Genomic DNA, 57,671 nt, shown 5'->3' with positions numbered 1-57,671 from the left:
AAATCTAAGGAGACCGATTTAAGAATGGCACCCGCAGCAGCAAAAGAAATCTGGGCAGTAGGAAGAAGAAAAACCTCCGTTGCCCGCGTAAAAATCAAAGAAGGTTCCGGTAAAATCACCGTAAACCACAAAGATATCAAAGAATATCTTCAAAACCGCAAATCTATCATCGACGAAGCGATTCGTCCTCTGACCCTCCTGAACGTAACCGATAAGTATGATCTTAGCTTAAACGTTTCCGGAGGCGGAATCACAGGACAAGTGGGAGCGATTCGTCACGCACTCGCGAGAGCGATCTGCAGAATCAAACCGGAGTTCCGTCCTGCCGTTAAAAAAGAAGGATTCCTCACTCGGGATCCAAGAATGGTGGAAAGAAAGAAATACGGTCTTCACAAAGCGAGAAGAGGAACTCAGTTCTCCAAACGTTAAGTTTCTTTTTCATTTCATTTCGTTTTTTGAAATGCCTGAATCTCTTTCGTCCGAGAGCTTCAGGCATTTTTTGATTTTAGAGGTATCATGAAACGCCAATCCGTATCGGAAATCCGTGAAATTTTCTTAAACTACTTCAAAGACAAAGCTCATAACGTAGTTCCGTCTTCTTCCCTTCTTCCGGCCGGAGATCCGACCCTTCTTTTTACGACCGCCGGAATGGTTCAGTTCAAACCCTTTTTCACCGGAGCCGTGGAACTTCCCTACACAAGAGCTACCTCTTGTCAGAAATGCCTTCGTACGACCGACCTCGAAGTTGTAGGAAGAACCGAAAGACACTGTACCTTTTTCGAGATGCTCGGAAATTTCAGCTTTGGAGATTATTTCAAAGAAGAAGCGATTGAATACGCTCTCGATTGTTCGGTAAACCACCTGGGCTTTGATCAGGAAAAGATCTGGGTCACGGTTTATACAGACGACGACGAGGCTGAAAAAATCTGGCTTGAAAAAGGAATTCCTAAAGAGCGCATAACGCGTCTCGGAAAAAAAGACAATTTCTGGGGACCGGCTGGAGATAGCGGCGCTTGCGGACCTTGTTCGGAACTCTACCTGGATCGCGGAGTCGAGAAGGGCGGACCGGATTGTGCAACCAGCGGAACCTGTAAACCGGGATGCGACTGCGATCGTTTTTTAGAATTTTGGAATATAGTTTTCAACCAATTCAACCAGGACACCGAAGGGAATCTTCATCCTCTCAAACAAACCGGAATCGACACAGGCTCGGGACTTGAAAGAGTCGCGTTGTTGTTGCAAAACGTGGATTCCGTCTACGACACCGACGAACTCCGCAAAATCATTTCCTTTTACGAAGAATTATCTGGTCTCAAATATTCTTCCGAAAACAAAACCCCTTTCCGAGTCGTCACCGATCATATCCGCTCCGTTCTTTTTTCCATCAGCGACGGAATTTATCCCGATCGCACGGGAAGAGGCTACGTTATCCGTCGTTTGATCCGTCGTGCAACGCTCTTCGGAAGAAAGTTGAATTTTAACGAACCCTTTCTCTACAAACTCGTGGACAAGGTCATCGAAATCTATAAGGTCCGTTATCCCGAACTCGCAAAAAACGCGGCTTCTCTCAAAAAAACGATTCTCGCGGAAGAGGAACTCTTTCACAAAACCCTCGAACTCGGTCTTGAAAAAATCGAGGTTCTCGTTCAAAAGACGAAATCTTCCAGTCGGACGGTCTTCTCCGGTGCGGACGCATTCTTACTCTATGGAACCTACGGTTTTCCCGCAGAGATGACCGAAGAAATCGTCGCCGAACACGGTCTCTCCTTCGACAAAAAGGGTTTTCAAGAAGAATTGGAAAAGGACAGACAATTCTCCAGAGAATCCTGGAAGGTCCATAAGGTTTCTCTTATGACCGGACTCAACGTCGAAAAGACCGAGTTTCTCGGTTATTCTTCCCTATTAGAAAAAGGGAATATTACACATTTATTCTTTGATAATAAACCTGCTTCCGTTCTCAAAGAAGGTCAGGCGGGCGCCGTCGTTCTAAACAAAACCCCATTCTACGCCGAAGGCGGGGGACAGGTCGGAGACGTCGGATTCTTACGAAACGGAAAGAATGTCTTCAAGGTTCTCGACACACAAAAAGAGAACGATAGTATCATTCATTTCGGAGAAGTTTTGAGCGGAGAATTTTCCGTGGGTCAGGAACTCGACGCGGAAGTCGAGCAGCTCCGAAGAGAAAGACTTCGTTTTCATCATTCGGGAACTCACCTCTTAAACGGAGCGCTTCGCAGTCTGCTCGGCGATCACGTCCTTCAAAAAGGGTCTGTTGTTTCTCCGGAATATCTGCGTTTTGATTTTTCACATCCTTCCGCGCTCACTCAAGAAGAAATTCGAAAGATCGAATCCTGGGTCAACGAATCGATTCGTAAAGACCTCGGAGTCGAAACCAAAGAACTCGCGATCGACGAAGCCAAAAAAACCGGCGCCGTTGCGACGTTCGGTGAAAAATACGGAGATAAGGTCCGAGTCGTTCAGATGGGAGACGCTTCCGTGGAATTCTGCGGAGGAACTCACGTTACTCATACCGGAGAGATCGGTTATTTCTTTATCAAAAAAGAATCTTCTCCAGGAGCGGGAAACCGCCGTATTGAAGGCGTCTGCGGTCCTGCTGTGATCGAAACGTTTCAGAATCGTTTTGCGGAACTCACCGAAGCGGTTCAAAATCTTAATCTTAAAATCAAATCGGAGTTAGGCGAGGAAGGGAAGAATCTTTGGATCACGAGTGAAATCCCGGGTCCGACGGAGATCCGGGAAAAACTCGAAAAGGAAGGCGCGTCCGCGGTTACATTCTTTCGAGATCTTTCCGAAACGATCGCACTGAAGATAGAGGAAAATACTTCCCTTTTTCTAAAAGCGAAGAAATCTTTCGAGTCCAGGGACTTTGAGAACAACGCTTCCGTCATCGAATCCGTCTTTGCTTCCGCGATCGATACCGGAGCGGGAAAAATCCTTTCGGCGATTTTTGAAGATAAGGATCCGAGTTCCTTGAAGGGACTTTCGGACAACCTCAAGGTCAGGGAAAAAAATCTCCTCGTGATTCTTGGAAGTAAAACTTCGGAGAGTGCGAGCGTAGTGATCACCTGTTCCACCGAGCTGACTTCGAAAGGAATCCATTGCGGGAATCTTGTAAAGGCCGCCTGTGCGGCGTTAGGTGGTAAGGGCGGCGGTAAACCCGACATGGCTCAGGGCGGCGGAAAGGAAATTCAGAATCTGGATTCTGCGATTGCCGAAGCCGTCAAAGAAGCAAAACAAATTTTAAGCGGAGAAAGAGTATGAGCGATCCATCCTTTGACGTAGTTTCTGAAATCAGCAGACCCGAATTGATCAACGCGGTTACACAAGCCCTCGGTGAAATCAAAACACGTTTTGATTTTAAGGGTTCTAAATCCGACATCCAATTGGAAGAAGAGCAATTGATCCTCACTTCCGATAACGAAGGAAAACTCGAAAGTGTCATCGACGTTTTGGTTTCCAAAATGGCGAAACGCGGAATCGGTCTGAAAAATTTCGATTTCAAATCCAAGATCGAACCCGCGACCGGCGGAACGGTTCGTATGAAGGTCAAGATCCGAAAAGGAATGGAAAAGGAACAGACCAAGGAAGTCACAAGACTGATCAAAGATTCTAAACTCAAGGTCAGCGTCACCATCATGGGAGAATCGGTCCGCGTCGTCGGAAAGAAAAAGGACGACCTCCAGGAAGTGATCCACCTTTTGAAAACTTCCGATCTTCCTTTTGACGTTCAATTTACGAATTACAAATAAAACCGCTCCCCAAGATTCGGTTGACATTCGATTCTGAATCGTTCAGAATCTGATTTCAAAAAGAGGTTGAACTGTTCCGGTTTTAAACCCCATCTTAGAATGAGTTCTCACTATGCCAATGACCGAATTCAAAACGGATAAAGATCTCGCCAAACTTCCGGAAGGAACCTTGGCGGAACTTTTGGATGGTGAAATATTTATGGTTCCAGCTCCGATTCCCGAGCATCAAAGAATTTCTGGCGAACTACATTTTTATTTAATGCAGTTTGTAAGAAAAAATCAGAACGGGATAACTCTCGCTTCTCCCATCGACGTTCTTCTGGACGAGTACAACGTAGTTCAACCCGACCTGATCTTCATTGCAAAAGAAAGAAGTTCTATCATTCAAAGGACGAGAGTCGAAGGCGCTCCCGATTGGGTCGCGGAAATTCTCTCCGAAGGGAACGCGTATCACGATCTCAAGACCAAGAAGAAACTCTACGAAAAACACGGAGTCAAAGAATACTGGATCTTAGACCCGATGGAAAGATCGATCGAAGTTTTTTCCAATGGAGAATCCGGTTTTCAACTCGTTGTTTCGGCGACAACCGGGAAGGTTTCTTCCGTTTTTCTCAAAGACTTTTCCGTGGATTTGGAAAGGATCTTCGGAAAGCCGGAATCGATCAGCCAGTTTCAAATTTAATCCAACCGCAGAGTTTTCCCAAAATTCCTTAAGAAATAGGAGCAAGAAGTAAGAGAGTCGGAGGTCTAACGTTTAGAGAAGCGAAGAATTCTTTTCTTGAACAAATCCTCGAACAAATTGGTCAAACTAACATGAAAAAAATAATCCTCATCAGTGTTCTCGTAAGTTGTATTACCTTCGGAGTTTTTGCCGAAGAGGAAAGTCCGGTTAAGTTCAAACTGGAAAAAAGTTTTGGAAATTCCTATCTCTTAAAAATCGTTCATCCTTCGAATTTCGGAATTCAAAAAGACGCACCTCATAAAATTCTTCTCAACGCCGGAAAAGGTGTAAAAGTGGAGAAGGCGAATCTTACGGTAAAAGGGAAAACTTCCGAAAAGAAAAAAGAGTATCTTGCTTCGGTCGATCCGATCCAGCTTACGGTGACCGGAAAAGGGGATCTGGAAATTCACGGAAAAATCTACTACTGCAATTTCGACAAGAATATCTGTATTCCCGGAAAGATCCAACAAGTAGAAATCATTCAGTGACGTTTTTTCAGTCGTAAAACTGATGTCGTAAAAAGAGGATCGCATTCGCGGTCCTCTTTTTTTGCAGGTCCATACAAAGACATACATGCAAAGGCCGCAAATCTTGCGGCGCCTAACGATCGATTATCTTTTCAAAGAAGATCTCAAACCGGGAGAATTGACTTGAAACAGAAAGTAAGTCTTTCCGTGGATCGCCCCCGATGACTTGACGATTTTTCCCTTGGTTTCGACTAACTCTTTGATGACGATCTTATCGGAGGAGCGAAACGTTTCCCCTTTTTCCGCGATCAAAAGATTGATCGCTCTTTTGCGGGCGAGGTCTTGTGCGTTTTCCTGACTTCCTTCCAATGAAGAAATCACAACTTGAAACGTATCTCCGTTGATAAAACCTTCGGTCGCCTTGATGTATTCGTCCGCGGAGTTTGCGTTCGATTCTTCTTGAACCGTCGTTGTGGATTCTTCCTTTCCGTTTTCAACGGGTTTTCTCGCGCCGGAAGAACATTCGATGAAAAATAAGATCGATAGGATGCAGAAAAAAACAAGTCTCATGGAGCCTCCGGCGTTTCTTGTTTAGAGATCGGTTGAATTCCCTTTCGTATAACGTTCGCATACAAATCTTTCTGAATATTTCTATAAATGAAAGTACAATTCGCGGGGTCGCTATAGTCTTCTCGAAAAAGAAACATGGAATTTAGGAACCAAGCAAAGGCTCCTCTGTAAAGTAAAACGTCTTGGTTCAAAAGTTTTACTTTCTCTTTTTCTCTTTCGGCCGCTTTCGGATCGGGAATCGCGGAAGAGTTTGTCGAAGGAGCATACGGATTGGAAGACTGGGTCGCGCTGTTGGTGGACGCACCCGAGACCGCGACCCCTCCGGGGGTGGAATTTACCGAGGTCGTATTCGTTATCTGGGAAGGAAGGGCAGGGTTTGTATTGTTGATCGTAGGATCCGCTTGGAGACTTCCGTAAAGACTATCGTTCTCGCGGATTTCTTTGATGAGAATCGAAACTGCCATCTCGTCTCTTTTTGTTTCCGCGATCTTTCTACACTGTTTTCTGAGTTCCAAAATTCCGGCGTCTTTGGATGGAAGAGGAACCTTGACAAGAATCTGAAAGAATTCTCGGGAAATAAAACCGATATCTTTTACGTTTTCCAAAACCTTCTGTCTGTATTCCGGATCCGCAGGAACGCAAAAAGAGAAGAATAGAATCGCGATTCCTAAAAACAAATGGTAAGACCGCATGAGACAAGCATTTCCCGATTGGGAGTAAAAGGAAGCAGGATTTTTTCGTGAACTTCTGGACACCAGGTCCCAAAGAGGAAAGACTGTAAGCATGTCTTTCAAAAAACCGATTCTTAAACCTCGTTTGATTTTTGGAATCTGTCTCTTCTTCTCCTTCGCGTCCTTGTCCGCGGACGGTTCCATTTTTTCAGGTCTCAAAAAGTCCTTAGAAGAAAAAACAAGAACCTTTCAGATGGAAAACGGACTGAGAGTTCTGATGATGAAACGGGAAGATTCTCCCACGATCGCGGTTTATTCCAAATTTTTAGTCGGCTCGGCGGATGAAACCCCCGAGATCGCAGGAACGGCTCATCTCTTGGAGCACATGCTCTTTAAGGGAACAAAAAATATCGGAACCACAAATTACGAAAAAGAAAAACCTTATCTGGATCAAATCGAGGTCTGGGGAAAACGTCTCGACGGACTTCGTATCCAAGAAGCCGAGATAAAAGCGAAGGGCGAAGAGCCTTCGAAGGAATTGAAGAATCAAATCGAAACCCTGCAAAAACGTTTCACCGTTCTTTTGGAATTACATCGTAAGTTTGTAGTCTCCAACGAAGACAATTATATCTATTCCCGAAACGGTGGAGTCGGTTTTAACGCTTATACTTCGAACGACGTTACGAACTATCAGATTCTTCTTCCCGCAAATCGTTTGGAAATTTGGGCCAAACTCGAATCCGATCGGCTCAAAAATCCTATATTACGAGAATATTATACGGAAAGGGAAGTTGTCTTGGAAGAAAGAAGGATGCGCGTCGAAAACAGAGGGTTGGGAATTCTTCGCGAAAAATATATGGATGCCGCCTTTCCGGAAAATCATCCGTATCGGATGCCGGTCATCGGTTATGAAAAAAATCTCGGATTCTTGGATCTTGAAAAAACCCAAAACTTTTTTAAGAATTATTACGATCCTCAGAGAATGGTCATCGCAGTCGTAGGATCTTTGGACTTTGAAAAAACGGAGTCGATTCTGAGAAACTATTTCGGAGATTTAAAAAAAGGAAAACCGGTTCCTCTGAAAAAAGTTCCGGACGCTGGATTTGCGGGGCCGAAGTTTGTTTCGGTGACTCATCCGAGTAATCCTTCGAAAATTATCGGATTTAATAAACCGACATTCCCGCATCCCGACGACGCGGTTTTTGGAATCATAGATACTCTTCTTGCCGAAGGAGAATCCGGACGTCTTTACAAACGGTTGGTTTTGGAAGAACAGATCGCGCAGGGAGTTTCCTGTTGGAACGGGGATCCCGGAGATCGTCTTTCCAATCTTTTTTCGATCTACATCACTAACAATCAAAACGCGGATCAGAGAAAGGTGGAGAATGTGGTCCAAGAAGAATTGGATCGTTTAAAAACGGAGCCCATCACAAAAGAGGAACTCTTCCGGATCAAAAATCAAATCCTGGGAAGTTATCTGAGAGGCCTCGATGACAACGGAAAACTCGCCGACGTTCTTTCTCTTTTTCAACTTCTCTACGGAGACTGGAAAGAACTTCTGAGAGGTTACGAAGAATTGGACGCGGTCACTCCGGAAGACGTACAAAGAGTTGCGCGGAAGTATTTAGTTCTCGAAAACAGAACCATCGCCGATCTCAATCCGCCAGCCAAAGAAACAAAAATTTCGGAAAAATAGGACTCGAACTAAAATAAATTCATGAAACCTTATATTCAAAAATTATACTATTTTCTGATCGTATCGATCGCATTCATCTCGCCGCTTTCTTCTGCTCCGGGAGACTTTGTAAAAAACTTAAAAATCCCTCCCTTGAGTTTCGAGTTTCCCGAAGTGCAGACTTTTTCCTCCGGAAAAGGAACCGAAGTTTTGTTTTTGCCGGGAGAGGAATTTCCGCTTCGCAATCTGGAAATTCATATCTATTCCGGAATCCTTTCCAATCCGGAGTTACGTCCCGAAATCCCTGAACTTTTTGTGGAAGCCTGGAAACACAGCGGAACCGCTTCCGCGCCCGGGAGCAAATTTTTGGAAACCCTCGAAGGATACGGAGCCAAACTCGATACCGACGCGAACTCGGACAAGGTCGTGCTGACCGTTTCGTATCTTTCCCGATTCGAAAAGGAAATTCTCCCCCTTCTGAAAGAATTTATTTCCAACCCTTTGTTAAACGAAGAGGGATTTTCGGTCGCAAAACTCAAACTCGAGGAAGCGATCAAACGTAGAAACGATAAACTTCCGGACATCGCCTATCGAAAAACAGCGGAACTCGTCTACAAAGGAACGGTTCTCGGTAAAAGCGCCGAACTGGATTCTCTTTCAAAAATCCAATCTTCCGATCTCAAAGATTATTTCGACAAGGTGGTTTCCACGTCCGGAAGAGTCGTCCTGCTCACGGGCGACTTGAAAAAAAAGGAAGCGGAACCCCTGATCGTTTCGTTACTTCCGGATCGTGCGGTCGTTCGAGAAGACAAAAGGCTTCTCGTAAGCACACAAGGTTTAAAGAAGAATTTGGATTCTCTTTCGTATCAAATCTTAAACGTAGAGAAGGACGCGACCCAGAGTATCGTAATGATGACGGGAATTCTTCCACCTCACAGAGACCCCGATTTTTACGCGATCCAACTCGTTAACTACATCATCGGAGGCGGCGGTTTTAGTTCTTACTTTATGCAAAAAATCCGGTCCGATCGCGGGCTTGCGTATTCCTCCAATAGCGCAACTTATTTTGAAAAAGACTATGGAATCGTTTACTTTACGACTCAGACAAAAACTTCCACGACCAAGGAAGTTTACGATCTTATGAAGGAAATATTAAGCGAAGAGACGATTTCCAAGATCACCGAACAGGAACTTGAAACGGCGAAACAATCGATCGTAAATCGGTTTATCTTTCAGTTTGCGGATAAGATGGGAATTCTTCACAACACGCTTCGATTTCGGGAACACAACATGTCTTCGGATTATCTTAAAAATTATCGTGATAAAATTCAGGCCGTTACTCTTTCCGATCTCAAAAGGGTCGGAAAAAAATACTTCGTAAGTTCCGGAGTAAAAACGATTCTCACTGGACCGAAGGATATTACGAAAGGATTAAAGGAAACGACCCGGACGATTTCTCCGGAGGAAAGGATTCCCTGAGTGTATTGTAAGTTCCAGCACAAACAATATCAGTTTGAAGGAATTTCGGAAGGTGGGATTCGTACATCGATCTATCTTCCGTCTTTGAGTCTGATGTTTGATATCGGCGCGCAGAATCCGAATCGGATTCATCTTGATACTTTGCTCTTGACTCATTCTCATCTGGATCATTCCGCGGGGCTTCCGTATTATATTTCTCAGAGATCTCTTCGCAAACTAAAACCCCCGAAAATTTTTGTTCCGCCCGCTCTCGAAGAGCCGATGAGAAAAATTTTGGATCTTTATTCTAAAATCGAAGACTTTCCCTATCACTACGATTTACGCGCGGTGGCTCCGGGAGAAAAAGTGGATTTGGATTCCACCCATTTTTTTTCCCCTCACAAAACCTTTCATCGTGTTCCTTCCCAAGGTTATACGATCTACGAAAAGAGAAAAAAACTCAAAAAAGAATTTCAATCTCTTCCGCAGCACGAGCTAAACAAAATTCTGAAGGAGAATCGGGAAGTTTCCGAGCTGAGTTCGATCCCCGTGATCAGTTTTTCCGGAGACACAAAGATAGAATACGTTTTGGAAAGCGAGGACGTAGCAAATTCAAGTATTCTATTTATTGAATGTACTTATATCGATCAAGAAAGAAACGTAGAACGCGCGCGCGAATGGGGACATATTCATCTGGATGAAATTCTCGAAAACCTTTCCTCCTTTAAGAATGAAAAGATCGTTCTCATCCACTTTTCAAAACGTTATCCGCTTCCTTATATAAGGGAAGTTTTGGCGGATAAAATCCCGGAAGATCAAAAACACAGATTCCATCTTTTTATCCCATGAGCAAGGGAAGTCCTCCGGGAAAATACGGGACCTCCGTGTTTCTGGAAGGTCTGGAAGAAAAAATCGATTCCGAACTGATTCCTCGTCCGATCGCGATTCTTTATCAGATGGAAGAGGACGCCGCTGCGGAAGGTGTTCCCGTCTTAACTCCCGCTTCCGGTTCCGTTCTCAAATTTTTAGTAGAGACGGAACAACCGGAAGAAATTTTAGAATTGGGAACCGGCTACGGGATTTCCCTTTTTTGGATGGCATGCGGTTTAAAAAAAATCGCGAAGGTGGTTTCTTTGGAAAGAGAGATCTACTACATCGCGAAGGTTCGTTCTTATCTCGAAAAACATCCATTTGGAGATTTGGAGATTCACCTTCTCAAAACTCACTGTCTTCAGTATTTGAAAGAAGCTAACGAAAAAAACGCGAAAGAATGGAAGGGGAAATTCGTATTCATAGATTGTGATAAGGTTCTTTATCCCGAAATTTTTCGAATCTTAAAAGAACTAAAACCGGACGTCGCTGTGTTCGATAACGTGCTCTGGCACGGAAGAATTTTCGACCCATCAAGACAGGCTCCTTCGGATAAAGCCGTAAGAGAATTTTGGGAAGAAGTCAGGGCTTCCGAACTTTTCTATACTCTGTTTCCGGTCGGAGACGGTTTGCTCCAAATCCGTTTTCGAGAGAAGAACGGTTTTGAATCGCAAAACAAACTCTAAAAATACTAGTTGCGTTTTAAAACGCTGTGTTATACTTCCGCGTAGGAGATTCGCATGTCATTAAAAAGTTTCCAGATTTCATTCGCCCTATTCTTATTTGTTACTGTTTCCATAGGCGCCCAATCCGGCTCGGCTAAAGACGAAGAAAAGGGAAGCGAACTCGCGAGCGCGGCCAACGATCCGAAGTACCAAGGCGACTATTTGGAAGAATTTCATTATGCGAGAACTTTGGATTCCGTAAAAGAAAGAGTCAAAAACGATATTCACGCTCTTTCCACCGTGACTAAAAACTTCGGCTCGAGCGTTCAAGGTTCCAATGAAGAATTAAACGCCATCTGGAAACAATACAACGACGCTTTGCATTATTATTACAGAAGACAATACGTGGTCGCGGGAAGAAAGATGCGCGAGACTAGCGAGAATGTGGACAAACTCTATAACAAGTTTTCGGATCAGTATAACAAAAGGACGGACCAACTTCTCGGAGAATGTGCGGATACTATCGTAAGCGTGGAACAAACCCAGAACGGACTCACTCCGTCCGCTTCGGCGAGAAGCCGCGAAATTTCCACCAATCATCATAAACTCCAGATCGCATACTACCAGATGATCCAAGCGGATAGAATGCGGAAAGATTCGAGATATAAGGATTCTCTCATTCACTTCCGTTTAGCAAAAGAATACGGAATTTCGATTTTGAGCAAACTGAAGGCGGAAGAAGAGGGTAAGAACGTTCGTGAAAAATATAAAGTGGACCTGAGCGACAACCGAAATATGGTGTTCTCCGAAAGCTCAGACAATAAGGATCCGCAGAAAAAATAGTGAGGCGACTGAAAAACTTTTCCTTCTTTTTAAATTTTTTTCTTTTATCGATTTTCCTTTCGGGGGCGGTTGCAGAGGCCGGCCCGGGAAAAAAAGAAGAACCCGATTCTTCCGTTCAATCTCCCGTTAAAACTTTTAAGGTAGTGATCGATCCCGGACACGGGGGAGTCGATCTCAAACCGAAGGAAGACCACGGGGATAAATACGATCCCATCTCGGATAAATATCTAGAACTCTATAAAGCCGGGGCTTCCGCCAAAGGAAGAAAAGAAAGGGCAGTTGTATTAGAACTTGCTAAAGAACTCAAAGACATTCTCGATCTCACGAGAACGGAAGACGGTTTTGAAACTTTCAAATCGCATATGAAAACCTTTACGAACGAGGATCTTCCTTGGATCAAAATCGATTCGGTCATGACGAGAAACGGAAACGCCGAAGAAAGGGAATACTCGGCAAGCGAAGATCCGAACGGTCCATATCGTCTTTTTGATTATCCCGATAAAAAAACTAAAAAAATCAAACAGGGAAGAATTTCGTTTATCAATCAGGAAAAACCGAACTTGGTTGTTTCTCTTCATCTCAATCCTAGTTACAAGGAACATCCCGGCGGAATGGCGGCGGTCCTTTCTCCTTCTTACAGAACTTTCTATGTTCTAAAAGGGATTTCGGAAGGAAGATACAAGGAAGAAAAGTTTACCGAATCTCCTTGGAGTCACTGGATGATTTTCAAGGAAGGCTGGTCTCGTCTGGAGAACGCGGTCGCGGATGCTTGGATTTATTTTCACGGGTATTGGCCGAACAAGAGCGGAAAAAAAACCGACCTTTCCGCGTTTGAAGGTTATCGTCAGAACATGATCACTTGGAGATACAAAGACCTTCCGGGTTGGGAAGAATTGGCCAAGGTCGGCGGAAAAGGACCGTATTCTAAAACTCACAAAAGTTTTTCCGCTGAAGGAAAGTTTTGGGAAAGAGAAAAAGCCGATCCCGAACTCTGGAGAAGAGAGGACGGAAGAGAAGGTTTTGGAGGCGACAACCACTATGCTTCCGCGGAGCTTATGCGTTTTGTGCAATACGGACTTCGTAAAAGAAGCGAAGACGAGGATTCTCCCGAACCCGGACCGATCAACAAACCTTATCTTTCCACATACGCGTTACCCACCTTTGTAAACGCGATCTCCGCTTATTTAGAAATCGGTTATATAGACAAAGAGAAAGATATGACTCTGATGACAAAACGTAGAAAGGACGTCGCGATCTCTCTCGCCGCGGGAATCTATTCCTTAGTCCACGGAATCAAGATCAAACACCAAGAGTATCCTTATGTTCCGGTCGGCAAGAAGATCAACTGGTCGCGTTATGAAAAATGGAAGGACGGAAATTACTTTCAAATCGTTGATGGCGGAGATTGATTTTAAATCGAATCGATTGAACTTTTGCCTCAAGGATGTCTAACCTCTTCCGTTTGTAAAGACTTGCTAATTCAGCTCTTTCAATTTAGAATTTTCACAACTTTAGAATATTCGATTTCCTAATTTCAACTTTGTTTTGTAAAAAAAACGCTTAAAAAAAGCAAGATGACAAAGAGAAAGGATTTCGATTTCTTTTTTTTCTTCTTTAAAGAGAGTTTTCATGTCTCCCTCAGAGTCTTTTGTTCCCTTTGGCGATATACGATTCAGATATTGAGAAAAAGTACTTTTCCGTTGGTATAACAAAAAGAAGGTGAAGGTAAGATTTAGAACAGTTGCAATATTGAGCGAGTGATGATGCTGACTCCATTCTCTCTCAATTTTCTAAAAAACCTTCATAATAGTTTTTGGAGTGGTAGGAAAATGATTCAAACCAGTATTAAAAAGATATCGATCGGTGCTCTAATCGCGCTCAGTATATTCGTTTTATCGTGCGAGGATGAAGATTCTAAAAAGGCACTTACAACGGAAACCGTTGTTCCCCTTCTCACAACGGGGCAAGGCGGAACCATTCCTTCCGAATCGCCTTCGAATCCGGGAGAAACAATGGGAAGTGAACCCGTTTTACTCTCCGTTACGCCAAGTCCGGGAAGTATGAAGGTTTTTAGTTTAACGGATTTGGGATATCTTCCCTTGGGACAAAGTTGTGCGGTGAGTGGACTTCCTATGGGCGATCTTCAAGAAGGCGAGGAGGTAAAGGTTAAACAGATCCAACCGAATACGTCCGGCCAAATCGTAGTGGAAGCCCTATTCGACCGCCCGGTCACTTCTAAGTCTTATCGCCTGGATATGAGGATAGGATCGTCAGGAGTCGGAAGTGGAACGTTTACGGATCCGACCAGACCAAACTCAAATACAATCCGTTTTAACCTACCGTTTCAACACGAGTATCCTGGAATTTCAAGATTGTCGACGGACCTCGTTGATTCGAACGCGGATAATGAGCTCAGTTTCAATCTCGCCGAAAGACCGGCGAATAATCCTTTCGGTGTGGGAAATCTTGTTCATAAATGGAAGAGTGCAGAAAGGTTCGAAGCTCCTTATGATTCCTTTGACGCGAAAGTTTCTTTTGTTTGCGAATCTGCGGACGCCTCCGATTGTTATGCAAAAGTAAAATATCGTTTGCCTTCGTTCGAGAACAGTGCGCTTTTTACGGACATCAAAGATTTCCGTCTGACCGTGTTGTTGTCTCATCCTTCGAATGGAAATCAGACGATCGGAAGAGGGTATTTGAACATGGCGGATTGTTTTTTCCCCGCGAAACAAAATTCATCTCATGTTTGGTTTTATGAAGCAAAGGTTAGATTGAACCAAACTCAAGCCTTGTTTACACCTCAAGATTTGGTTTCCGGAAATTACAAAGTGGAAATTCGGAATGATATTCAGTTTGGACTTCTTATCAACGGAACTCCCTATGTAGGGAATATTCGTTATAAAGATTCCGATATTCGCCGCGAATAATTTGTTTCTTAAGCATCGCATAACGTGTAAAAAACGAAACCCAACGGTTGCTCCGAATGTCCCGGGTTTCGTTTTCTTACCATCCCGCACCCTGTAAAAAAAAATCTGCATAGCCGCAACTCCAACACAGTAAAGTCAAATAAACTCGCATATAGATAACCTCAATTTACTAAGGTGTTTCTATAAACCAAATCGATCACTATCAACTTAACCCGAAAAACCTTCGGCGAAGAGCGTTATACAAAAGGCTCCCGGTTTGCACGACGAAGGATCTTGGGTGCCGAGCGAAAAACATTCGATTTTCAGCATATCTCCAACAATAATTTGTCAAGTTCTATGCAGAGTGGTATCCAGCCATCAGCCGCACCGGCCTCGAGTTCGCGTGCTTCCGCCGAAGCATATTTCCACACGTGCGTCAAGAGTGTACGATTGCCTTCCGTTGTGAAGGTGCGTGATTCGACGGTTGCGTCTGGGTTTTCCGGACCATCCGGATTAAACGTAGACATGTCCGTTGCATAATTCTCATTATTCGCGACTTTCTCGGGTACAATCACCTCTAGGAATTTTCCATAAATCCCCATTTTGTTTCCTTTTGAGTCGGCAAAGACATACAGATATTTGCCGCCGACCTTAAGATCGTTCTCACAAGTTTTAAGCGTCCAGCCTTCGGGACCAGTTAGCCATCGAAGTATCAGTTCCGGTTTGGTAAAACAATCGAATACCAATTTACGCGGTGCTGCGAAATACCGTGTGAGCACAACTTCCGTTTCGCCTCGAAGCTCTATCTTCAATTCGTTTTGATCGGTTTTCATTTTTGTCAGTCTCCTTTTGTTTGCATCGTTTTCAATTCCTCGAGCAGTCCGTCGATCGCTTGGTAACGTTTCTCCCAGATCAGGCGGTGTTTCTCAATCCAATCGGTCGCTTTTTTGAGCGGCCCTGTTTCAAGCCTTCGCGGGCGGGCCTGAGCGCGGACCGTTGTTGAGATAAGGCCCGCTTGCTCCAAAATTTTGAGGTGGCGAGAAATGGCAGGTTGGCTCATTTTGAAGGGTTTAGCCAGCTCCATAACCGTTAAGTCTCCTTTCGCAAGACGCATGAGTATCGTGCGGCGGGTTGAATCGGCGAGTGCGGCGAAGGTGGAGTCGAGGTTTTGCATAGCTAATTAATTATATAATTATGTAGTTATATAATTAAAGAATGTCAAGTCTTTTTGCTGCTTTTTCAATACAGGCCGGCCTATGGGTATTTCCCGGAAAAATTTGAGATTCCTTAACGCGGCATCGGCTATGGTTTTCGGTTTTGACGGCAATTTTCGGCCTTTTGCGGACACGAGGAGGCGAATCGTAAAGTCGCAATGATTTCAGAGAAGGAAAGGCAGCCGCATCTCAAGATAAAAAATCGTTGAAATCGGCGTTCTTTCGTTTTGAACTTGGCGATATATTTTTCGTATTCGATCCTTTATAAGCGGTAGAAAGAATCCAGATAGTTGAGATTTTGGAATACGGAATCATAAAAATGACTCGAAAAGTTAAACTTAGAAAGTTTAGTTAATTTTTAAAATAGAAAAATATTTAAAAAAATCCACGTTGCTCAATCATTTATTAGAATATTATTTAGAACGATGATGGAGCGGAACTCCGGAAAGAGGAGACAATTTATGTATAGTTATCGAATACTGCGCCGCCTGCGAATCAAGGTTTACACACTTCCTCTGAGCGAGCCGAAGGTTTCGCCCTGGATCAGATTTAAAGAAGAATTAGGATAAAAAGGAGAAAAACATGGTGAAATTAAAAAAGAAACTCAGTCCGACAAAACCTAAATCAGACGGAATAAAAATAGAATATGTGAGCGCTCCGTCGCACAGTATTACACCTTTTCTGATGTTCAACGCGAATACCGAAGAAGCTGCAAAATTCTATGTATCGATATTTAAGAAATCCAAAATTCTGTCGGCAAACCCAATGCGGGCGGATTTTATCCTAAACGGTCAAAAGTTTTTTGCTTACAACGGCGGGCCTGATTTTCAATTTACTTGGGGTGTCTCCTTCATGATCAGCGTAGACACTCAAAAAGAGGTCGATTATTATTGGAACGCCCTTCTTGCGGGAGGAGGGAAAGAAAGTATGTGCGGCTGGGTTCAGGATAAATACGGCTTGTGGTGGCAGGTTACGCCAAAGATTCTCTTAAAACTTGTGTCGCATAAAGATCGAACAAAGGCGGAGCGTGCCACACAAGCGATGCTGAAGATGCAGAAAATTGATATCGCAGCGCTTAAGGCCGCTGTCAGTTAAGAGGTGGTATTATGGATTTATGAATAATTTTTGCGATTATAATGTTGGAACATTCATAAAACTACATTCACTTTCACTAAAATAGGGGCGGCTATCCTTGGTTAGGTTCGGCCGGAGTAATTTCTATCGTACCTTTCTTAAAAAGAAGAATCGACTTTTCAAGAGGAACATTTCCAAAAGCGTGCGAAAATCCGTTTAGGTAATCGATATACAATCTGTATTGAAAAAAACTCGATTCTTTTGTATGAGTAAAATGGAACAGTTGTATGGAAGGCTTTTTTTTGTCGTTTTGAGGTTGAAAAACGAAGTCGTTTATTAAGGATTTCGGCGGTGCATTCGGGTTTTTATCCAAAGACGATGTGTAGGTTTTTTTTAAGATCCATTCTTTAATCAATTGGCCTTTCTCATCCAATATATGAATCCGCAACGCGCGAAATAGATCTCCCGTCGGGAATGCATGTCCCGTTTTTAATAGAGAAACGACTAAGATAAACTCTCTCTTGCCGATTCTTTGGAGTTGAACGTTGAAAGCATCGGAGAGATAATTGAGGTCATGGCCTCCCGGAAAGGAATGTGATCGTTTTGTTTTTGGGAATAGGTGACATGATTGACAATTTTTTCCGTCTTCCCATACAGACTCTTTCCATTCATTATAAGTATTTTGCATCGGTAAATTAGAATATTTGAATTCTTTATGCATCGCTTCGCTTAAAGTCCCGTTCGTCGGAAAATTGAATTGATGACAACTCGCGCAGAATTCGCTTTTTTTCAAAATTGGCGATTCTGCGTATACATGTACAGATGAATTGAGTTTAGGTTTTTTTGCCGCAAGAATTTTCCCTTCTCTTACGTGACAAACGATACAAGATACACCTTCTTCTTTTAGAATTCGTTTGCGTTGATCTTTTTCGTCCTCTCCTTTAGAAAGCAGTGGGGAGTGACAATTTAAACACCATGACATCGGCTCCTTCCTATGACTTTCCTGATAAAACGAATTCGTAAAGGATTGTCGATGCATTGATCTCTGCCAGTTCTCGAAAATATTCTTGTGGCAAAACTTACACGATTCACTATCTTTGAAAGTTGCGTTATTCAGTAGATTTTTTGCAAGGTCGCTCTGTTGATCGAAATAAACTGGGTGTATTCCATTCGAAAATCGAAAGACCTTTGCGAGTGTTTTGTCCTCGCTACAATTCATTAGGATTAAAGATAAGAAAACGATAATTCTCAAAATTACTTTTTTAACGCGATCAACTTGCCTTTCGAAAATTTATATCTGGCCTTTTTATTTTCGATCGAAAAAGTAAAAATCGTTTTTGCAATATCAACGGAGCACCGCGGGCTTGGTAATTCCATAGATGCCCTATAAGCACCGATATCCGTTGAATCATTGATTCTGATACCGCACGGGTTGTATTCAGAATCTTCTATTTCTAAAAAAGGTTTAAAAGTGTTTCCGGATCGCGAGTAGTAAGTAGTCTGTTCCCCCGATCGTAAGCTTGTTTTTACAATCCATTCTCCGATTCCATCGTCGTCGAAGTCTTCGCTATAACTTTCACGACCTAAATTATCCATTAACTCGAAATAACCTTGTTGATTTTTCGCGTATAGTTTATGGATTTTCCGTTTCTGATTAAAGTCTTCATCGATCGCTTCGTAGGTTATTTCGAATAATGCCTCGTCTTTTTTTCCGGAATTTCCAAGATCGTTGACCTCCAGCGTACTCAGGTCCGTAAGGGATTCCACGTCTTCATGGAGAATTTGAACTAATTTTGGATCGAATGAACCCCCGTGCTGTTTCAAGGACCATTCGTAAAAGTTTTTAACGAGGTCTCCTTCAGTATCTTGAACCCATGCGTTGATACAACCTCCCGATTCTAAAGAATTAAAACCGTAATAATTTATTTTTCTGTTTACTAAAAAATATTTTTCCTTGTTTACCGATTTGCTCCCTTCGACTTTCAGATATTTACCGGGTCGATCCGAATTGCAACCATCGAGTTGACCAAGTTGTACACCGGGATTGGACCAAAAGGTCGGCGAGTTGTTCGATAGAATTAAGATTCCGTCGGCAGGTTCGAAATCCGTCTCCACATTTACTGCCGTATTCGTACTTAGAAAACCGGAATAACTAAAGCCTACCTTTCCGGAAGGAGTGATTACTTCGGACCAACTATCGTATTTATCCTCTATTTTCATTTTATAGGGCGTGCTTCCGATCACGGAAACCTCCGTCCCTTTTGGGATATTTTCGATGACCTCGCCAAGCAGAGAAGGCATGGAGCGAACTCTCAATACGGATGCGTCGACGTATTGTAGCTTTGTTTCCATCGGAAAAATAGAAGCAAAGCTACCGTTGCTTATCTCCTCGTCTACCGATATATATCCGTTGATTTTTCCGGCTTGGACACGGTACCAAAGCAGATTATTCTTTTCTTCTTTGTCTTTGATTTTATAATCCAGAATTTGCGTTAATGTCCCACGTTGTAAACGATTTGAACACTCGCTTTTGTAGGTAGGCTCTTTATGGACGCAAAGGCCTGCTATTAAAACGTAACCATTTCCTATCGGTTTCGATTTTCTACAATTTTGAATAGAATATGAAGACAGAATCACTAAAAAGGAAATGCGACAGAAAGTTGCGACTGAATTTTTTCGTATAAGCATTTGTTGTATAACTTTTGTTATGAACTTCTTTCGGGCAATCATAAAAGTTTGGCGAATGTCAGGCTTAAATTCGTAACCCCGTAGGCTATATTTTTGCTAATCGATCGAATCTCGATCCTTTTTAGGGAACGCCATTTGCTCAATTTCGCCAATGACGCCAAATACATTCAATCTGTAATACAATGTTATCTTAATATTTTCTAAAATATTCATTTTATTATTGCGTATTATTGAATATGCTCATTGGTATGACCTAATTTCGCTTAGGTCATAATTTTGAAGAAAGCAATTGTAGTAGGTGCATCCAGCGGAATTGGGGCAGAAATCGCCAAACAGCTACTTGAGAAAGGATATTCGGTCGCGCTTGTGGGAAGAAGGAAGGCCTTATTAAAGGCGATTGCTGGAGAGTATATCCGCCAAAAAAAAGCCTTTATCGTCACAAACGATGTTTCCAAGTTTGAATCCGTTTCTAAGGCGTTTAAGAATTGCGTTGTTATCCTCGGCGGATTGGACGAAATATATTATTGCGCCGGCGTTGCATTAAACGTGAAACGCGATGAATTCAATACTTACAAGGATTTTGAAATGTTGAATGTAAACCTACTAGGGGCCTTTGCCTGGTTAAATTTAGCGGCGGCTTACTTTCAAAAAAAACGAAATGGAGTATTGGTCGCCATATCGAGTTTTTCAGGAGATCGGGGCAGGAAAGCGGTTCCGGCTTATCACGCGTCAAAGGCGGGACTTACGACCTATCTTGAATCCTTGAGAAATCGCTTAGCCCGACTGGGAGTAATCGTAATTACCATAAGGCCTGGTTACGTCGAGACTTCGATGACCACAAATGCCAAAGGTACTTTTTGGATGATTTCCGCCCAAGAGGCTGCTACGCGTATTCTTAAAGCAAAGGATAAAAGACAGGAAAACATTTATTTATCCTGGCGCTGGCGGCTCCTATCCGTTGTTATGCGTTCGATTCCTTCTTTTATTTTTAAAAGATTAAACGTTTAAAAAACCGTTTTGATTCATGAAAATTGTTCTCATGCGACACGCTAAACCGGATTTAACTCCGCCTTTTCCGCTTAAACTTATGAGCGCGATCGATTTCAATTTATTCTCAAGTGAATATGACAACGGGGGTATTACCTATAAGCGGGATCACATTTTAGATTTCGATTTAGAACATTATTTCGTCTGCTGCTCGGATCTAAAACGTTCTCAGGATACTGCTTATTTGTTCGATAGAAAGCCAAACGTAATTGATCCTTTATTTTCGGAGGTTCGGTTTTCGAAAATCGAATCTTTATTTCCGGCTCCTTATGCCTTATTTTCGTTACTTTGCCAGTTTCGCTGGTTCTTTAATCTAAATTCAGATTACGAAGACCGAAAGAAAACCGTTTTACGGGCAAAAATTGCGAGTGATTTCCTAGAAAAATTGGCGGGAGAACATAAAAATTTATTAGTAATTACTCATGGAATTTTTTTAAAAGTTCTCGCTAAGGAATTAATCAAAAGAAAATGGCTCACTTTTAAAAAAAACAAATATAACTATTTAGAATATTCTATTTTTAACAAATTATAATTTACTAAGAAGGAAAAATTTTATGCTGAAATTTGCTTATTACTACAAGGAAAAACTACAGTCCCTTTTTTCTCAGAGAATATACGACGAAGAGCTTAAATATTACTATTTTCCCAATTTATTCTATGAAATTTCGTTAGATCCTACTTCGGAAAAACGGATTCAACTTGTCAGTGTCGACGATTCGAATGAAGTTTTAGGTTTCTTTTCTCTTCGAATCGATTGGAAGATGCACTTTGTCGAACACTTGATGTCGATGAATTTGAAGGGTAGGAGTTCTACTTTTTCGCAAGATTTCTATCAGCTGCTTTACGATATTTTTTATAAATACAACTTCGTAAAACTTAAATTTTCAGTCGCGGTCGGAAATCCAGCGGAAAAATTCTATGATCGGATGATGACCAAATACGGCGGTAGAATCGTGGGGGTTTTCAAACAAGATCTTAAATTGATAGATGGCACCGTATGTGATTATAAATATTATGAAATATTAAAATCTGAGTTAGAACAAACTTTGATCTCTTTGAATACCAATCCGAAGGATTTTTTTCTTAGAAAAGCGAATAAATAACTAAGTAACTCTTTTCTGCGTTAACTTAATCAATTGAAATATGAGGATGTAATATGGAATTTCGACCTGTCGCAATCGTTCAGTTACCCTTCCCTTCTCAACAAGAGCCGCTTGAAGAGCTGAATGCATATTATATAAAGTATATGGAATGTTACAAAGACCTTTTCCCCGAATATGGAATCGAAAGCGGAGATCTTTGGGAACTTCCTTTGTGGGTCGCGCATATAGATGGGGCATTAAACTTTAAGGATACCGTCTTTTTAGATTTTAGCCGGTTTGAATTTGAAGCGGAGCTTATTGTCTCTGAAATATTGAAATCCGTCGAAGGTAATTCCATAATCTTATTTTCACCCTTATCGCAAAATTATGATTTCTGCATCTCCGTATCAAAGTCGCTGAGGAATTTAGGATTTAAAACCGTAATCGGCGGAAATATGTCGGATTTCGCAAATCCTCATGACTTCGATCTAATTCATAGAGGGATTATTAAGGGCGGGTTCTTACATGAAATTAATAACGAAAGGGGAGTTCTGACGATAGAGGTTCAGAGAGGTAGGAATAAGGAATTTCTAAATTATTCGCCTTCTTATCGATTATTATCCCACTATAACGGCCGTATTCCTTTAATCAGACTCAACGCATCCCACGGATGTCTATTCGACTGTTCCTTTTGCGGAGATTCATGGACTAAACAATTGCATTTGGTGGAACAAGAACGACTTGCAATGGAATTGGACCAACTCATCGATTTTTTTCCAGATACAAGGATCTTGTATATCGGCGATAAAACCTTCGGACAATCTAAGGCTGCAGTCGAAACTCTCAGTAAGGTATTGGAACAATACGGTAACAGATTTAAGCTGATCGTCCAAACTCATGTTACGATGATCAACGATTTTCTAATTGATCGGATGAAGGCATTCAACGTGCAGGTCGTAGAGATGGGTTTTGAAACCGCCGATTCCGAAGTACTCAAACAACTTCACAAGTATACGGATTTGGATTTGTTCAAAACGAACATTCAAAAATTGAACGATGCCGGGATAAAAGTTATTTTGAATGTATTGGGCGGTTTGCCCTATGAGACGCGCAAATCATTGAGAACGACCGTCAATTTTTTAGAAGAAACATCGGATTACGTCTGGTTATACAATTTATACAATTTCGTACCTTATCCAAAAACTCCGATTTACATTTCAATCAAGGATCGTATCGTCGATTGGAATTTTAATAATTGGAGAGAGGATAAACCGATTGTCTTTGAACCTTTTCTTCAATCTCGTTCCGATTCGTGGAATAATTTTCTTGAGCTGATTCAATTGGGAGATAAGTTAGTCGGAAGGAAACTCTATGAGTCTAAAAGACTTTGATTTAAATTCTTGGAAGGATTATTTTCAGGATCCTCTTCCAGGTTGGGCCAATTCCAGCTCAACTCTTTTCGACGTTCCTAAAATCGCGATCCATGATGAAAATAAAAATGGGGTAGAGAGCGTCTGTTTTTCGGTTCCATTCGACGGAACGGCATCGAGTAGGCCAGGTGCAAAGTTCGGTCCCGCCTCGATTAGAGAAGCGAGTAGGATTTTTGCAAATCAGACCAATAGCAGAGGACATTTACTTTTACGGAATATGAGGAATGGATTTTTGTATGAAACCGTTTCTCCGAACATGGCGGATGCGGGAGATTTGCACGTCTATTCATCGAATGTTACAAAACAGATGGAAGCTCTATCCGCTGAGGCCTTTGTATTGGCTTCTAAGTATAAAAAATTAATTTTTTTAGGGGGGGAACATTCCCTTTCTTTTCCGGTTTTCAGGGCGATGCATAAATATTGCACGGAAACTCAAAATGAAAGTATTGGATACGTTCAGGTCGATCATCATTTCGATTTCGGTAACAATTCTTCCATCCACGGGTTGTATTATCACGGCTCTAATGCGAGAAGGATTTCGGAACTTCCAGGAATGTCCATTGAAAAAATGGCATTTGTGGGAGTGGGGGATTTTACGAGCGCTAGTCAATTCGATCATCTAACACAGAATAAAGCTCGTATCAAGTCGATTCAAGAAATTAGGGAAAAAGGATTTATCCGCTGTTTGAAGGATTCTTTGGACGGAATGACGGAGTTGGTCGATCATATTTATCTTTCCATAGATATCGACGTTTGCGATACAGGCACTGCTACCGGTACTGGACATGTCACAGTCGGCGGAATTAACGCTACCGAATTTTTGGATATCGCTTCCCTTTTACATTCTTATCCTATTCGGGTTTTGGATCTGATGGAAGTAGCTCCCGTCTACGACCAATCAAACGCGACTTCCCATTTGGCGGCTCGTCTATTGTATGAATGGCTTTTTACTAAGCCTGTCAAAATAGAAAATCAGAATGTTTGACATACCCACGTATCTTCATAACAATCTTTCGCATATTTCCCAATCTTCAATAAAACTCTCAAATCAAGGTATGGATTGTTTTGTTTTTAAGGCGGAAAGCGCTCAATGGGGATCCATTGCGATTAAAGTCCCTCGTGCCCTTCGGTTTTCAAATGACAACGATATAACAATTACAAGCGATAAGATTATCAAACAAGAATTTGAAATGTTATGTTGGTTAGAAAAATACAATATCAAAGTTCCAAAACCGCTTTTTTACGACGAGAATCAAGGTTCCTTTTCAGTCTTAATTACCGAATATATCGAATATGATCAATCTAAGCTCGAACGAGATAAATTCAAAACTCTTCTCGATGAGATTTATGACCTTCCCATTCCTTCGATTGATTTAATCGCAATGGAGGGAATGGATTTCCCGTACGTTTTATCGGAGAGAATTAAAAGACGATTTGCTTCCGTAAAATCAATTTTCCCGGATTTGGATCCTTTAAAAATAGACATCGATAGATTCTTATTTGAAAATAAATTCCAACAATCTTTGCTACATATGGATCTAAGAGATTCAAATTTGCTCGTAAAGGACGGAAAATTGCGTGCGGTAATCGATTGGACAAACGCACTTGTCGGCGATAGGAATTTAGAAATCGTCCGATTGATCGAAATGACTTCCATGGAAGAAACACTTAGGACGGATCTTGAAAATCGTTTTTTATCGCAGTGCGACCCTATGCTTCTCCTTATTTACAAATTGGACGTTTTACTTATGATGACTATTTTGTTTTCACTCGAAATTCCCGACAAAAGATTATCAAAAATATATTTCCATAAATTACTTTCCACCGTAATTCAGCTCCATAAAGTTTAGATACGGAATTTATCGGATAAGAATTTTAGATTCGTTTTATGAATGACTCCTTTAAGATCCCACAAAATCAAATCTGCATCTTAATCGCTTCGGATTACGAATGGGAATACACAAAGAAATATTTCAGTATCTCTGCGGCCAACTCTACTCCGTTAGGCGAGTGGTTTTGTCAAAGTTTTCTCGAAGTTCCCGTTACTTTCTTTCATACCGGTTGGGGTAAAATTTCCGCGGCCGCATCCACACAGTATGTGATCGATCTGTTTCGGCCGGAGTTTCTTATCAATATCGGTACTTGCGGAGGCTTTCAGGGAAGAATCGAAAAAAACGATTTGGTACTCGCGACAAAAACGATTACTTACGATATTTTTGAAAAAATATCGGATCCTAAAACCGCAATCGAGTATTACATTTCGGAAACGGATTGGAGGATATTACCTGAGACTTTTGCAAAAAGGTTCAAACGGGAAGCTATTGCGTCCGGAGATTCCGATATTGATCCGAAGGATATCAAAGGTTTTATAGAAAAATACGACGTCTCGGTCGCCGATTGGGAATCTTCCGCTATTGCTTTTGTCGCAAAAAAAAATCGTCGTCGAATTCTGATTCTAAGAGGCGTTTCCGATCTTGTAAGCGAAACTTCCGGAGAAGTTTACGGAAGTGAGGAAAATTTCTTCCTAGGGGTTCGGGCCGTGTTGGACAAAATTATTCCTATTCTCCCCGAGATGATTTCGATCCTTTTATCGGATTCCGGATTCAAGTGATTCTTGATCTCGAGTTTTAGAAATTTCGAAACTCGGTATTCTTTCTCTTAATTTTCCAGAATAGGACATTGAAAAAGGCGGTCATAAAATTATGAAGAAGGTTGCTCCTCTGCCTCTTTCGCTTCAATAAAAGAAACTACCCACCGTGAACAATATTCTTTTTCGTAAGAAGGGTGATTTTTGTGGATATCATATAATACTTTTCTGTAAGCCGTTTTATTATATTGATATAAATAATCTTTATTCAGCTTTTTTGATAAGCTATTTTTAAGTTCTGAAATAAATTTCTCTAAACTTCCATAGGGATTAAAGTCGGCACAATAGTGCAAAGAGGCGATACAAGAAAAAATACCATCAACAGTTTGCGGTGTAATTGTAATATTTGCATTTACAAAAACTTCATTTGAAATAATGATTAATCTTTGATTTTCCGGAGCATCTTTCTTAATGGCGATAAAACCGGCCACAATTCTTTCTAAGTAACCTTCTTCATTAAGAAAAAAAGACGGTTTTCCGTCTTCAATCGCCCTGGGTTCAAAATAAGATTTAGTAAGTGTTTCGAAATCTTTATGATCTGGATCATCAAACGGATTGGGGGACCTGTTGAAAAACCGAATAAATGTCACTCGAACGCTCCAAGATATCTATTGCCGTTTCTTTAATACGTTTATTGTAGTCTGTAAGAAATAATTGCCTAATCCGATCATAGTCTTCAATTTCTTCTAAACCATATAAAACACCAAACCTAATTAAACTATCAAAATTTCGTAGAATCTCCGATGCCAATAGATCTAAATCAGAAATCCTTGAATTTATAATTAGAAGTTTGGCAGCATATCCACGAACATCCGAACGTTCATTCTCACTGTTAATTAAGGTAAGAAACAAATCTTTTTTAACTTTGGCAAGATGATTTAGAATTCCCTCAACTTGATTTTCATTTTGCGCAGTTTCTGTAAGAATTTCAAAAATAGAGTTTGATACATATTCAAATAAGATTGTCGGGCTACGATTTTCTTCAACAATAGGGATTTCAAAGTATGCAGCTACTTTCGGAAATTCAAATTTATTATAATTATGAAGAATGTCAGCTAATGCCATATGAATCTCCTATTTCTTAATGATGTTTTTAACAGCTTCGATAAACTTAATAAAATGATAGCTTGTCATTGAAACTTCCGCCAAGCTAGGGACCTGAATAATATTCAGGCTATTTTTTTCGACCTGCTCCAAAGAAAGCGGATGAACGTAACCCATGGATAAATGAACAATATCATTATACATCTGAGAGAGCATGACTGAAGTTCTAAAAACCGGCATTTCTCTCATAATTTTTTTACGATTATCCCAAGGCTGAAATAAACCTTCTCTTGGTTTGATAACGGAATCGATTTGTTCCGCTCTTTCTAATAGTTGATAAATAGAACTTAAGGTTAATGCAGTCGTCAGACAGATAGCAGGGTCATCGCTCATATCATCAAAAATGAAATTGCAAATTATGTCTTCTCCATTCCGTAATAAAGAGAATGTATTCGCTGGAAATGATCGGGAGCTTTGCCCAATTATTTGCACTTGTAATTTATTTGTGTCCATTGCTGATAAAATACTTTGTCTACTGATTCGATATGTCAATACTTTAGCTTAGAATAAGACAGATTATTGAATGTAAAAGAGAGTTCTTCTATATAGTGAAAAGGGCGCTTCTAATTTTGAAGACTAGACATCCAACAAATCTTTCGGCTTCACTTTCAAGCGCTTAGAAATTTTAAAAATAGACCCTTACGGAAGGGGAAGCGGTTCCATCCTCGAAGCCTGTGACGGTCGGACGGTTTGGTATGAAATAACAAATTCACCCTCATCTATTTGTTCTTGGGTAATGTTTTTTGAGACCCTAATTTCTTTAATTTTTGTCCCAACTTTACGGTTAAATTCTTCATTTTAAACCCTTCCATGGCATAGAACCTTTTGCCATTATTTTTGTAATTCTTTCCCATTCTGCACTTGGATGAAACGGATTGTTCTCCAAAGAAAGTAGAAGCGCTCGGTAGCGCGTATTGTTTGCACCATCGACTAACTTTTCAATTTATCAAAAGCGTAATTCGTTTCGGTAGAATGCTCTCGTTTGGCCCTCTCTTCTTTTATAATTCAGAATTAAGGCTCCTCTTGAAATATGTGATATGATGTTGACTTCAATATCACATATTTTACCGTTTGTTCTTCGTGGTGTGATAATTTATTATCTGAACAATCACTTTGTGCGTAATTTTCTCATTTGTCCCTAATTTTGATTTTTGAGAGTGTATGTATGTTTTTTAGACCCAATTTTTATTTTCGAATTTTTTTGGTTTTTCTTCTAGGTTCTTGTTTCGGGCTCTGGTCTCAACCGGTTGTAGTTCCGAATTTGAATACTCCGGTCTTTAATTCGAATAGTATGAACCAGACGTTTAGTGTTGCGGACGGTATGCAGACGATCGGCAACTGGGACGCGTTTGTTTTTCAGAATGTGAGTATCTTGCAGACTCAATGGGAGGCTCAGGTTCAGGCTCAGATTTCGATGATCGTGAATAGCGTTACGACGAGCGACCATTTTGCTTCGGTTCAGGACTATCAGGCGTATGTTCACAATTCTTTGCAGGGTCAGGCGAGCGAACAGTTGTTGGAGTGGCAGTCGGCGGTGGAGACCGAGATTTTGTCTGAGAGGAGCGAATATCTTTCCGCGTTGTATGGTTCGAATTCGGGCGCGGTTGCCAGTTCCACGGCTCAGTTTCAGAGTCAGTGGGATTCTTTTATTTCGGGGAGCGGTTTAAATTTAAATCTCGGCGGCGCTCTCAGCCAGGCGGTTTTGAACAGCGGCCAACAAACTTTGGAGGGTTTGGAGAGTCAGTGGTGGAACGATTTTCATAACAACCTCCAAAACGGTTTGCAGACGTATCAAGAAGCTCTCCAGGGTTTAACTGACAAATATCAAAGTTTAATTTCTCAGATCAACGCTACGGAGATGCAGTATCAGGCTCACCTTGCTCAGATTCAACAATCTCAGGCCGGGGTTAAGGATCAGATTCTTACAAGCCTCGAAGGTTATCAGAATTTTTTAAACGGGAACGGCCTTTTTTGGAATACGATTTCGGTTTTGTATGACAACGCTTCGAACAGTTATGTTCAGGCGAGTTGTCCCGCGGGTCACGTTTGTACGACCTATCAATACGATCCGACCAACAGTCAGTTTTATGGAGCAGGGGCTTGTCCTGCGGGTCACACCTGCGCTAACGTTTTGTATGATACGACTACGAGCAGTTACGTTCAGAATACGGTTTGTCCTTCGACCTGTAACGGTACAGAACAAGAGAACCTTACAATCCGCACGGGTTTGAACGCGGACGGCCGAGCTTTCCAGAATGTGATCAACAAGGTTGCAACCGCGATGCAGGAAGGTTATGTGATGCCCGCGATTTTCGATTATACTTCCGGGACTATGCTTAGTTACAACAATAACTGTCTTTCGGGAAGCACTTGTGTGAAGGGTTTGTTCGACTCCACTTCGGGGACTTTTGTTGCGTCTAACACTTGTTCTGCGGGTCACACTTGTTACAGCGCGGTCGTGGACAATACGGTTCCGGCTTCGGCTACGGGTTCTTATTTTGCGAACAGTTGTCCTGTGGGAGACACACGTTGTGTGACTTGTGCTGCGGGTCATTCTTGCCAGGTTCAGGATATGGAAGCGGGTTTTTTGTATGCTTCGAGTCTTTTGAGCACGTTTTTACACAACGAGTTGTTGTCGACGCAGAATGCGCTTCAAAATGCGGTTAACGTTCAGAACGGCGCGAGTTACACCTATCAATACGGTTCGAACGGCGGACCTTTGACAAACAATCCTTTGACTTATATGCAAGGATGGTGGCCTTCCCCGTTTAGTCATTACGACCAGAGCTCTAATTTTTCGACGAACGACGTTTCGATGTGGGAGATTTTCAATAGCGGTGCGACCGAAGGGGCCGGGGGGTTGGCTCAGAAAATCATGGCCTATGTTCGCAATGAGATCACCGAAATGGATCTTTCAAACTGGATCATGGATGCTTATTCCAGCGGCCTGGGCGGATCGGGATCTCCTCTGGAGGGTTTGGTGGGACTCGGTCCGGGTATGACGATTACCGGCATCAATCAGGCGGATTTGCGCGCTTTTATGAATTACGTCGGCGATCCTGCAAATCCCAATCCGTATTGTCCGAATCCTTTAGGCTGCAACAACGTTGATTTCTTTAATCCCGGTCCGGGTATTTTTGGCGCCAACCGAACTTACAGCGAAGGACTTAATTCCGGAATCGATTTTCGAGCCTATGTGGCGCGACAAATCTATCTTACTCCCGCCTTGGTCCCGTTTTTTTTGGACATTCAACATGAACAAGACTACGCGTGGATCGAACTTTCGTTTACCGTAACGAATAACAACGCGTATGCGAACGTTACGACGTATCAGGACCTGGTGTTGCAGCTTCAGGCTTTTGAACACGATTGGCAGACGAACGTGATGCCTTCGATCACGAACTGGACGGCTCAAGTCGCGTCGTATCAGGCTCAGTATTCAAACTGGCAGACTCAGATGCAGACGGCTCTGAGCGATGCTCAGAATACTTTTAACTCCGGAGTTCAGGATATCCAGAGTCAACAATCGTCCTGGCTTGCACAGATGGGTCAACTGCAACAACAGGCGACTAACGCGTTTCATTCTGCGCAGAGCGCTCTTCAGAACGGACAGGGACAATCGAATTATCAACAGCTCACTCAAGAGGTGTTGGCGGGTTTGAACAAGGGTCAACTGAAGTCGAATTTGGACGGGGATTTGACGGTGGATCAGAGTTCTTTTAAGGACGCTTTTGGTACTATTCTTAGCGGTCTGGATCGAAATGCGGACCGAGGGATCCCGAATTTCGCACTTTTGGACCAAATCGGTTCTGGGATCAATCGGATTACTACGGGGATCTCGAACTTGAGTCTTCTTTCTTCGACTAACAATGCGACGATGGATACGATTTTGGGCTATATGAAAGGTATCGCCGAAAGCTTGAGAGACGAGAAGCAGTTTACTCAGAACGGATATAGCGATCTGATCGAAGCCGCAGGTATCAAAACAAGAGAAGTCAAAACTAAGGATCGGATTACGGGAGAAACGATCAGCACTTCTTATGTTTTGAATCCGGACGGATCCATTGCAACGTTTACCGAGAACGGCGAAACGAAACAGATGACTCTGGGAGATTGGGTTGCAGAGCAGTGCGGAGACGACTTAAGCAAGGCGGCCTGCAGTCAGTATGTTGAAAACAAGTATTCGAGCGTGGATGTGGCTGCTGACGGAAAGATCACGGCTCACAGAAAGGTATATGACGGTACTTCTTCGTATTGCGGTTCGGACGCCGGGAACTCGGACTCTTATTGTTACGGTACGGAGGACGCTTTGGTTACGATCGCGGCTCCTTCGAAAGATTCGTTTCTTCTGGGGAGAGGCGCTTCGCGTTTAGGAGATATTTTTAACGAAAGGGAGAAAGGTTTTAGCGATCTTGTGAACGCGACGTTTCAAAACGTAAACGGTTATCTTTCTTCGAACAAACATACGGCTCTTCTTTTTACCGAAATGAATAGGGTCCAGCAGATGAGCGACCGGAATTCTTCTCTCGCTTCTCAGGACGTTGGGAACAAGGTGAAAATCGCCAACCTGATCGCGGACTACGCCGAAGCGGTTTTGTTAGGCGGGATGTCGACTAGCGCCTGGGTGTCGAAACAGGCAAACCAAGCGGTTCAGGACGTCGTTGCGACTGTGATTGCGAGAACTTTCGACTTACCTCCCGATGTGGCGTCTTTTCTCGCGGGCGGTCTTCAGACTCATTTGGAAGTATCGAAAGCAAAACACGATATGGGGTCTAAAAATTTAGGCATTGGAAAAGGAATTCACAACTTTATTGACGCGGTCGGAATGGAAGGTTTGGAGAAAGCCTTTATTAAGGTCATTCCCATGGCTCTGGTCGCTTTGGAAGGTGTTGCGCCGGGCGCCGGTATCGCGGCGTCCGAGCTGTCCGAATCTAGTTTTAAATCCTATGAAAATAATCTGGCTGCGATCGATAAATGGAAGGATTTCAAAAACAGCATGTACGGTTTTGGAGTTCAGAAAGCTGCGATCGCGAACGGTATGTCTCCCACGTTTGCCGGAGCTTTGGCTCAGTACACCATCGATTATATGGAGATGCGTCACGCGAAACAAGAGCTCGGAATGCGAAGCGGCGCTTTTTCTTTGCAAGGGCTTGCCGGAAACCTAAAGTTAGGAGTTGCGAGCATCGAAGGCGCGGTCGGTGAAGCGATCGGGGCGGCGATTCAAAGCGGGGTACATATTTCCGGGGATCTGGGTTTGACTTCCGAAAAATACGAAAAACATATCAATCAAGAGACGAGAGAGATCTTAAACGACATCAAGTTCAAAGACTTTAAAGACGATATCCGAAATTGGGATAGCGATCAAGCGATGCTTGCGAGCGAATCGGTGAAGGAGTATGGCCGTATCCATCATCTGGACCAAAAGACGATCGATCTTTGGTCGCAACAAGCGTCGGACTTCGTGGTAAGAAAACAAGCAGAGAGGGACTTAAACAAACGGGACGGCCTTATCAATTTAACGGCTCTTACGAATCCGGTTTCCGCGATTATGTTTCTCGACAACAAACTTTTCGGCGGCGGAATTACGAGTCTTGTTTCCAAAGGCGTCAAGGGAGTTCTGACAACGATCGCGGATGTCGGAAATCTACTTGGCGAATCGATCGTGTCCTCGGACTTGCGAGATTCCGTTTACGATCAGACTAAAGTTTGGAACAATACGATCACTCAACAAGACGTGAAAGCGAGAAGCCAGCAGGGTATTATCAACAAGGCATTTGTTGAAACCGAGATGCGGAATGTTCTTTTTGACGTGATCGGCGAGGCTCTGGCGGGCGACAAGGATATGGGTCATGGTATTGGTTTATTATTAAAACATCATATCGATCAGAAAGAAGCAAAAAAAGCCGCGAGAGAACAGAGACTGAAAGACGCGGAGGTTCTGGCCCAATTGGCTGCGGCTGCGGCCGTTACTTATTTCGGAGGGCCTGCGGGTATTCAGATGTTGAACTCCGTGCTCGGGACCGGAGCCACCGCGATCAATACAACTCTCACAACGATCGGCCTTTCGTTAAACAACGCTCAGGTGGCGATGATTGCGGCGAGCACTGCGGCGTCGATGGCGATTGAAAACCGAATCAACGGTGAAAATGGGGCGGCAGCGGCGCTTGTAAACGGACTGATCTCGACTGCAACTTTGGGCGTAAAAACGCCACTGACGGGATATGTAACGTATACCAAACATCAGAACTCCAATCTAATCACGGGCCAACAAGAAGTAAAAGGCGGTTGGGGTGGCGGAGTGAGCCTGAACGTATCGGGGATCAAGGGAGTACCAGCGGCTCAAGCGCTTCAGAGCATCTTGCAAGGAATGAAGATGAGCAACGTAACGATGGGCCTGAGCTACAACCAAGATGCGGGCTTTGGAATGAACGTAAATACTAACTTTTCTAACAATATCGGCTTAGGGTTAGATTACAACTTCAAAAGCGGCGGCTATACCGCAAACGCCAGCTATGACGTAAACCGTGCTGGGGGAAAGGCATGGGCTAACGGGAGCGTGAACTTGTCGGCGAGCAAGGACGGGCATGCCAGCTTGGCGCTTTCCTACAACCACGACGGTAACACAGCGATTCCTCAGAGACTGCGAGGCGGTGGAGCGACGTTGGATCTTGGTAACGACGGAATTCTTGGATTTAGCATCCAGGGTTTGAAAGGGGCGACAGTGGGAAACGTAAACTACAATACGAACACTCACGGTTGGGAAAAAGGAAGTTTGAACCAGAATTTTCAGAACGAATATCTTCAAGGAGTCAGCGCAGAGAGCAGTTCTTACAATCACGAAAAAGCTCAGATGGAGATTTTACACAAAGAGATCAGCTTGGGAGCGAAGATGGACAAACCTTTGTATACCCAAGCAGATATCGACCAATATCTTCCGAAGAACAAAGACGGAAGCATCGACTTAGAGAATGCCCAACCAGAGAAACTATTAGAAAAGTGGAATGCTCACAAGGAAGCGATGTCTCAGACTTCGGACGGAGTTCAGAAGTGGAAGGATGAGGTGACGCGTGCGGGTGAAAAATCCGGAATCGAGATCAAGTTTAACGACGGCAAGTCTGCGACGAGCACGTTTGGGAAGTTTGTGAAAGGGCTTGGTGGAGACATTGCTCAGGCTTTCGGTTTTGCGAACGACGGAAGCAAGATGGTGGACAAGGCGGGAGTGTTTCACTTGGATACTTGTTTTGTTGCGGGGACTCAGGTTCACACGAAAGACGGCCTGAAGTCGATTGAAACATTAAAAATCGGTGATGTAGTGCAGTCCTGGAACGAACATACCGGCAAATTCGAATTCAAACCTGTCACAGAACTCTTTGTCCACGAGGTCCCACAACTCTTCTACTTAGAATTGGACAACGAAGAAGAAATCCATACAACTTGGAATCACCCGTTCAGAAGAAAAACAGAAACTTCTAATTTAGCAACAACCGCAAGAGCGGTAACGAGCCTAATCGGCTCACCGAGCGAACGCAAGAGTGCAATAGAGGAGATTCCCCTTTCTACCGACGCGTATGCGTCGCACGCCCATGCAAGTAACTCCGCTTTAACAAGCGCTAACTCGGAGTGGGTGAAGGTGGAAGACCTGAAAGTTCAGGATCAAGTGTTGAAGTCGGACGGGACTTGGGCGAGAGTGACAGGAATCTTTCACTACAACACAGATCCGACGAAAGTGTACAACATCGAAGTAGAAGACAATCACACGTATGTGGTAGGTGAGAATGTGGGAGCCGTTGTCCACAACTACGAAGGCTCATTTGACAAGAACGTTCAATTGGCTAGAAAGGGGCTAAAGGATTTGATGGGTGGGGGAGTATTGAGTTTTCTGAAAGGAGAGGATGGGATTGCTCCTCAGGCAAAAGACCTTTACAACAAACTCGAGAACTATGAATCTCAAAACCTGAAACTGAGCTCAGAAAGATCAAAACTTCTTACGGAAGGCGCGGTAACACAGGGTAAAAAAGAACTGCTTGCAAAACGGAATGAATTTTTAGTTCGCGTTGTTAAAGATCCGAGCGCAAACGACGTAGAAGGCATTAGCGACCTTCGCAGATCGTTGAAGGATGTAAATCCGACATTGGGACTTAACAAATCGCAAATGCAAGCAGTTGAAACTTGGCTGAAGAAAACCTCCGGTGAACAAGGTTTAGGTGGAGGGGTTGGACTTTTCAAAGGTGGAATGCAGAATGTAGGTAATAACAGCGGTATCAAGGGACTCATCTTGAAAGCTGCGTCTGAGGCGGGAAGTTCCAGCGAGGTTGCTCATTTGAACGAGAAGCTGGTTCTAAACAAGGAACAACAAAGGCAAAAGGCGCTCGATCACGAGGCAGTGGGAGCGAAGTTGGCCGAAGTGATTACTCACGACTACGAGCAGTTGAAAGTAGCTGCATCCGAGAAACATTATAACGACGCGAACTACTCGGACTTTATCGCAAAGACTCAGAAGAGCGGTATTAAGTTGGATTCTCCGTCGACATACATGGCAAACGAAGGCAAGAAGGTTCAGGCAGAACACCAAAGCAAGTTAGAGTTTATCAAGAAATACGGTGAGTTAGACAAACACGGATCAAACGGGAAGGTCGTGGTAGAGCAGTTGATGAATTCTCGTGAAGGATATGTAAATTCAGATCTGAAAAGAGAAGATATGGCGAACCGCCTGCTCGTAAATAGTCCAGCATATCAAGAAACGAAAACACTTTTTGACAGAAGTGTCCATACAGTGGATCGTTTGAAAACGGATATCGAAAATCGCAAGAGTCAACTCCATGCAGAGGGAAAGACTGAGAGACAAATCACATCGGATTCCGAATTGAAAACTTTGAACAAAGACTACGAAAAGGCAACGAAAACTCGCGATGTAGCAAAGAGTGAAATTGAGACTCTTTACAGGAATACGCTGTCAAGTGTGGATTCGAAATCAGTTTACGGTCCCGAGATCTACGCGTCGGCACTGAAGCAGGCAGAGAAAAACCAAGTATATGCAGAGAATTTAAAACAGATTTCTGAACTGAAACACTCCAAGGAGAACTCGTTCGGAGGAGTGTTTGAAAAGGTCGTTCCTGGGATGAACTTGAATCGTGAAACGAATACCAAAATCGCTGAACTTGAAAAACGAAACGGCGAAATCGTAGATGCGCTTGCAAAAAAAGAAATGAAGGCAAACGACCAGGAAGCAAACCGGTTAGGAAAGGGTGGTCTACCAGAGCTTGACAAAACGATCTCTAAGACACTGGATGCGGAGATGCGTAAGATTGTAGATCGAAACTACGACGCGGCTACTGGTCTCTTTAAAGAGGATGGCCCTTTCGCGCACTTGAATAACCCTAAAGTAATTGATGAACCACTTCAGATGACGAACAACTTCAACTTTGGAGACACGAAAGAGAAATTTCAGCCAAGTCCGGAAAGAATCCAAAAGATTGCAGAAAACGTAATATCCGGATATACGAATGCGCCGACTAAAGATGCGAACGTGAAGAAGTTAAGCATCGCAGAGGTGGAAAGGATAGCTGCGTTACCGTTTGAGTCACCGAATGATCGTTTCAAACGCACTTATGGCAAGGACTATGATCCGAACGATGTGGATCACAAGATCATGCTTGCGAAAGAAATGGTGAGTGCGAGAAACGCGAATCAAAGTCAGTTCGGACCTCTCGCTGTGCAGTTGTCTGCAACGTTTGAAAACATTGTAAAACAGAGCGGAGGAAAGAAGGAGAACTTTACTCCAGATCCTTCGATGAAACCGGGAAGCAAGGAATACAAAGACTTTGAAAAGGTTCGCGAATGGATCTTTTCGGGCAAGAACCCGATGGAGATGGGGAATGCGACATCGGAAGCACTTTGCCGGGTTTTTTACAACTATGACCAGGCCTTGTTTACAAAGAAGATTGGAATGGATACCAACCTCGCAACGTTTATGACTCACAAGATACGGAATGGTCTTGTGTCTATGGGAGTGGACAACCCGGCCCCAGTGTATGACAACGGTGGAACAGCGGGTTACAGCTACTCCTCCAAACCAGACACGAGGCTGGACAACGACTTTGGGCGTTACCTGGTTGACAAAAAAGGAAATCCGCTTGGAATGAGTGGCGCTATGAATTATGAGAGTGTAACTAAAATCGCTGCGGAATTGCCCGTTGGGAGTGTGCTTCAAATTTTTGGTGATACAAGAAGCCCACCGGGACCAAATCACTATTTCTTTGCAATTAAGGGAGAAGATGGAAAGTTTCGGTATTTTAATAATAATTCAGATGAAAAAGAACAGAAGTTTGGGGAAAGAATTAACTGGAAAATAATGAAGGTATATGGATTGTATTATGACAAGAAGTAACAGAAAGTATATTAGTGTTTTGTTAATTGTTTTGTTGGCTTCTCTTGCTGGTTGCAAAGAAAAACAACCGGAAGTAGTTGAGATCAAAGACAAGTATGTGCTTCCTCCGAATTATTCAGGAACTTTGAATGCGGTGGCGTATGACTTTGAGCATCCTAATAAACAATGGATTGGCATAGGGGCCTCTGATATTGAAAAATTTTTTGGAATTCAAAGGACAAAATATCCTGGCCATTGTGGGATTTTGGATTTCGAAAAGAAAACTTTTTCTATTCGGATTACTGGAACCAAGAAGGATCGAGTATTAAAGTTTTCGTATATTGGAAATCATAGATTTGTGTTTCTGGACGAAAAGGGAAGAGGATATGTTACAAAATTTGAACACTCAGTAAATCCTAATATTGATGAAGACGATTATTACTATTACTTTTATCCGCTGTCTGATATATCCAATGAGAAGAAGATTGACAACTTAGATTCTTATAATATTACATATGAATTTCGTATGTCGGATTTAGAAAAAGACTACAAAACCATGAACGACTGCGAGGAAGAGACGATCGAACAAGAGCGCGTCCAGCAATCGATCGACGCAGAACACGAGCGGGTCAAGGGCGACTTGGCTCCACCTTGAGGTTGTATTCGGATCGTATGAACGAAAGAAACACACAAAGAGGCTTCGTATTAGGCGAAGCGGTTCGAAACAAAGCGACCGGCCAAAAGATGTATGTAGACGTAGCTTGGAACCCAAAAGTAAGTTGCGTTTACTTTGATCCGGAGAAGGACAGCCTTGTGAAAGTTCAGATGTTGCCTGAGGAATTGGAGCGGATTAAGGGAATTTTACCGTATCTTCCCAAGTAAAGTGACTGGAGGTAAAAGGTATGAATTACCTAATAAACGAGGAAAAAAATTCAATACGTCATATCTATACCTCTTCCTTTGATATTTCTCTTTGTAAAGATAGAAAGCTGATAAAGAGCGGGCTTAATACAGTTGTTGAGTTTGAAGATCTGGATGAATTATCTGAATTTTTTCCTAATGAAATTGCAGGTGAAAAATCGATTTGTCAAAAGTGTATTGTGATGCTCAATAAACCGTAACGGACCTAATAAAGCCGGCAGATATTGAATCAGCATGTTTCATAAAAAACTAAAAAAACTCTGGTGTTACGTTGAACCCCTCTGATCTAAAAGAAGCATTAGAAAAGATCTTGAATACGTATGAAGAAATGCGTCGTTTGAGTGATCAAAGTGGTAACTCGGTTATTTTAGAAACAAACCGTGAAATCGGAAGAATCTTGGCATCGACTGAAAGAAAAGTGAGTTCAGAAGAAAAGCAGAGTGGAAGTTGGATGCAGGCAATTTCACATAACCTACAAAAGCAGCTAAAAAAAGGGTTCTCCGAGAGAACCCTTTTTTATTGCCGTAAGTTTTATGAAATCTACAAAGACAAAGATTTAGACGGCCGCTTAAGCTGGAGCCATTACCGCACACTTTGCACAATCGAGAACCCGACCTTGCGATCGAAAGTTGAACGCGAAGTTGCTCAAAATAATTGGAATCGTGAAGAGTTACAAAAACGACTTCGAGATCTGAGCGGGATCAAAGAACGAAAAGTTCGTACTAAATGGAAACGCCCTGAAGGGGAGCTTTGGCACTACAGAATTAAAGAATCCGGCAAGATGGGAGTAAGCTACTTACTTGATCTAGGATTTTACTGCTATTATGAAATCCCTGAGAAAAAAAGCAAAACGTACAAAGAAGGAGATATTCTTAAGATTAAAAAAGAAAAAGGGAACTGGAATTTAGAAAAAGTATCCATCCTGAGATCAAAGGATATTTATTTCTACTCTGGAGAACTGGAACGAGTAATCGACGGAGATACGATATTAGTAAAATTGGATTTAGGTTTTAACATCCTATCTCGGCAAAGAATCCGCTTAAGGAATGTTTGGTCATCGGAAATGGATACCCAAAAAGGCTATTCCAGTTTTGAATCACTCAAAAAAAAGCTTCCGGCTAAGACCAAACTGATCGTTCGAAGCAGATCGAAAGATATATATGGCCGATATGTAGGTGATGTGTTGTATGCAAAAAAGAAAACAATGACCCCGGAAGAGATAATCCATACAGGCAACTATTTGAACTCTGAATTAAGCAGTGAAAGTGAATAAGAAATAAGTCTTAAGAACTATATTCTTCAAACCGAATATAATCCAATGGCTGCTTTAGAGAATAGAAAAAGTGAAAGAAAAGTCCTTCTTAAGAAACTTGAAAAAGAGCTGAAAACACTTCAGGACTATGAGCTGGAAGATGTGGAAGCATATATAGAGCTACTAAAAAGGAACTCTATTGAATCGTTTATGTACGCCATGGATACAATTGGAGAAGCCTACGAAGTTCGTGAAACTCAAACGAAGCTCCGCATGGTTAAATAATGTTTAATTTCCGCATCTTAGTTTTTCGTAAAAAAAATCAGAAACGACCTTTTAATTTGACAAAATCCCTGAGTAGGCGACTCTTTGATTTATCAAAGAGTCGATTCCGGCTCTTTAAACTCCCTTTCAATTTTTCCCACAAATCTTTTCAAATTGAATCCACGTTAGCGTCAACTGCACCGGCGGTGCAGTTGAACAACAGACAAACCCGCGAGAGTGATCGCAGCGGAAATCCGGCGATGCACCATCGTTTATTGCGTTGTTCTTTGTTTTTGAAAAAAACGAATGGTGCTTCGCTGATTGAAGCGAAGAGCACGTTTCGCGTAGCGAACTCGCCCAACCTAAGCGGCGGCTATACCGCAAACGCGAGCTATGACGTAAACCGTGCTGGGGGAAAGGCATGGGCTAACGGGAGCGTGAACTTGTCGGCGAGCAAGGACGGGCATGCCAGCTTGGCGCTTTCCTACAACCACGACGGTAACACAGCGATACCTCAGAGACTGCGAGGCGGTGGAGCGACGTTGGATCTTGGTAACGACGGAATTCTTGGATTTAGCATCCAGGGTTTGAAAGGGGCGACAGTGGGAAACGTAAACTACAATACGAACACTCACGGTTGGGAAAAGGCGACTTTGAACCAGAACTTTCAGAACGAATATCTTCAAGGAGTCAGCGCAGAGAGCAGTTCTTCGAATCACGAAAAAGCTCAGATGGAGATTTTACACAAAGAGATCAGCTTGGGAGCGGTGCATCTTCTCTGTGAAAGCTAAAATGGAAAGTCCGGATATTCGGACTTTCAAAAACTTTCAACAAGAACCACAAAGATCATTTTTGTTAATGCCTGGCCTTTTCGAAGCAGCTTGTTTAATTGGATCCGAAAATCGAAGTGGATCGGGAATTGCCCCTTTTAAAACTTCTTCGGGGGAATAACCAAATAAAACTCCGCTCGGGCGATCATTGTATTTAGGAACAGCAAGTTCTAATGTTTGCACAACATCTTGAAAAGAGAAAAGTTTTTTCGGAAAGAGAAATTCGTATTTCATTTTTTTGTTCACTGCTTCGATCATACTGTTTGAAAAGCTGATATCGACTTGAGCGATTAATTTTTCGATAAACAATCCTGGTTTTCTAAGAAAACCGTCGACCTCCCCTGCATTTTCAGAACCATCATCGCAAAGAAGCTGAATCTGTTTGTGAAACAAATTGTATCTTTCGCACACCTGGCTCAAATTTAACATCGTATTTTTGGAATTCCACTCTAGAGAGGCTTTCCAACCAAGAATTGTTCTCGAAAAATTATCCATAATGAAATGGATATATACTTTAGATCCGTCTTGCATGCGTAAGATGGTTGTATCCATATGAAGGAGACGCAAGGGAGTGGTCGAACGAATGCCTATCTTTCTTCTTGCCTTTCGGATGATTTCTCTTTTAGGAGCGAGAACTCTGGCATATTTGTAAAACGTCGCCAAACTTAAAAATGCGGCTTCGTCTTTGAGAATTTTGTAGAATATGGATCGCAGAGGCCAATGAAAAAGCTCCGGTTTTTTAAGATACTTTGTAATGATTTTTTGTTCCGAAATTGTAAGTTGTTTAGGATGAACCTTTCTACAAAGACCAAAAATTGAGGAGTCACAAAGGATTTCGTTTTTCCATCTGTAATATCGTTGAACGGACACTTTCATGAAACGACACGCTCGCTTGAGGCCGATACTCGGGGAGATGCGTTGTATGATCGAAGCGATTTGTTTCCTTCGATCATTCCAGATCCTTCTTTTTCCTCTGATGTTTTCAGACAAGGAATCATAAAAAGAATAAACGGAGAAAAGCGACTTTAGAGTTTTCATAAACGTTTTGCTATCAAGAGCTTTTTTATACAATTCCAGATCCTTAAAAATTGGATCGTTCGAGTCATACCCGATGATCTTGGAAAGATTGCGATTCTTCCAATCGTAACGTGTGGATTTTGGAATGAAATTTCTTTCGGAAGGAGAAAGAAGATTCAGTTGAGTTTTGAAAAGAAGAGCAGTGTGATATGAGTTTTTAGTTTTGATGTGAATCGGTTTCATTATTTTTCAGAAAATTCATACGAAGGATACATTGTAAAACAAAAAAGTAAAATTGATCGTGAATATTAATTTTTAAAAATAAAAACTTAATTTTAGACGGAGTGCCTTTTTATTTTTTATAAGTTAGTGAAACTGTCTAGGAAATTTAATTATTAAAATATAATATACTAATATATCATGAGAGTTATGTGTCAGAGGTGCGATTGACGGAAAGGGATAGGGCCGTTATTGAGGAATTAAGTGCTTTAAACAATGAGTATAAGGAGAAATTGAGAACTCCAGAACTCCGTGAAAAGAAGCTTTTGGGCTGTTTAGCTGATATGCTTTATTATGAAGTAGGCGGATTGGATTCGGATTTAAAAAATCTGAGTTCTAAATATTGAAACGCTGCGGTTTTCAAATATATAGAAGTTATCCGCTTGTATTTGAATGCGAATATCGAGAATTTTATCAAGAAAGCTGCTATCGAAGACGCTCCTGTTTTATATTTTTTGATAATGAATTTGGATTGGTCCCTTTGTGCTATGCCCAAGGACGATTTGATTTTCCAAGTGCTTTCTTATCACGTTGTATATAAGAAGAAAATTGAAGATAAACAACTCCGTAAAGATTATATAAAATTATTCAGAGTGACTATAAACAAAGCACTCTTTCTTCTTGAGAGGAAGAAAAAAGAGTTGAAATTTATGTCTGATTCAATTCGTAAAATCGCCGGAGAAAAAGCGGAAGAAAACATTTCTCTAATAGAAAGAAACATATTACTGGAAGCTTTAGAAATGACGAAGCTTTTGGCACACATACACGATAACCAATCCGAATATGCTCACTATATGAATCTTGGTTGGTTTGCTCGTTCGCATATTCGTCATTATATCAAATCGTTAAAGGCCGAATCTGGTGGGCTTTCTTTTTTGTCGCAGGAAATCCCGCACCAGTGAAAAACGTAGTCCAATTAAGGAATAACAAGAGTCGGAACTGGAGAGCGATTCGCTTTCGGAAGATATATTAATAAAAATGAATGGAGTATGAAATGAAAGAAAGAATGATAAAACTGTTTTTGTGTGTTGGGCTGAGTGTTTTGTCTGTATATTGCGGAGGTCCTCAGTTAAAGGACAAAAAGGCTGCGTTTGATACGTCTTCCTTTAGAGTGTATCTTTTGGGAGCGCAAAGAGCGGAGTATTATGCGGGGTATCGTCCAAAAAATGCTGAAAATGATTTTTATGTATTTTCGCTTGGCTTTGAGAATTCCACAGATCAACCCGTCGTAGTGGATTGGACTTTAGTGTTTTTGGAGAATGACAAGGGAAAGTTTATTGGAGTTCCGGTTGCATTTAACGAAGCGACATCCTTCTGGGCTTCATTCAAATCGGATTTTCGTCGTTCTTTTGGAGTTGCTGACAAAATAAAAGCGACGGTTGAGCCTGGAGAATCGATTGCGAAGGAATATGGTTTTCTTTTAAAGCGAGCGGATCTACCTTCTCAATTAGTTTTACTCAGAGATCCGGGTGATGAATTGGCCAAAAGTAAGGATGTAGAAAAGGACCGGAAGAAGTTCATTTTAGGAAAGGTAAAGCTCTAAGGACGAAGCATTTTTGCAAGTTTTTCTCGGAAACACCGCCTAAGAGATAAAACTTTTATCTGTCAATGTGTAGATACCATACTCGCTTAGAATCTTTTTCGTTTTTTTAAACCAGAAGATTTTAACCTTAAAATCGAACCGACTGCATCCGGTGAGACAAGAAATCGGGCTCCGGGTCTTGAAAACGGCCGGGTCAACCCGGAGAGGGGGTAGCGCAATACCGAGCGTTCCTTTCACTTAACGTTTGTCTAAATTAGAAAAAGATCAAGCTCGGTATGGAGCGAGGGGGAGACCTCCCCCTCCAGCCAAAGTCATAACCTAAAAACTCTCGAAAATATCGTTTTTCAACAGTCAAAAGATTGATTCTTAAATCTTCAGATTCGGATCCTTCCGAAAATCATTTTAGAGTAAAAAACCGCCGGACACTTCGATGTCTTGAGCGGTCACCCAACCGAAATCATCCGAAAGAAAATGGACGATCGTTTTTGCAACATCGATCGGCGAACCGATTCTTCCAAGAGCCGTTTGGTCGGCAAGAGGTTGGATGAATTCGGGATGTTTATCGAATACTCCTCCGCCCAGATTTGTGTGTACGGGGCCGGGTGATATCGAGTTCACTCGAATTTTTCTGGGAGAAAGTTCCTTTGCCAAGTATCGTGTCCAAGAAGTTAAGGCCGCCTTCGAAGGACCATAAGCTGAATATCCGGGAAAGGATCCATGACTCGAAGAACTTGAAGTGTTTACGATCCTCCCTTCGTCTTCCATAAATCGTACGAGATGTTGTGTGAGAAAAAAAGGTCCCACAAAGTTCGTATTAAAAATGTTGTAAAAATAATCTTCGGTCATTTCGGCGAACGGCATTCCGCCTCCGATCCCTCCGTTGTTGACCAAGTAGTCGAAAGTTTTTCGATTCCAAAGTTCATCGAGTTTCTTTTTTACGAGTCTTGTAAATTCTTCGAACGTTTCCTTCTTGCTCAAATCGAATTGAAGCGCGACCGCGCGGATCGAAGAATTTTTTTCGATTTCTCGGACTACTTCTTCCGCTCCTCTTTGATCGGAATGGTAGGTAAGAATCACTCCGATTCCTTTTTTACCAAGTTCCATTGCGACGCTCTTTCCGATTCCGTTGCTTCCGCCTGTTACGATTGCTACTTTCATTTGAATCCTCTTCTATTCAGTTTTCTTGAAATATCTTACGTGATTTTGGAAAAGGAACAAGATCCGATCGTGCCGTTTTATTGCCTAATTCTACCGATTAATCGGAAATTGGGATTCGTAATGTATGATTTTCGTTTGTTTTACGTTTTTTAGAATGCCTAAAAGTATCTTCTCTGTTATACTACTTCTATGAAAGATCCTTTAAAAGAAATCGCTCGTTTGGCGATTCATGCGACTAACCGTCCTACAAAAACGGAATTACCCGGAGTGTTGATCATCCAAGGGGAAGTTCCGGAGCATCAACTTGCTGCGGTTTACGAGCCGATGATCGGATTTGTAGTCCAAGGTCGAAAAACGATTTCGATCGGAGAACAGATTCTTCGTTTAAAGGCCCCTTCTTATTTCGTGATCACCGCTGAAATTCCCGCGACCGCAAAAGTTCATCAGGGACCGAACGGAGTTCCTTATCTTTCCGTCGGACTTCGTTTGAATCAAAACTCTCTTATAGATCTCTTCAAAGACATCGGAGATAACAAGGACGATATTGAAACTCCGGGCGAGTTCGAAGTTTGTCCCGCTTCGGAAGATTTTATAGAAGCATGGGCGAAGATGCTTCGACTCTTGGACACACCCGAGCATATCAGGGCGTTGGCTCCCGTTTATGAACGCGAGATTTTGTATCGTACTCTTCTCGGACCTCAAGGTTGGCGTTTGCGAAAACTTTGTTGGACGGAAGGGAAGGGCTTTGGAATTCATCAAACCATTCGTTGGTTTCGGGAAAATTATACGAACGCGGTCGATATCAAAAGACTCGCGGAAAAATCCGGATTGGGTGTAACCACGTTTCATCGTAAGTTCAAGGAGATCACCGGTTTGAGTCCGATTCAGTTTCAGAAACAATTGAGATTGATGGAAGCCAGAAAACTTTTGGCGTTCGGAGGTTTTCCGGTAACGGAAGCGGCGTATCAAGTCGGTTACGAAAGCGCTTCGCAGTTCAACCGGGAATACTCTCGATTTTTCGGAGCTCCTCCTTCTAGAGACTCCCTGAGAATACGAAAAATGGAAGACGCACGATCCGTTGAATAAAAGTTAAAGATCAAAGATGAACGGGCCCGTATTCTGATCGAATGACGTTAGTCCCGTTTCGTTTATCGTTTTGATTCGTAGAGGACCGAATCCACTCTCGGATTTTTTCCGAAAACCTGGGACAATCCGCGGATGTTCATCGGATAATAGTAGTGATACCCTTGCAGATAATCGGCGCCGGTGTCGACGGCTATCTTCTCGTATTCTTGATTTTCAATCCCTTCTAAGATTACTTTTTTATCCATCGTATGTATAATTCCGACGATCGAGGTTAGAATTTTAATCTTAGACGGATCGCGTAACGCTCCGAAGATTAAATTCTTATCGATTTTAACGATGTCGGAAGGAATCTGCTCCAATCTTGAAAAGTTGGAATGACCCTTTCCAAAATCATCGATCGCTATTTGAAAACCCTCGAGATGGAGAATTTCGGCTTGTTCTCTGAGTCGATCGAGCGCGTAGTTATCCTCGCCTTCGATCGAAGTTTCGGTGATCTCTATAAGAATCTGATCCGGTGCGATTTCGTATCTCCTCGCAAATTCCAAAAGTTTTTCGGTGATCTCTTTATGATTCAATTGTACCGGTGAAACGTTGATCGTTAACTTGCAATCGGGATCGATTCCTGAAACTTTTTTTAGAATGGAAATTTCGCTGATCGCGTTTTTCATCACCCATTCTCCGATCGTTAGGATAAGGCCGGAAGTTTCCGCGATCGGAATGAATATATCGGGACTTATATTTCCGTTCACGGAGTGTACCCATCTTGTTAGTGTTTCCACAAATTCTATTTTTTTTGATTTCGAATTCAATATGGGTTGATACTTGAGTATCAATTCTTCGTTAAAGATGGAATTTTTTAAAGAAGAATAGAGTTGAATGGCCTTCTGTCTTTCGATCTCTTCCTCTTGTTCTCCAAGAATATAATGGCTAAAGGGATATTTTACGGCTTTTTTTAACGATTCGGTGAGTTTGGATCGGATTTTTTTGAAGGATTCTTTTTGGTCCTTCATCAGATATGCGCCGATCGAAATTTTAAAGAACAATTCGCTATCATGATAAGAAAGCGGATAGTCCATAATCGATATGATCTGTTTTGCAAGAACTGAAAGATTGAATTGTTTGTTTTCAACGGGGATCATAACTAATATTTTATTTTGAGAATATCTTAAGATCTTCGTATTTCCGTTTGTGAGAGTAAAAATTTCGGTGGATACGTCCATAATTACTTGTTCGATATATTCGATTCCCGGTTCCGGAAGCCCTTTTGTGGAAACGAATTGAACCTCGATTAAAAAAAATGCAAAGCGGGATTTCCCCAGGAAAGTTTTTAGTTCCCCTTTGTGAGTTTTGATTCTTTGTTTGATGGCGATTAATTTTACTTTGGAATTGGGTATCGCGGGTATCTTCGTGAGTTCGAAAGTGATTTCTTCGGTCTGCTGATAGACCAAAGCGTAAAGATGATAGGTTTGTTCGCTCTCGCTTACGATCTCCATAAAGAGTTCGAAGGTCTTCGAATTGTTTTGATTCTGTTTTGAAAATTGGGATATCGATCCTACAAGATCGCAAAGTTTTGTTTTTAAATCGGGAGAAGTTATAAGTTCGCTCTGTATGACGGGATCTAACTCGATACATTCTCCTTGAAATCCGCATCGTATTTTTCCGGAAATGTTTGTTGTCGGTTCTCTTTCGCTTTTTAATAGATTCATTCTCTTTGGCGCTCAGTGTTTTATATCACACTTTTGCGCAGAATGATCCTTGTTCTATAAGTTGCATCCATTAAACGTCTCTCGTTCTTTTTCTGAATTGGCTAATGATAAATTAAAAACTTTTTATTTCGATACGATTCGATCTTCTTTGCCATTCTTTAACTTCCGCTTTTTAAAGGTTGTAAGAAATCATTTTCTTCCCTTTCGAAAATTCCGTTTTTATAGAAAGTTTCCTTTTGGCATCCAAGTCGTTTTATTAAATCTGATAAGGCGAAATCTGCAAGGTCTGCTACTTTTCTTTTCCCGAAACTCTGTCGATCTGTCCGGAAAAGGAGTCCATCTTGAAGATAGACGTTTCCCGATCCGTGCTAACTTAGAGGGTTTCCCGGGTTTATCTAAAAAAAAGCCCTTGGTAAGGGGAAAGAATACCAAGGGCTCCGAGGGTAATTTCGCGATTTAGAGATTCGACATTTCTTACGGTCCGCTTACACAACGGACATACGAACTTGTGGAGTTATTCTTTGGAAATTCGATCACACCGCCCATTCTAAAATCAACGACATAGGCCATCGTTCGATATGCGGTATTTCTCGGAATTCGATACGCGTTATCGTTGTTCGAAGTCTCCGTATAAGCCTGAGGATCGTTATCGGGCGTCGTATTTGGACTGGTTCCGGTTGAAATTCCGGAAGTCGAAGTCCAGTAGTAGGTTCCGGAAGTATTTGGAAAATAAGTTCCATTGATAATCGGAGCAAAGGTTTTTCCATAATCGACGAGGTTGGACAATTCCTTCACGTTGGGGAGTCTCCAAATGCGTCCCGCTAAAGAAAGCGAATTGCAATAACTCAAAGCGTTTGCCCAATTGGAAGCGCTTGCGGCGGGAGTGCTGCAGTCAGTAATTCCTTGTCCTCTGGAACATTTTTGCCAGATGAGTCCGCCGGCGCCTGTGATCGTCCCATCCAAGTTATCGTTAAACGGACCTCCGATCGAATCGATCGGCAAAAAAGATCCGAATAGAATTCCCAAACCGATAAAACCCGAAAGGAAAGAATGTTTGTTTACTAGTTTCATTTCGAACTCCTTTTTTTAATCCGTTATACAGAGAGAAGTAAAATTGTATGTAGGCCAACTCCAGGATGTTTCCTTTAGTTTGTTATTGGGATGAGTGGTTCCTCCAAAGATAGAAACGGTCCAGGCACCCCAAGACTGCAAAGAGGATATCGCGGAATAATTGATAGGACCGTTGGACAATGGATCGATGGCCGGGGAAAGAGAAGCGCGATTGGAAGCGCTGATCGTAATCGCGTTTGTGCTCGTCCAATATCTTTGGTAGTTGTTCCGAAGGATTCCGGGAAAGTAAGTTTCCGGAATCGACTCGTTTCCAACGTTTCCGCCGTATTCCAGAATTGTATAATATTCAGCTAATGTGGGAACCCTCCAGCCCTTTTTTCCCGCGTAACCGTTGCCTGAGTTTCTCAGATTCAATTTAGAACAATCCTCAACGGAACGATTGAAGGTCTTATACGGATTTCCAAGATCCGCGACGCAGGAGGTTCCGTCCCAAATTTGATCGGCCGCACAGGTCTTTACGCAGGTCGTGCCGTTCCATTCATAATCGTATAAACAGGTCTTCCAATATCGGAGGTTTTGCGTATCGACCGTCACAAAATCGCTTGCATAACCGCCTAACGTTCCGGGAGCTAAAAGACCGGAAGAAAGCGCCGAGAATTCTCCGTCTTGACCCGTGCTGGAACAAGAGACTACGATCCCGCTATCATCGGAACATACAGTTTGTTTTGTATCCGAGGCGATCAGATTGCGGATATCGCTGACGGTTCCATAGTTTAAGTTGATATTTCCGGTAACTACTGAAACCGTAGGACTGGATACAACAAGATTGCCCGCAATATCTTTGAACGAAGCGCTTGTATAACGAAGATAAAATTTATGCCATTCCGGTAAGTTACTCTGAAGATCTAAAGTATAAGTTCTCTTATCCGTACTCCAGGAACCTATTACGCCGGGCCATTTGATTTCCGGATCTCCGGTCTGACTTTGGTCTCTGTGTTGCGGATTGGGAGTCAGAGACGTGTCCATATCCTCGTTGAAAGTTAGGCTGAAGGTTTTTTGAGAAACGCTCAACGCGTAAGCTGTTGTGTTCGGCGTCAAAGCAGGCGAGACGGAAACGATCTGAGGAGAAACGTCGTCTCGTGTGAGCGATGTAGTGCTCGTTCCCACGTTTGAACCGGCGGTTGTCAAACAAACGCGGATCGTATTGGAACCGCTACTTAGGTCGCTTCCTAAAATCGTGTAATCGATGTTCGTATTTGCCGCTGCGGATCCGGTGCTTAGAGAGGTTCCAGTAGAACAATTGCTTCCGCCAACCCGAACCGAATAATTTCCGGCGATATCCGATTTCCACCGAAGAGTGGAACTATCGGTTCCCTTGATGATACTCTTACTCAAAGAAACGATCGTGATCGTTGGATTTCCAAATGCGACGACGTAGGAAGCGCTGTCAGTCGAGCCTATATTTCCCGCTTTGTCCACGGCAAGGGCGCTGAAGTTTGTGGTAGCGTTGTTTGGAAGTGTGATTGAGGACGAAAAGAGGGAACTGCCGGAACCTGCGACTCCGGCGTTGGAGATAGAGGCAGCAGTTCCGTCGGTTCGATAGGCGATCTGATTACAACCGGAGTTTCCCGTATCCGCGCAGGAGATGGAAACGTTGGGCGCGGAGGAACCGTATGTTCCTGCGGACGGAGTAAAACTAACCGTCGGAGCTACATCGTCTCTGACGGCGTTCAGCGAATACGAATCCCAGAGAGTGGAACCGCTCGTATCGAAAATGCAGATACGGATCGAATTGTTTCCCGAACTTAGAGCCGTCACGCCCGCGATCGCGTGAATACGAGAAGTGGTGGAAGAAGACGCGGGAACCGAACCTGAACTATCGACGGTTCCGTCTAGGCAGTTGGTGGAGCCGTATCGAATTTGATAAGAAGCGGCCATCGAACTGCTCCACTGAACGTCCACAAACTCGATGGCTCCCGTTTGACCGCTAACATAAATCGGATTCGCGGACGAATACGTTAGACTCCCCGTCATCGGAGGCGCTAAGGAAACGGGAATCGGAGTTCCGTCCGAATTGTTTACAACGGAAGAATTGGAGCTTATCCCCGATGGAAAAAAGAAAAAGGAACGATTTTTATCTCCCTTCTCCGTGAGACAGTTCGAAAAAATCAGAAGAAGAATCAAAGTAAGAAATCCAATCTTACCGAAAAATGGAATTTGAAACTTTAAATAGAAACGTATTTTCTTCATAACTCTCCACCCGTAAAAGAATCGATTGTTTTGAAGATAACAGCTTTTGAATCGGATATCTCTCAATTCTATAAAACGCCTTTCGGTAAAAAAAAATTTAAGCAAAAACGATCGGAAGAATCAATCCGGAAGTTTTTCTTTTTATCCGAAGGAAAAGCTGATAGAATTAAGAATTCTTTTTTCTGAATTGAGAAGGGGTCATGCCGACTTCTTTTTTGAAAACCGTGTTAAAGACCGAAAGCGAATTGAATCCGCTGTCGAAAGCGATTTTGATCACCGAACTTTCTTTTTCGGAGAGAAGACGCGCTTTTGCTTCCTGAATTCTAAATTGATTGATGTAAGTAAAAAAACTCTTATTGAGATTGTTGTTTAAAAGTTCTGAGAGTTGATGCGACTTAATATTCAGTTTTTTTGCGAGTTGATTTAAGGTGATTCCGACTTCGAGATAGACCTTGTCCTGCATCATCAGTGTTTCGAGACGAACTGCAAGATCTTTCGGGTCTATATTTTGAAGAGTACTTTTTTGATAGCTCATCTTCTGGAACGATTCAGAGATCGCGTTGAACGTAATCGGATAAATCTGACTGATTACAAACGCGTAAAGCACGGTAAGGGTGAGAATACCCAAAGCTAAAAAATAAAGTTCAACAAAGACCGCGTTTAGGGAGAGTAGGGAACGAAAGTCCATCAAAATATTGGTGATAACCCCGGCAAACCCCACGCCTAAAATAAGAATGATGTGTTTCGACCACGGATAATCGGAGATGTTACCTTTGAACAATTGAACAAATTTTACCAGAATCACCAACATGTATGTGAGAGTGATGATTGTGGAGATTCCGTAAATGAGATCGTATCTACCTTCGAATTTTTCGTTTAGATCGTTCAAGGGAAAGTTTCCGAGAATCAGATAAACGGTATCGAAGACGTAAACGATCAAAAACAAAACCGCAGGGATATAGTGCGGAAGTAAAATCCGCAGGTTAACTTTTTCGTTCAGAAGCAGAAGGTTGAAGTAAATAAATAGGGAAGGACCTATCAAAAAGATAAAAAATATTTCGAACGAAAAATAATGAGAATAGACGAGTCCAAAGCCGTTCAAAAGAACCAGACCCTTGAGCAGGAAAAAACTCATGGAAACGAAGATTAAAAATAGGATGAAGTTTTTTAGACTTCTTTCCTTCAAAATCTGAATCAACGCGAATATGAGCGACAGAATACCGCCGAAGCCGACATATTGATAGAATATTAAACCTATGATCTCGTTCATTTTGAATTCAAGAAATCGGGCGTAGATATGTTCTTTAGCTTTTTGACTCGAAAAAAGAAGTCGATCTCACAAATACTTCAAATTGATAACCGACAAAAAGAACACCACCTATCACGGATTATACTTTGACGAGACGGAAAAACCTTTTCTTACTTCTAAAACGGCTTTTTCCATCCCTTCAAGTTTAAACGACTACCAAAGGGGAATAGGCTAAAAAAGTATCGAACAAAAGTCCTCTTAGTAAATTAGACTAACAAGGGATTGTCGATTCTTTATCTACCGTCTCCATCAAATTGACGGGTATGTTTATTTCTTTTCCAATGAGTATACTCTCTCGGTATCTGCTCGGACTCATTTTTACCATATTTAAAAAAGCTCTTTGAAACGTTGAAACTGAATTGAACCCGACTGCCATCCCGATCGAGATGACCGATCTTGCCGGCTCTTCTTTGAGTAGTTTCATCGCTTCCTTTACTCGGTAAATATTGACGAGGTTATTGAAGTTTGTCTGAAGATAACGGTTGAGAAAAGCGGAAAGCTGATGAGTAGACAAACCGAGCTCTTCGGCGACCGAAGGTAGTCGGATATCTTCGTCTAAAAATATCTTTTCCGTATCGAGAAGATCGTAGAGATTCTTTTTGATTTTTTCGGTATCCATATTTGTCAGATAATAATTTCCTGAGGGCTGTGTGGAAAACGACCCGGAAGGAATCGGAACAGAAGAATGATTTCCCGATTCTATTTTTTTGAACGGAAACTGGATAAAACTGTTTAAAAGAAAAAACGGAGAAACCAAATAGACGATCCCGCCGATTTTCATCGCGGGTTCCTGGTAGTTTCCCGGCAAGAGTTGATTTATCTTTTCCACAAGCATCAGCGTAATCAAAAAATAAATGAGCTTAAGTCCTTTTTTTACGTAAAAGCTCTTAATAAAAAAATGAACGTAAATACAATAAAGGACAAGTATGGAAATCGATACTTCGCTTACGGAAACAAAAAGATTGGGAAGATTTTGATTCTCCGGATGATTCCAAACGGATAGAATCAGGACGCTCGTAAAAAGAGAGATCGATCCTATCGCTAATAACTCCTTAGAAAAGGAAGTCTCTTTCTGATTTGTTGTTCTGTCTTTTTCTCTAAGATCGAACGATTCTTTACAAACCGTGTAGATAACGATCGTTCCCGCGATCAAAAAGAAAGAATACAGAAAATCACCGATAAGCCGGAGCGTTTTATTGGAGAAATAATTCTGAGTGGAAAAGATGATTAAGTTAAATCCGATAGCCATAAGAATAAGCGCCTGCTTTCGATGGAACGACCTCCTTCTTTTGATAAAATATATCAAACCCAATGCAATGTATTGGATCGAACAGGCAAAATAAAGATCGTAAGACATGAACCAACCTACCGGAATTCTTTTTTGAATATCCTTATTTTAATTGAACCTGAGAATCCAAACCATTGAGTTTATAAACTCGAAAGTTATTTTATAGAAATAGATCTAAAAAAAAGTGGATTTCTCGGGGAACTAAAACAAGCTCGATAGACTCACGTTAAGGGAATATATACAAAACAAGGGATAGGTTCCTGCGGCTTGATCTTTCCGATAAAGTAAAATTGAGTTTTGGAGCACGCCGTAAGTAACGGTCCTATTTTTGACATCTTTGGAACGAAAGAACCTGCGCTCCGTTTCTATCTGCCATAATACGGTCCTGATTTTTTTAAATCGAAAAAACTCAATCCTCTCTTTCTCTATTGAAAGAAAAACTTTCCCGAGGGATCAACGGATTGATGAGTAGAAAAGGATTACAATCCAGGGAATTAAAATTCTAAAATGAAGGTAGTCGGTGACTCGATCTAATATTAATTTTTCCGAATCCAAAAAACTTCTCAAAGCATTCAAAGGATTTCGCGCTAAAACCTCATCTCATTTTCCAGCGTGGAAAAACTCACAAGAGGAGGAAATTATCGGGAAACGTCTTCGATCGATCCGTTGGACAAACGAGACCGCTTCCCTTGGGATCGTGCCCGAATGTTCGCTTTGCCTGGTTCTTTCGGGAAAACTCGAAGAGACCCTCTTAAATACGGAAGAACACAGTCTGATTCTTCGGGATTTGTTCCCGGGAGACTATTTTCTCTTTCAACCGGATAAGGTAGTCTATTCAGGTATATCAGAAATTCTTTATATAGAACCGGATGATTTGTCGAAAATCGAGTCCAAACTTTCACATTGGAAAAAGTGGATTGCGGATCTCAATCGTGAAAACCATCTCTTTCACGTATCCAAACTCAGGCCGTCCCGAAAGGAACTTTTGGATTTTTTGTCCTCTGTCGAATTATTGTTCCACCTTGATAAAGCGACATTGTCCAATTTAGAATCCCGGATGGAATGGCTCGTGATACCGGGGGGAGAAATTCTGCTTAAACAAGGAGAGACTGGCGACTCCATGTATATCCTGGTTTCGGGTCGGCTTTCGTGGACCGTTCATTCTAAAAATCGTGAAATTCTCGCGGAAGGAGAACTCGGAAAAGGTGACATCATCGGCGAAATGTCTCTTTTGAGCGGAGACAAACGATCCGCGACTGTGATCTCTTCGAGGACGAGTCAGGTTGTAAGAATTTCGAGAGAGGACTTCCGGAAAAGTTTTGCAAATTCCCCGGACGCGCTTTTTCAGATCACCGGAACGATCGCACATCGTCTGGGAGCGGAACGACACAAAGCCTTTCAAAAAGCCAATTCGGTTCGAACCCTTTCGGTTTTCCCGTTGGGAGCCGACAAAGAATCGACCGAGAACTTTTATCGATCTCTTCAAAACGGACTCAAATCATTCGGTAAAACGCTGCTTGTGGATATGCAGACCTTTCATAAATCCGGAAACAAGTCCGCTTCAAAAACCTCGAAGGATTCGAAAACGTATCGGATAGCCGATTTGGTTCATTGGTTTTACGAATTGGAAAAATATTACGAAAAACTAATATTCAAAACGGATCTGTATCATCCGGGCTGGAGGGAAACTTGTTTTCGTCAATCGGACCGGATTCTTATCTTAATCGATCCCGACCGAAGTCCGAGTCTTGATTTTGCGACGACTCAAACTATGTTGCCGGGAGAAATTCAAAAGGAGATAGTTTTTCTAATCGATTCTAAATTCGAAAATTGGAAAAGGATAGAATCGATCTTAAAGGATTTTTCCGGAATTTCACATTCGATTATTCGTCGGGATGTTCCCTCTGACTTTGGAAGGCTTTCGCGAAAACTTACGGGAAACAGCATCGGAGTGGCTCTTGCAGGAGGAGGCGCGAAGGGATTTGCACATCTCGGACTTCTGAAATGTTTTGAGGAGAACGATATTCCCGTGGATATGATATCGGGCACGAGCGCCGGCGCGATTATGGGCGGGCTTTTTGCGATGGGTCTTAGTTCTTCGGACATTCTTCCCCTCATCCGCGATTTTTGGTTGGATAGAAATATCCTCGGAGACTTTACGTTTCCCTTCGTTTCTCTCGTAAGAGGGAAACGTTACTCGAATGCGATCCACGAATTTTTTCAGGATCGAAACATCGAAACTCTTCCGATTCCGTTTTACGCGATCGCTTGTAATCTTACAAAAGCTGAAAGGAAAGTTTTTGACAAAGGCTTGCTCTGGAAGGCGGTTCGATCGAGCACTTCGATCCCCGGAATTTTTCCTCCCTTTTCCGAAAACGGAGAACTGTTCGTGGACGGAGGATTGCTCGATAATCTTCCCGGTTCCATTTTGAAAGAGAAGGGGGCGGGTCTGCTCATCTCGGTGGATCTCGGAGGCGGAGGTCAGATCGACAAGGACTTGGTCTATCAAGATCTTCTGAGTCCTCAGTATTTGGGCGAAGCCCCTTCCTTTTTAAAAATTTTCTTTCACCATCTGACGCGACAGAGTTTGAAAAGCAAATATCCCGGTCTGGGAGAGATCATGATGCGCTCCCTCATGCTTTCGAGTAAGAATACTCTGAATCGGACGAGAGATAAATCGGATCTCTACATCGAACTCCCGGTCGGAGGTTACTCCACTTTTGACTGGGATCAATTTCAGAAGTTATACGATATCGGTTATGAAACCGGAAGAAAGATGGTTCACCACTGGAAAAACGAAATTAAAAAGAAACTAAATTCTTAATTACGATTTTTTAATTGAAATTCCCGTCGGAGAGAAGTTAGAATTGTCCTTCTTTAGAAACGGACATGCAACCCTCCCGTATCAAAACTCTGGAAGAATTTTCCAACGAGATTCCTTCCTTCCAGGAACGAATTTGTATAATCGAGGAACGTCCTAATGGAAAAATCTTATTTTCTAAAGAATCCCTTATTTTTTGGGGGTTTCAGGGATCCGTAACGATTCCGGATACTTTTGTATCCTTTTTGTTTCAGTTACACGGAAAAATCCGCAACTACGCCGAGTTTACCGAAAACATTCTTATAAAAAATATTCAAGAATCGGAATATTTTGAAACTTTAATCTCGGAGAAATGGATTCTCCGTCTTTTTTGGAAGAATCTAATCAAAGACGAATATCGTCATTGTCGACTTTACACGTTCGAAATTTTGGCTCGGGAAGGCGAAATTGAGAAAATAGAAAAAGAGAAGGGTGTGGAAAGTATATTTTATAAACTTCCTCAGCCTGCGTTTTTATTCGATCCATCCACTTTAAAAATTCTCTCGGTCAACGACGCGGCCGTTTTTCTTTACGGTTATTCCAGAAAAGAATTCGAATCCTTGAATCTCCTCGACATCCGTCCCGAAGAGGACCGCGCCGAACTGGACGTTGTCATCAAAAATTTCGCGAAAGAGGACGGAATTCAATCCCGCGGAATCTGGAGACATTGGAGAAAAGATAAAAAAATTCTTTATATGAAAATATCGGCGAATCGAATTTCTTACGGAAATACCGTCGCGGTTTTGGCGATCCTTTCCAACGTATCCGACGTCGTCGAGACTAACTATTCGCTCAAACAAAACAGGGACGAAAAACAATCCGTCATCGAAAGTATGTCCGATCGTTACTTCTCTCTCTCCAGGGATTGGAGATTTATTTCGGCAAATCAACACTCGCTCGTCACGTTAGGAAAAACAAAGGAAGAATTGATCGGTAAATACATCTGGGATATTTATCCGGAAGAATCGGCCCGATTTTTCCGTGAAAAATACGAACTCTCCGTTTTTTCTCGAAAGCCGGTTTCTTTCGAATTCAAAAACGAACTCACGGGGAACGTGATAGAATTTAGGGTTTTTCCTTTCGAGGAAGGTCTTTCTGTTTTTTTTCAGGACATCACCGAAAAACGAAGAAGGGAAACCGAGCAGAATATTCTCAAAGAAATCTCTTTGAGAATTCCGAAAGCTTCCAACGTAAAAGAATCCTTTGAGATTCTTTTCGAAGTCATTTGCAGAGAAACCTCCTGGAAGTTCGCGCAGACTTGGAAATACCAAGGCGGAGAATTGATCTTGGAGGAGAACGCCTCTTGGCATTCCACCGATTCCACTTTTTTGAGATATAGAATTCTTTCCTTCGATATCAAATTTAAACCGGGAGAAGCTCTGATCGGAAAGGTGTTTTCCACGGATCGAATCTTTTTTTCGGAAGACATTCAAAAAGAAGCCGACTTCAAAAGGACTAAACAAGCCGTTCAATCCGGAATTCGGTCCTGGATCGCCGTACCTTTGAAAACAGGACACGAAAGTTACGTTCTTGAATTCTGCACCCATATAGAAATCGATTCAGGAGATT

The 57,671-nt window shown here is 42.2% G+C and carries 47 protein-coding genes and 3 pseudogenes (2 of these 50 cut by a window edge); 33 read left to right on the top strand and 17 right to left on the bottom strand.

The annotated features are described in order from the left end of the window. The 6 genes from rplM to mpl17 form a co-directional block, all read left to right on the top strand. Positions 1–8, top strand: partial view of a 50S ribosomal protein L13 gene (rplM, locus tag JWG44_RS19415; RefSeq protein ID WP_205276720.1) — the final stretch only. The gene continues 442 nt to the left of window position 1, outside the view; 8 of the gene's 450 nt are visible here — the last part of the coding sequence; the start codon falls outside the window, past its left edge; the stop codon is at positions 6–8. Positions 9–24: 16 nt separating this feature from the next. Beyond that, positions 25–429: a 30S ribosomal protein S9 gene (gene rpsI, locus JWG44_RS19410; RefSeq protein ID WP_205276719.1), complete on the top strand. Its 405-nt coding sequence runs from the start codon at positions 25–27 to the stop codon at positions 427–429. Positions 430–516: 87 nt separating this feature from the next. Then, positions 517–3,282, top strand: a complete 2,766-nt coding sequence (gene alaS / locus JWG44_RS19405) for an alanine--tRNA ligase (RefSeq protein ID WP_205276718.1) — start codon at positions 517–519, stop codon at positions 3,280–3,282. Further along, positions 3,279–3,770 carry a YajQ family cyclic di-GMP-binding protein gene (locus JWG44_RS19400; protein WP_205276717.1) on the top strand — a complete coding sequence of 164 codons (492 nt, stop codon included), beginning with the start codon at positions 3,279–3,281 and terminating at the stop codon, positions 3,768–3,770. Before alaS ends, JWG44_RS19400 begins: the two co-directional genes overlap by 4 nt. A 112-nt stretch (positions 3,771–3,882) precedes the next feature. Further along, on the top strand, positions 3,883–4,452 hold the full coding sequence (locus JWG44_RS19395) for a Uma2 family endonuclease (RefSeq protein WP_205276716.1): 570 nt from the start codon (positions 3,883–3,885) through the stop codon (positions 4,450–4,452). A gap of 131 nt (positions 4,453–4,583) precedes the next feature. Next, the gene (gene mpl17, locus JWG44_RS19390; protein WP_205276715.1) at positions 4,584–4,979 is read left to right on the top strand and encodes a cell surface protein MPL17; all 396 of its coding nucleotides are present in this window, start codon (positions 4,584–4,586) and stop codon (positions 4,977–4,979) included. 123 nt (positions 4,980–5,102) lie between these two features. Here the strand turns inward: mpl17 and JWG44_RS19385 are convergent, their stop codons facing one another. Continuing rightward, on the bottom strand, positions 5,103–5,528 hold the full coding sequence (locus JWG44_RS19385) for a lipoprotein (protein WP_205276714.1): 426 nt from the start codon (positions 5,526–5,528) through the stop codon (positions 5,103–5,105). Continuing rightward, positions 5,525–6,283 (bottom strand): hypothetical protein, encoded by a 759-nt coding sequence (locus tag JWG44_RS19380; RefSeq protein WP_205276713.1) that lies wholly within the window; start codon positions 6,281–6,283, stop codon positions 5,525–5,527. Before JWG44_RS19380 ends, JWG44_RS19385 begins: the two co-directional genes overlap by 4 nt. A gap of 28 nt (positions 6,284–6,311) precedes the next feature. Here JWG44_RS19380 and JWG44_RS19375 point away from each other — a divergent pair, with 28 nt between their 5' ends. From JWG44_RS19375 to JWG44_RS19345, 7 genes and pseudogenes are all read left to right on the top strand, one after another. Then, positions 6,312–7,895, top strand: a complete 1,584-nt coding sequence (locus tag JWG44_RS19375) for a M16 family metallopeptidase (protein WP_205276712.1) — start codon at positions 6,312–6,314, stop codon at positions 7,893–7,895. A gap of 84 nt (positions 7,896–7,979) precedes the next feature. Beyond that, a pseudogene (locus JWG44_RS19370) lies at positions 7,980–9,353 on the top strand (M16 family metallopeptidase); the annotation flags it as partial. Continuing rightward, a complete protein-coding gene (locus tag JWG44_RS19365) occupies positions 9,354–10,181 on the top strand; it encodes an MBL fold metallo-hydrolase (protein WP_205276710.1) in 828 nt (275 codons plus the stop codon). Beyond that, the gene (locus JWG44_RS19360) at positions 10,178–10,888 is read left to right on the top strand and encodes an O-methyltransferase (RefSeq protein ID WP_205276709.1); all 711 of its coding nucleotides are present in this window, start codon (positions 10,178–10,180) and stop codon (positions 10,886–10,888) included. The genes JWG44_RS19365 and JWG44_RS19360 overlap by 4 nt, the downstream gene beginning before the upstream one ends. A 54-nt stretch (positions 10,889–10,942) precedes the next feature. Beyond that, positions 10,943–11,710, top strand: coding sequence for a hypothetical protein (locus JWG44_RS19355; RefSeq protein WP_205276708.1), 768 nt, complete (start codon positions 10,943–10,945; stop codon positions 11,708–11,710). Beyond that, positions 11,710–13,119: an N-acetylmuramoyl-L-alanine amidase gene (locus JWG44_RS19350; protein ID WP_205276707.1), complete on the top strand. Its 1,410-nt coding sequence runs from the start codon at positions 11,710–11,712 to the stop codon at positions 13,117–13,119. The genes JWG44_RS19355 and JWG44_RS19350 overlap by 1 nt, the downstream gene beginning before the upstream one ends. A gap of 420 nt (positions 13,120–13,539) precedes the next feature. Next, positions 13,540–14,637 (top strand): hypothetical protein, encoded by a 1,098-nt coding sequence (locus JWG44_RS19345; protein WP_205276706.1) that lies wholly within the window; start codon positions 13,540–13,542, stop codon positions 14,635–14,637. A gap of 302 nt (positions 14,638–14,939) precedes the next feature. Here JWG44_RS19345 and JWG44_RS19340 read toward each other — a convergent pair whose 3' ends face one another. Both JWG44_RS19340 and JWG44_RS19335 read right to left on the bottom strand, forming a co-directional pair. Further along, positions 14,940–15,449 (bottom strand): SRPBCC domain-containing protein, encoded by a 510-nt coding sequence (locus JWG44_RS19340; RefSeq protein ID WP_205276705.1) that lies wholly within the window; start codon positions 15,447–15,449, stop codon positions 14,940–14,942. Positions 15,450–15,454: 5 nt separating this feature from the next. Next, positions 15,455–15,790, bottom strand: a complete 336-nt coding sequence (locus tag JWG44_RS19335; protein WP_205276704.1) for an ArsR/SmtB family transcription factor — start codon at positions 15,788–15,790, stop codon at positions 15,455–15,457. Between the two features lie 622 nt (positions 15,791–16,412). Here JWG44_RS19335 and JWG44_RS19330 point away from each other — a divergent pair. Further along, positions 16,413–16,925 (top strand): VOC family protein, encoded by a 513-nt coding sequence (locus JWG44_RS19330; protein WP_205276703.1) that lies wholly within the window; start codon positions 16,413–16,415, stop codon positions 16,923–16,925. A gap of 91 nt (positions 16,926–17,016) precedes the next feature. On the opposite strand, the gene JWG44_RS19325 is transcribed toward JWG44_RS19330, so the two are convergent. After that, on the bottom strand, positions 17,017–18,123 hold the full coding sequence (locus tag JWG44_RS19325) for a multiheme c-type cytochrome (RefSeq protein WP_269752224.1): 1,107 nt from the start codon (positions 18,121–18,123) through the stop codon (positions 17,017–17,019). Between the two features lie 35 nt (positions 18,124–18,158). Further along, positions 18,159–19,256: an SH3 domain-containing protein gene (locus JWG44_RS19320; protein ID WP_232371752.1), complete on the bottom strand. Its 1,098-nt coding sequence runs from the start codon at positions 19,254–19,256 to the stop codon at positions 18,159–18,161. 609 nt (positions 19,257–19,865) lie between these two features. Here JWG44_RS19320 and JWG44_RS19315 point away from each other — a divergent pair. From JWG44_RS19315 to JWG44_RS19285, 7 genes are read left to right on the top strand one after another with little or no spacing between them, the layout of a single operon-like run. Further along, positions 19,866–20,600, top strand: coding sequence for an SDR family NAD(P)-dependent oxidoreductase (locus JWG44_RS19315; RefSeq protein ID WP_205277067.1), 735 nt, complete (start codon positions 19,866–19,868; stop codon positions 20,598–20,600). A gap of 16 nt (positions 20,601–20,616) precedes the next feature. Next, positions 20,617–21,171 (top strand): histidine phosphatase family protein, encoded by a 555-nt coding sequence (locus JWG44_RS19310; RefSeq protein ID WP_205276701.1) that lies wholly within the window; start codon positions 20,617–20,619, stop codon positions 21,169–21,171. Positions 21,172–21,193: 22 nt separating this feature from the next. After that, positions 21,194–21,742 (top strand): hypothetical protein, encoded by a 549-nt coding sequence (locus tag JWG44_RS19305; protein WP_205276700.1) that lies wholly within the window; start codon positions 21,194–21,196, stop codon positions 21,740–21,742. Positions 21,743–21,795: 53 nt separating this feature from the next. Continuing rightward, positions 21,796–23,112 (top strand): B12-binding domain-containing radical SAM protein, encoded by a 1,317-nt coding sequence (locus tag JWG44_RS19300; RefSeq protein WP_205276699.1) that lies wholly within the window; start codon positions 21,796–21,798, stop codon positions 23,110–23,112. Further along, on the top strand, positions 23,093–24,136 hold the full coding sequence (locus tag JWG44_RS19295; protein WP_205276698.1) for an arginase family protein: 1,044 nt from the start codon (positions 23,093–23,095) through the stop codon (positions 24,134–24,136). Before JWG44_RS19300 ends, JWG44_RS19295 begins: the two co-directional genes overlap by 20 nt. Further along, positions 24,129–25,001, top strand: coding sequence for a phosphotransferase family protein (locus tag JWG44_RS19290; RefSeq protein ID WP_205276697.1), 873 nt, complete (start codon positions 24,129–24,131; stop codon positions 24,999–25,001). The genes JWG44_RS19295 and JWG44_RS19290 overlap by 8 nt, the downstream gene beginning before the upstream one ends. A 38-nt stretch (positions 25,002–25,039) precedes the next feature. Further along, positions 25,040–25,762 (top strand): 5'-methylthioadenosine/S-adenosylhomocysteine nucleosidase family protein, encoded by a 723-nt coding sequence (locus JWG44_RS19285; protein WP_205276696.1) that lies wholly within the window; start codon positions 25,040–25,042, stop codon positions 25,760–25,762. An 89-nt stretch (positions 25,763–25,851) separates the two neighbouring features. On the opposite strand, the gene JWG44_RS19280 is transcribed toward JWG44_RS19285, so the two are convergent. From JWG44_RS19280 to JWG44_RS22725, 4 genes and pseudogenes are all read right to left on the bottom strand, one after another. Beyond that, positions 25,852–26,388, bottom strand: coding sequence for a hypothetical protein (locus JWG44_RS19280; RefSeq protein ID WP_205276695.1), 537 nt, complete (start codon positions 26,386–26,388; stop codon positions 25,852–25,854). Further along, positions 26,345–26,863 carry a hypothetical protein gene (locus JWG44_RS19275; RefSeq protein ID WP_205276694.1) on the bottom strand — a complete coding sequence of 173 codons (519 nt, stop codon included), beginning with the start codon at positions 26,861–26,863 and terminating at the stop codon, positions 26,345–26,347. Before JWG44_RS19275 ends, JWG44_RS19280 begins: the two co-directional genes overlap by 44 nt. Positions 26,864–26,872: 9 nt before the next feature. After that, complete coding sequence (locus JWG44_RS19270) at positions 26,873–27,355, bottom strand: hypothetical protein (protein WP_205276693.1); 483 nt, start codon at positions 27,353–27,355, stop codon at positions 26,873–26,875. A gap of 123 nt (positions 27,356–27,478) precedes the next feature. After that, positions 27,479–27,667: pseudogene (locus JWG44_RS22725) on the bottom strand (helix-turn-helix domain-containing protein). 400 nt (positions 27,668–28,067) lie between these two features. Here JWG44_RS22725 and JWG44_RS19265 point away from each other — a divergent pair. From JWG44_RS19265 to JWG44_RS22365, 7 genes and pseudogenes are all read left to right on the top strand, one after another. After that, on the top strand, positions 28,068–37,289 hold the full coding sequence (locus JWG44_RS19265) for a TIGR04388 family protein (protein ID WP_205276692.1): 9,222 nt from the start codon (positions 28,068–28,070) through the stop codon (positions 37,287–37,289). Beyond that, positions 37,264–37,923, top strand: a complete 660-nt coding sequence (locus JWG44_RS19260) for a hypothetical protein (RefSeq protein WP_205276691.1) — start codon at positions 37,264–37,266, stop codon at positions 37,921–37,923. The genes JWG44_RS19265 and JWG44_RS19260 overlap by 26 nt, the downstream gene beginning before the upstream one ends. Positions 37,924–37,940: 17 nt before the next feature. Next, positions 37,941–38,150: a hypothetical protein gene (locus tag JWG44_RS19255; protein WP_205276690.1), complete on the top strand. Its 210-nt coding sequence runs from the start codon at positions 37,941–37,943 to the stop codon at positions 38,148–38,150. Positions 38,151–38,170: 20 nt separating this feature from the next. Beyond that, complete coding sequence (locus JWG44_RS19250) at positions 38,171–38,389, top strand: hypothetical protein (RefSeq protein WP_205276689.1); 219 nt, start codon at positions 38,171–38,173, stop codon at positions 38,387–38,389. A 71-nt stretch (positions 38,390–38,460) separates the two neighbouring features. Further along, a complete protein-coding gene (locus tag JWG44_RS19245) occupies positions 38,461–39,462 on the top strand; it encodes a DUF1016 N-terminal domain-containing protein (RefSeq protein WP_205276688.1) in 1,002 nt (333 codons plus the stop codon). Between the two features lie 45 nt (positions 39,463–39,507). Next, positions 39,508–39,726 (top strand): hypothetical protein, encoded by a 219-nt coding sequence (locus JWG44_RS19240; RefSeq protein WP_205276687.1) that lies wholly within the window; start codon positions 39,508–39,510, stop codon positions 39,724–39,726. Positions 39,727–40,070: 344 nt separating this feature from the next. After that, positions 40,071–40,472 (top strand): annotated as a pseudogene (locus JWG44_RS22365) (TIGR04388 family protein); the annotation flags it as partial. Positions 40,473–40,532: 60 nt separating this feature from the next. Here JWG44_RS22365 and JWG44_RS19230 read toward each other — a convergent pair. Continuing rightward, positions 40,533–41,795 (bottom strand): DDE-type integrase/transposase/recombinase, encoded by a 1,263-nt coding sequence (locus JWG44_RS19230; RefSeq protein WP_205276685.1) that lies wholly within the window; start codon positions 41,793–41,795, stop codon positions 40,533–40,535. Between the two features lie 425 nt (positions 41,796–42,220). Between JWG44_RS19230 and JWG44_RS19225 the strand changes: the two genes are divergently transcribed. Together JWG44_RS19225 and JWG44_RS19220 are read left to right on the top strand one after the other, a co-directional pair. After that, the gene (locus JWG44_RS19225) at positions 42,221–42,733 is read left to right on the top strand and encodes a hypothetical protein (protein WP_205276684.1); all 513 of its coding nucleotides are present in this window, start codon (positions 42,221–42,223) and stop codon (positions 42,731–42,733) included. Positions 42,734–42,825: 92 nt separating this feature from the next. Beyond that, positions 42,826–43,374, top strand: coding sequence for a hypothetical protein (locus JWG44_RS19220; RefSeq protein WP_205276683.1), 549 nt, complete (start codon positions 42,826–42,828; stop codon positions 43,372–43,374). Between the two features lie 402 nt (positions 43,375–43,776). Here the strand turns inward: JWG44_RS19220 and JWG44_RS19215 are convergent, their stop codons facing one another. Next, complete coding sequence (locus JWG44_RS19215) at positions 43,777–44,532, bottom strand: SDR family NAD(P)-dependent oxidoreductase (protein ID WP_205276682.1); 756 nt, start codon at positions 44,530–44,532, stop codon at positions 43,777–43,779. A gap of 189 nt (positions 44,533–44,721) precedes the next feature. On the opposite strand from JWG44_RS19215, the gene JWG44_RS19210 reads away from it, so the two are divergent. Next, positions 44,722–45,618: an AraC family transcriptional regulator gene (locus JWG44_RS19210; protein WP_205276681.1), complete on the top strand. Its 897-nt coding sequence runs from the start codon at positions 44,722–44,724 to the stop codon at positions 45,616–45,618. 62 nt (positions 45,619–45,680) lie between these two features. Here the strand turns inward: JWG44_RS19210 and JWG44_RS19205 are convergent, their stop codons facing one another. The 5 genes from JWG44_RS19205 to JWG44_RS19185 form a co-directional block, all read right to left on the bottom strand. Then, positions 45,681–47,324 (bottom strand): EAL domain-containing protein, encoded by a 1,644-nt coding sequence (locus tag JWG44_RS19205; protein WP_205276680.1) that lies wholly within the window; start codon positions 47,322–47,324, stop codon positions 45,681–45,683. 474 nt (positions 47,325–47,798) lie between these two features. Further along, positions 47,799–48,395 (bottom strand): Lcl C-terminal domain-containing protein, encoded by a 597-nt coding sequence (locus JWG44_RS19200; protein ID WP_205276679.1) that lies wholly within the window; start codon positions 48,393–48,395, stop codon positions 47,799–47,801. Between the two features lie 15 nt (positions 48,396–48,410). Further along, positions 48,411–50,645, bottom strand: coding sequence for an Lcl domain-containing protein (locus tag JWG44_RS19195; protein ID WP_205276678.1), 2,235 nt, complete (start codon positions 50,643–50,645; stop codon positions 48,411–48,413). 166 nt (positions 50,646–50,811) lie between these two features. After that, a complete protein-coding gene (locus JWG44_RS19190; RefSeq protein ID WP_205276677.1) occupies positions 50,812–51,915 on the bottom strand; it encodes a helix-turn-helix domain-containing protein in 1,104 nt (367 codons plus the stop codon). A gap of 250 nt (positions 51,916–52,165) precedes the next feature. Continuing rightward, positions 52,166–53,311, bottom strand: a complete 1,146-nt coding sequence (locus JWG44_RS19185; RefSeq protein WP_205276676.1) for a helix-turn-helix domain-containing protein — start codon at positions 53,309–53,311, stop codon at positions 52,166–52,168. Positions 53,312–53,762: 451 nt separating this feature from the next. Between JWG44_RS19185 and JWG44_RS19180 the strand changes: the two genes are divergently transcribed. Both JWG44_RS19180 and JWG44_RS19175 read left to right on the top strand, forming a co-directional pair. Next, on the top strand, positions 53,763–56,066 hold the full coding sequence (locus tag JWG44_RS19180) for a patatin-like phospholipase family protein (RefSeq protein ID WP_408612021.1): 2,304 nt from the start codon (positions 53,763–53,765) through the stop codon (positions 56,064–56,066). Positions 56,067–56,131: 65 nt separating this feature from the next. Then, on the top strand, positions 56,132–57,671 hold the 5' portion of the coding sequence (locus JWG44_RS19175; protein WP_205276675.1) for a PAS domain S-box protein. 1,145 nt of this gene lie beyond the right edge of the window; 1,540 of the gene's 2,685 nt are visible here — the first part of the coding sequence; its start codon is at positions 56,132–56,134; the stop codon falls past the right edge of the window.

The sequence above is a fragment of the Leptospira ainazelensis genome (assembly GCF_016918785.1).
In the GTDB taxonomy this organism is placed as follows: Bacteria; Spirochaetota; Leptospiria; order Leptospirales; family Leptospiraceae; genus Leptospira; species Leptospira ainazelensis.
This window is presented reverse-complemented; position numbering and strand designations above follow the sequence as displayed.

What these genes read in the sequence shown, in the direction of transcription:
- rpsI (WP_205276719.1), top strand. Translation starts at nt 25, where the DNA reads ATGGCACCCGCAGCAGCAAAAGAAATCTGGGCAGTAGGAAGAAGAAAA.
- alaS (WP_205276718.1), top strand. Translation starts at nt 517, where the DNA reads ATGAAACGCCAATCCGTATCGGAAATCCGTGAAATTTTCTTAAACTAC.
- JWG44_RS19400 (WP_205276717.1), top strand. Translation starts at nt 3,279, where the DNA reads ATGAGCGATCCATCCTTTGACGTAGTTTCTGAAATCAGCAGACCCGAA.
- JWG44_RS19395 (WP_205276716.1), top strand. Translation starts at nt 3,883, where the DNA reads ATGCCAATGACCGAATTCAAAACGGATAAAGATCTCGCCAAACTTCCG.
- mpl17 (WP_205276715.1), top strand. Translation starts at nt 4,584, where the DNA reads ATGAAAAAAATAATCCTCATCAGTGTTCTCGTAAGTTGTATTACCTTC.
- JWG44_RS19385 (WP_205276714.1), bottom strand. Translation starts at nt 5,528, where the DNA reads ATGAGACTTGTTTTTTTCTGCATCCTATCGATCTTATTTTTCATCGAA.
- JWG44_RS19375 (WP_205276712.1), top strand. Translation starts at nt 6,312, where the DNA reads ATGTCTTTCAAAAAACCGATTCTTAAACCTCGTTTGATTTTTGGAATC.
- JWG44_RS19360 (WP_205276709.1), top strand. Translation starts at nt 10,178, where the DNA reads ATGAGCAAGGGAAGTCCTCCGGGAAAATACGGGACCTCCGTGTTTCTG.
- JWG44_RS19355 (WP_205276708.1), top strand. Translation starts at nt 10,943, where the DNA reads ATGTCATTAAAAAGTTTCCAGATTTCATTCGCCCTATTCTTATTTGTT.
- JWG44_RS19345 (WP_205276706.1), top strand. Translation starts at nt 13,540, where the DNA reads ATGATTCAAACCAGTATTAAAAAGATATCGATCGGTGCTCTAATCGCG.
- JWG44_RS19340 (WP_205276705.1), bottom strand. Translation starts at nt 15,449, where the DNA reads ATGAAAACCGATCAAAACGAATTGAAGATAGAGCTTCGAGGCGAAACG.
- JWG44_RS19335 (WP_205276704.1), bottom strand. Translation starts at nt 15,790, where the DNA reads ATGCAAAACCTCGACTCCACCTTCGCCGCACTCGCCGATTCAACCCGC.
- JWG44_RS19330 (WP_205276703.1), top strand. Translation starts at nt 16,413, where the DNA reads ATGGTGAAATTAAAAAAGAAACTCAGTCCGACAAAACCTAAATCAGAC.
- JWG44_RS19325 (WP_269752224.1), bottom strand. Translation starts at nt 18,123, where the DNA reads ATGAATTGTAGCGAGGACAAAACACTCGCAAAGGTCTTTCGATTTTCG.
- JWG44_RS19320 (WP_232371752.1), bottom strand. Translation starts at nt 19,256, where the DNA reads ATGGAAACAAAGCTACAATACGTCGACGCATCCGTATTGAGAGTTCGC.
- JWG44_RS19310 (WP_205276701.1), top strand. Translation starts at nt 20,617, where the DNA reads ATGAAAATTGTTCTCATGCGACACGCTAAACCGGATTTAACTCCGCCT.
- JWG44_RS19305 (WP_205276700.1), top strand. Translation starts at nt 21,194, where the DNA reads ATGCTGAAATTTGCTTATTACTACAAGGAAAAACTACAGTCCCTTTTT.
- JWG44_RS19300 (WP_205276699.1), top strand. Translation starts at nt 21,796, where the DNA reads ATGGAATTTCGACCTGTCGCAATCGTTCAGTTACCCTTCCCTTCTCAA.
- JWG44_RS19295 (WP_205276698.1), top strand. Translation starts at nt 23,093, where the DNA reads ATGAGTCTAAAAGACTTTGATTTAAATTCTTGGAAGGATTATTTTCAG.
- JWG44_RS19290 (WP_205276697.1), top strand. Translation starts at nt 24,129, where the DNA reads ATGTTTGACATACCCACGTATCTTCATAACAATCTTTCGCATATTTCC.
- JWG44_RS19285 (WP_205276696.1), top strand. Translation starts at nt 25,040, where the DNA reads ATGAATGACTCCTTTAAGATCCCACAAAATCAAATCTGCATCTTAATC.
- JWG44_RS19275 (WP_205276694.1), bottom strand. Translation starts at nt 26,863, where the DNA reads ATGGCATTAGCTGACATTCTTCATAATTATAATAAATTTGAATTTCCG.
- JWG44_RS19270 (WP_205276693.1), bottom strand. Translation starts at nt 27,355, where the DNA reads ATGGACACAAATAAATTACAAGTGCAAATAATTGGGCAAAGCTCCCGA.
- JWG44_RS19265 (WP_205276692.1), top strand. Translation starts at nt 28,068, where the DNA reads ATGTTTTTTAGACCCAATTTTTATTTTCGAATTTTTTTGGTTTTTCTT.
- JWG44_RS19260 (WP_205276691.1), top strand. Translation starts at nt 37,264, where the DNA reads ATGGATTGTATTATGACAAGAAGTAACAGAAAGTATATTAGTGTTTTG.
- JWG44_RS19255 (WP_205276690.1), top strand. Translation starts at nt 37,941, where the DNA reads ATGAACGAAAGAAACACACAAAGAGGCTTCGTATTAGGCGAAGCGGTT.
- JWG44_RS19250 (WP_205276689.1), top strand. Translation starts at nt 38,171, where the DNA reads ATGAATTACCTAATAAACGAGGAAAAAAATTCAATACGTCATATCTAT.
- JWG44_RS19240 (WP_205276687.1), top strand. Translation starts at nt 39,508, where the DNA reads ATGGCTGCTTTAGAGAATAGAAAAAGTGAAAGAAAAGTCCTTCTTAAG.
- JWG44_RS19230 (WP_205276685.1), bottom strand. Translation starts at nt 41,795, where the DNA reads ATGAAACCGATTCACATCAAAACTAAAAACTCATATCACACTGCTCTT.
- JWG44_RS19220 (WP_205276683.1), top strand. Translation starts at nt 42,826, where the DNA reads ATGAAAGAAAGAATGATAAAACTGTTTTTGTGTGTTGGGCTGAGTGTT.
- JWG44_RS19215 (WP_205276682.1), bottom strand. Translation starts at nt 44,532, where the DNA reads ATGAAAGTAGCAATCGTAACAGGCGGAAGCAACGGAATCGGAAAGAGC.
- JWG44_RS19210 (WP_205276681.1), top strand. Translation starts at nt 44,722, where the DNA reads ATGAAAGATCCTTTAAAAGAAATCGCTCGTTTGGCGATTCATGCGACT.
- JWG44_RS19205 (WP_205276680.1), bottom strand. Translation starts at nt 47,324, where the DNA reads ATGAATCTATTAAAAAGCGAAAGAGAACCGACAACAAACATTTCCGGA.
- JWG44_RS19200 (WP_205276679.1), bottom strand. Translation starts at nt 48,395, where the DNA reads ATGAAACTAGTAAACAAACATTCTTTCCTTTCGGGTTTTATCGGTTTG.
- JWG44_RS19195 (WP_205276678.1), bottom strand. Translation starts at nt 50,645, where the DNA reads ATGAAGAAAATACGTTTCTATTTAAAGTTTCAAATTCCATTTTTCGGT.
- JWG44_RS19190 (WP_205276677.1), bottom strand. Translation starts at nt 51,915, where the DNA reads ATGAACGAGATCATAGGTTTAATATTCTATCAATATGTCGGCTTCGGC.
- JWG44_RS19185 (WP_205276676.1), bottom strand. Translation starts at nt 53,311, where the DNA reads ATGTCTTACGATCTTTATTTTGCCTGTTCGATCCAATACATTGCATTG.